44 protein-coding genes (1 of these 44 running past the window's edge) are annotated in these 57671 nt (G+C 40.2%); 5 read left to right on the top strand and 39 right to left on the bottom strand.

Annotated features, from left to right (window positions below; all coding sequences use genetic code 11):
• The 9 genes from DXC51_RS20370 to DXC51_RS20320 all read right to left on the bottom strand — a co-directional run.
• Positions 1 to 1374: the 5' portion of a class I SAM-dependent methyltransferase gene (locus DXC51_RS20370; RefSeq protein WP_243003241.1), read on the bottom strand. It extends 672 nt beyond the left edge of the window; 1374 of the gene's 2046 nt are visible here — the first part of the coding sequence; its start codon is at positions 1372 to 1374; its stop codon lies beyond the left edge, outside the window.
• 44 nt (positions 1375 to 1418) lie between these two features.
• Positions 1419 to 2858 carry an ABC transporter ATP-binding protein gene (locus DXC51_RS20365; protein ID WP_021638984.1) on the bottom strand — a complete coding sequence of 480 codons (1440 nt, stop codon included), beginning with the start codon at positions 2856 to 2858 and terminating at the stop codon, positions 1419 to 1421.
• 37 nt (positions 2859 to 2895) lie between these two features.
• Entirely contained in the window at positions 2896 to 3921 is a 1026-nt protein-coding gene (locus DXC51_RS20360) for an ABC transporter permease (protein WP_117545275.1), read from the bottom strand.
• A gap of 14 nt (positions 3922 to 3935) precedes the next feature.
• The gene (rfbC, locus tag DXC51_RS20355) at positions 3936 to 4490 is read right to left on the bottom strand and encodes a dTDP-4-dehydrorhamnose 3,5-epimerase (protein WP_021638982.1); all 555 of its coding nucleotides are present in this window, start codon (positions 4488 to 4490) and stop codon (positions 3936 to 3938) included.
• Between the two features lie 66 nt (positions 4491 to 4556).
• The gene (gene rfbA, locus DXC51_RS20350; protein WP_117545300.1) at positions 4557 to 5426 is read right to left on the bottom strand and encodes a glucose-1-phosphate thymidylyltransferase RfbA; all 870 of its coding nucleotides are present in this window, start codon (positions 5424 to 5426) and stop codon (positions 4557 to 4559) included.
• A gap of 174 nt (positions 5427 to 5600) precedes the next feature.
• Positions 5601 to 6677, bottom strand: a complete 1077-nt coding sequence (rfbB, locus tag DXC51_RS20345; protein WP_035323537.1) for a dTDP-glucose 4,6-dehydratase — start codon at positions 6675 to 6677, stop codon at positions 5601 to 5603.
• Between the two features lie 558 nt (positions 6678 to 7235).
• A complete protein-coding gene (locus DXC51_RS20340; RefSeq protein WP_147332385.1) occupies positions 7236 to 11546 on the bottom strand; it encodes an Ig-like domain-containing protein in 4311 nt (1436 codons plus the stop codon).
• 715 nt (positions 11547 to 12261) lie between these two features.
• Positions 12262 to 12603 (bottom strand): DMT family transporter, encoded by a 342-nt coding sequence (locus tag DXC51_RS20325; protein ID WP_021636863.1) that lies wholly within the window; start codon positions 12601 to 12603, stop codon positions 12262 to 12264.
• Positions 12593 to 12967, bottom strand: a complete 375-nt coding sequence (locus DXC51_RS20320) for a DMT family transporter (RefSeq protein ID WP_117545272.1) — start codon at positions 12965 to 12967, stop codon at positions 12593 to 12595. The genes DXC51_RS20325 and DXC51_RS20320 overlap by 11 nt, the downstream gene beginning before the upstream one ends.
• Before the next feature lie 542 nt (positions 12968 to 13509).
• Here DXC51_RS20320 and DXC51_RS20315 point away from each other — a divergent pair.
• Positions 13510 to 14682 carry a hypothetical protein gene (locus DXC51_RS20315; protein WP_117545271.1) on the top strand — a complete coding sequence of 391 codons (1173 nt, stop codon included), beginning with the start codon at positions 13510 to 13512 and terminating at the stop codon, positions 14680 to 14682.
• Positions 14683 to 14844: 162 nt separating this feature from the next.
• Here the strand turns inward: DXC51_RS20315 and DXC51_RS20310 are convergent, their stop codons facing one another.
• The 12 genes from DXC51_RS20310 to DXC51_RS20255 all read right to left on the bottom strand — a co-directional run bounded on the left by DXC51_RS20310 (position 14845) and on the right by DXC51_RS20255 (position 28349).
• Positions 14845 to 15618: a hypothetical protein gene (locus tag DXC51_RS20310; protein WP_102287590.1), complete on the bottom strand. Its 774-nt coding sequence runs from the start codon at positions 15616 to 15618 to the stop codon at positions 14845 to 14847.
• Between the two features lie 15 nt (positions 15619 to 15633).
• Positions 15634 to 16719, bottom strand: coding sequence for a DUF6077 domain-containing protein (locus DXC51_RS20305; protein ID WP_117545270.1), 1086 nt, complete (start codon positions 16717 to 16719; stop codon positions 15634 to 15636).
• Between the two features lie 79 nt (positions 16720 to 16798).
• Positions 16799 to 17860 (bottom strand): hypothetical protein, encoded by a 1062-nt coding sequence (locus tag DXC51_RS20300; protein WP_117545269.1) that lies wholly within the window; start codon positions 17858 to 17860, stop codon positions 16799 to 16801.
• 72 nt (positions 17861 to 17932) lie between these two features.
• Positions 17933 to 19441, bottom strand: coding sequence for an MBOAT family O-acyltransferase (locus DXC51_RS20295; RefSeq protein WP_117545268.1), 1509 nt, complete (start codon positions 19439 to 19441; stop codon positions 17933 to 17935).
• Positions 19442 to 19591: 150 nt separating this feature from the next.
• A complete protein-coding gene (locus tag DXC51_RS20290; RefSeq protein WP_117545267.1) occupies positions 19592 to 20995 on the bottom strand; it encodes a hypothetical protein in 1404 nt (467 codons plus the stop codon).
• Positions 20996 to 21083: 88 nt separating this feature from the next.
• Positions 21084 to 22133, bottom strand: a complete 1050-nt coding sequence (locus tag DXC51_RS20285; RefSeq protein ID WP_117545266.1) for an acyltransferase family protein — start codon at positions 22131 to 22133, stop codon at positions 21084 to 21086.
• 29 nt (positions 22134 to 22162) lie between these two features.
• Positions 22163 to 22957: a glycosyltransferase family 2 protein gene (locus DXC51_RS20280; protein ID WP_044914626.1), complete on the bottom strand. Its 795-nt coding sequence runs from the start codon at positions 22955 to 22957 to the stop codon at positions 22163 to 22165.
• Complete coding sequence (locus DXC51_RS20275) at positions 22954 to 23742, bottom strand: sugar phosphate isomerase/epimerase family protein (RefSeq protein ID WP_117545265.1); 789 nt, start codon at positions 23740 to 23742, stop codon at positions 22954 to 22956. The genes DXC51_RS20280 and DXC51_RS20275 overlap by 4 nt, the downstream gene beginning before the upstream one ends.
• Positions 23743 to 23746: 4 nt before the next feature.
• A complete protein-coding gene (locus DXC51_RS29310) occupies positions 23747 to 24724 on the bottom strand; it encodes a hypothetical protein (protein ID WP_147332384.1) in 978 nt (325 codons plus the stop codon).
• Positions 24725 to 25355: 631 nt separating this feature from the next.
• Entirely contained in the window at positions 25356 to 26282 is a 927-nt protein-coding gene (locus DXC51_RS20265; RefSeq protein ID WP_117545263.1) for an NAD-dependent epimerase/dehydratase family protein, read from the bottom strand.
• Positions 26283 to 26296: 14 nt separating this feature from the next.
• Positions 26297 to 27235 carry a glycosyltransferase gene (locus DXC51_RS20260; RefSeq protein ID WP_117545262.1) on the bottom strand — a complete coding sequence of 313 codons (939 nt, stop codon included), beginning with the start codon at positions 27233 to 27235 and terminating at the stop codon, positions 26297 to 26299.
• Positions 27228 to 28349, bottom strand: a complete 1122-nt coding sequence (locus DXC51_RS20255; RefSeq protein ID WP_117545261.1) for an FAD-dependent oxidoreductase — start codon at positions 28347 to 28349, stop codon at positions 27228 to 27230. The genes DXC51_RS20260 and DXC51_RS20255 overlap by 8 nt, the downstream gene beginning before the upstream one ends.
• 567 nt (positions 28350 to 28916) lie before the next feature.
• On the opposite strand from DXC51_RS20255, the gene DXC51_RS20250 reads away from it, so the two are divergent.
• Together DXC51_RS20250 and DXC51_RS20245 are read left to right on the top strand one after the other, a co-directional pair.
• Positions 28917 to 30071, top strand: coding sequence for an MBOAT family O-acyltransferase (locus DXC51_RS20250; RefSeq protein WP_235930926.1), 1155 nt, complete (start codon positions 28917 to 28919; stop codon positions 30069 to 30071).
• A 12-nt stretch (positions 30072 to 30083) separates the two neighbouring features.
• Positions 30084 to 31166 carry a D-alanyl-lipoteichoic acid biosynthesis protein DltD gene (locus tag DXC51_RS20245; protein WP_117545259.1) on the top strand — a complete coding sequence of 361 codons (1083 nt, stop codon included), beginning with the start codon at positions 30084 to 30086 and terminating at the stop codon, positions 31164 to 31166.
• Between the two features lie 66 nt (positions 31167 to 31232).
• Here DXC51_RS20245 and DXC51_RS20240 read toward each other — a convergent pair whose 3' ends face one another.
• From DXC51_RS20240 to DXC51_RS20205, 8 genes are all read right to left on the bottom strand, one after another.
• The gene (locus tag DXC51_RS20240) at positions 31233 to 32267 is read right to left on the bottom strand and encodes a GDSL-type esterase/lipase family protein (RefSeq protein ID WP_117545258.1); all 1035 of its coding nucleotides are present in this window, start codon (positions 32265 to 32267) and stop codon (positions 31233 to 31235) included.
• A 119-nt stretch (positions 32268 to 32386) separates the two neighbouring features.
• Positions 32387 to 33331, bottom strand: a complete 945-nt coding sequence (locus tag DXC51_RS20235; protein ID WP_117545257.1) for a glycosyltransferase family 2 protein — start codon at positions 33329 to 33331, stop codon at positions 32387 to 32389.
• A gap of 36 nt (positions 33332 to 33367) precedes the next feature.
• Complete coding sequence (locus DXC51_RS20230; protein ID WP_243003240.1) at positions 33368 to 34741, bottom strand: MBOAT family O-acyltransferase; 1374 nt, start codon at positions 34739 to 34741, stop codon at positions 33368 to 33370.
• A 231-nt stretch (positions 34742 to 34972) separates the two neighbouring features.
• Entirely contained in the window at positions 34973 to 35218 is a 246-nt protein-coding gene (locus DXC51_RS20225; protein ID WP_117545255.1) for an acyl carrier protein, read from the bottom strand.
• Positions 35219 to 35246: 28 nt separating this feature from the next.
• Positions 35247 to 37043 (bottom strand): HAD-IIIC family phosphatase, encoded by a 1797-nt coding sequence (locus tag DXC51_RS20220; protein WP_117545254.1) that lies wholly within the window; start codon positions 37041 to 37043, stop codon positions 35247 to 35249.
• An 88-nt stretch (positions 37044 to 37131) separates the two neighbouring features.
• Positions 37132 to 38496: a DUF3329 domain-containing protein gene (locus DXC51_RS20215; protein ID WP_117545253.1), complete on the bottom strand. Its 1365-nt coding sequence runs from the start codon at positions 38494 to 38496 to the stop codon at positions 37132 to 37134.
• Positions 38496 to 39410, bottom strand: a complete 915-nt coding sequence (locus DXC51_RS20210) for a ChbG/HpnK family deacetylase (protein ID WP_117545252.1) — start codon at positions 39408 to 39410, stop codon at positions 38496 to 38498. Before DXC51_RS20210 ends, DXC51_RS20215 begins: the two co-directional genes overlap by 1 nt.
• The gene (locus DXC51_RS20205) at positions 39407 to 40423 is read right to left on the bottom strand and encodes a glycosyltransferase family 2 protein (RefSeq protein WP_044914623.1); all 1017 of its coding nucleotides are present in this window, start codon (positions 40421 to 40423) and stop codon (positions 39407 to 39409) included. The genes DXC51_RS20210 and DXC51_RS20205 overlap by 4 nt, the downstream gene beginning before the upstream one ends.
• A gap of 180 nt (positions 40424 to 40603) precedes the next feature.
• Here DXC51_RS20205 and DXC51_RS20200 point away from each other — a divergent pair, with 180 nt between their 5' ends.
• Positions 40604 to 42064 carry an ArnT family glycosyltransferase gene (locus DXC51_RS20200; RefSeq protein WP_025488539.1) on the top strand — a complete coding sequence of 487 codons (1461 nt, stop codon included), beginning with the start codon at positions 40604 to 40606 and terminating at the stop codon, positions 42062 to 42064.
• A gap of 60 nt (positions 42065 to 42124) precedes the next feature.
• Here the strand turns inward: DXC51_RS20200 and DXC51_RS20195 are convergent, their stop codons facing one another.
• Together DXC51_RS20195 and DXC51_RS20190 are read right to left on the bottom strand one after the other, a co-directional pair.
• Positions 42125 to 43150 carry an NAD-dependent epimerase gene (locus DXC51_RS20195; RefSeq protein WP_025488538.1) on the bottom strand — a complete coding sequence of 342 codons (1026 nt, stop codon included), beginning with the start codon at positions 43148 to 43150 and terminating at the stop codon, positions 42125 to 42127.
• A gap of 4 nt (positions 43151 to 43154) precedes the next feature.
• Positions 43155 to 44468 (bottom strand): UDP-glucose dehydrogenase family protein, encoded by a 1314-nt coding sequence (locus DXC51_RS20190; protein WP_021636893.1) that lies wholly within the window; start codon positions 44466 to 44468, stop codon positions 43155 to 43157.
• 184 nt (positions 44469 to 44652) lie between these two features.
• Between DXC51_RS20190 and DXC51_RS20185 the strand changes: the two genes are divergently transcribed.
• Positions 44653 to 46248 (top strand): hypothetical protein, encoded by a 1596-nt coding sequence (locus DXC51_RS20185; RefSeq protein WP_117545251.1) that lies wholly within the window; start codon positions 44653 to 44655, stop codon positions 46246 to 46248.
• Between the two features lie 152 nt (positions 46249 to 46400).
• Here DXC51_RS20185 and DXC51_RS20180 read toward each other — a convergent pair whose 3' ends face one another.
• The 8 genes from DXC51_RS20180 to DXC51_RS30780 form a co-directional block, all read right to left on the bottom strand.
• Positions 46401 to 47903: a DUF6056 family protein gene (locus DXC51_RS20180; protein WP_025488535.1), complete on the bottom strand. Its 1503-nt coding sequence runs from the start codon at positions 47901 to 47903 to the stop codon at positions 46401 to 46403.
• 56 nt (positions 47904 to 47959) lie between these two features.
• Complete coding sequence (locus tag DXC51_RS20175) at positions 47960 to 49429, bottom strand: hypothetical protein (RefSeq protein ID WP_025488534.1); 1470 nt, start codon at positions 49427 to 49429, stop codon at positions 47960 to 47962.
• A gap of 21 nt (positions 49430 to 49450) precedes the next feature.
• On the bottom strand, positions 49451 to 50716 hold the full coding sequence (locus DXC51_RS20170; protein WP_330413858.1) for an MBOAT family O-acyltransferase: 1266 nt from the start codon (positions 50714 to 50716) through the stop codon (positions 49451 to 49453).
• 512 nt (positions 50717 to 51228) lie between these two features.
• The gene (locus DXC51_RS20165) at positions 51229 to 53085 is read right to left on the bottom strand and encodes a putative glycosyltransferase family protein (protein WP_147332383.1); all 1857 of its coding nucleotides are present in this window, start codon (positions 53083 to 53085) and stop codon (positions 51229 to 51231) included.
• 85 nt (positions 53086 to 53170) lie between these two features.
• Positions 53171 to 53488, bottom strand: coding sequence for a hypothetical protein (locus tag DXC51_RS20160; RefSeq protein ID WP_117545250.1), 318 nt, complete (start codon positions 53486 to 53488; stop codon positions 53171 to 53173).
• Between the two features lie 24 nt (positions 53489 to 53512).
• Positions 53513 to 55144, bottom strand: coding sequence for a DUF6311 domain-containing protein (locus tag DXC51_RS20155; protein WP_025488530.1), 1632 nt, complete (start codon positions 55142 to 55144; stop codon positions 53513 to 53515).
• Between the two features lies 1 nt (position 55145).
• Positions 55146 to 56723 (bottom strand): hypothetical protein, encoded by a 1578-nt coding sequence (locus DXC51_RS20150; protein ID WP_147331846.1) that lies wholly within the window; start codon positions 56721 to 56723, stop codon positions 55146 to 55148.
• Positions 56724 to 56735: 12 nt separating this feature from the next.
• On the bottom strand, positions 56736 to 57620 hold the full coding sequence (locus DXC51_RS30780; protein ID WP_408608869.1) for an acyltransferase: 885 nt from the start codon (positions 57618 to 57620) through the stop codon (positions 56736 to 56738).
• Positions 57621 to 57671: the final 51 nt, after the last annotated feature.

The raw sequence follows: 57671 nt of genomic DNA, 5'->3' as shown, positions 1-57671 counted from the left end.
ATTGGAATCCACACATTCCTCAAAGGTCCACTCATAATCAATCAGGTTCCAGCGGCCCTCTTTATCTACAATAATGTTTCCGAATACCAGATCATAATCCGATACCGGCACCTGCGCCCTGTAACGGATTTTATCCAGATATACCCCGAAAAGGCTGCGGAAGCAATTCATGTCCTCCCGATCCAGACAGTCATCCATCATTTCCTCCAGCGTACAGCCCTCCAGGTATTCAAGCTGTACTTCCGGCAGGCCCTTCCCGTCCTTTATCAGATGACATTCATTTATAAAAAGTCCGCTTCCTTCGTATCTTTTTTTCAGTTCCTTATAAAATTTCGCTATATTTTCCACATGCTCGGCCGCTGCCGGGGAATCCGGTATTTTGCGGACGACACGCCTTTTTTCCTGCTCCACAATATCCGTACGGATAGCATAAATATCCGCCCGGTCATTGGAGAATTTCGTATAAACGGTGTCCGGCGCAGGCCCTGTCATCACCAGGTAGGAGTTGCTGTACATGGGGAATATGCCTTCCCGGATCACCATATCAAAGGCATTTTTCTCATCGAAAAGAAGCATTCTGTCCGCATCGAAATTCCGCAGGTTCTTGCTCAGCTCGCCCACCTTGGGAAGGCGTCTGTCGGAATAAATGGTGTCGGCAAATTTATAATCCGGGTAAGGGTAGTAAAAATGATAGTCCGCAACACCGCATTTACGCATCAGCTTCTCCAGCCCGTTCCTGGTAAAGGTGCGCACCACGCCGCCGTCAGGATAATCCTCAATCCCCGCGAAAAACCGGGATAAATGATCCTCCGCGCAGCCGGCCCAGTACTTCATCCCCATCTTGTTTTCAATGGCGATGACCAGGTTGCCGTCCTTTTTTACATGCTTCTGGTTAATGTTCAGGAAATCCTCAAAGGGCGTTTCCGTGGGAATGTAGCTCTGCCCGTATTCGAAAACGCCTATCAGCAGGACATAATCGTAATCGCAGGGCAGAATCGGTTCTATATCATTGAAATTCCCCACATAAATCGTTACATTGTCATATTCCTGGTTGCGATAGGCATTGATGAGACTCCTCTTTTTGGATAAATCCACACAGGTGACACTGCCGGCCTTACGGGCCAGCACTCCTGTGACCGCTCCCATACCGCTGCCTACCTCCAGCACCTTCGTATTTTTATCCATGGGAAGCCAGGCCGCAATATTTTCCCGCTGCGGCGAAAGATGATAAAACACAGGCCAGCTGCGCTTTACCTCTATTTTTTTCTGGTATTCCTCCGGCGGATAATTTTTTACAATATCCAATATTTCATCCTCTACCGTTCCGTCACAGTAGAAGTCTTCTCCGGGGTAAAAGGATAAGTCCAGTTTCACTTTCCCTATCTGCTCAGTCATCTTTGGCCCCTGCCTTTCGCACTCTATAATCTGGCAACCTTCACATCAGATTCCATATCGAAGTATCCCACCGTATCCCTGTCGGAAATCACGGTCAGGTTCATAATATCATACAAACGGTGGTACACCGTAAAGGAATCTCCCTTATATCCGGTCACTCCCAGGGACAAAAGGTAATCGCCGCCCTGCAGCCTCACCTTCTGTGAAAAAGTAATTTCCAGCTCTTCCCCGGCCTTTACCCCTTCCAGGAACGCCCGCTCCACCATGGTATTCGTCCCGGTAATTTCCACGCCCTTGATATTTTTAATGGAAAGCGCAAAAATCGGCGCGGGCACATCCTCGTGGATATGCACCCTCATATGCATGGTAAAGGGATCACCCTTCAATATGGTTGTTGTCTCCACACCATTTCCGTCCGTTACATAATAATCTATAATCTCCGCTTCCTTCGTTCCGTATTCCAGCGCCTGAGGATTTACTCCCTGCGCCTGCGTGCGGGGATGCTTTTTCAACGCAGTCCGACCTGACTTTTCACTGGCGGAGGCTTCGTTTTCCGCGCTGTTGTTTCCTTTACCGTTGTTTTCTTTACTGTTGTTTTCCTGAGCGCTGCCGTTTCCGAAAACATTCTCATTGACCGTACCGCCGTCCGCCTTTGCTGCAGCGGCCCGTATGTCCTTATCCTGAAGCAGTCCGCCTTTGCCGCCTGTTTCGGGCATTTCATACTGTCCCACCAGCACACGCTTGTAGGCGTCAATCATTTCCTTGGGGCTGCCCTCACCCAGCTTTACGCCCTGATTGAGCAGTACGGCCCGATCGCAGTATTTGCTGATGGCGCTCAAATCATGGCTGACAAAAAGAATGGTCTTTCCCTGCTTCTTGAATTCTTCGAACTTATGATAGCACTTTGCCTGGAAAAAAACATCGCCAACGGAAAGCGCTTCATCCACAATCAGGATTTCCGGATCGATATTGATGGCCACAGCAAAAGCCAGCCTTACAAACATACCGCTGGAATACGTTTTGACGGGCTGGTATACATATTCTCCGATATCCGCAAAATCCAGGATATCCTGAAGCTTTTCATCTATTTCCTTTTCTGAAAACCCGATCATGGTTCCATTCAGATATACGTTCTCAATCCCGTTGTACTCCATGTTAAAGCCGGCGCCCAGCTCCAGCAGCGCGGAAATCCGCCCGTTGACTGCCACCACGCCGTCCGTCTCATTGAGTACGCCCGTAATGATTTTAAGAATTGTGGATTTACCGGAGCCGTTGGTACCGATTATCCCCACGCATTCCCCCTGATAAATATCCAAATCCACATTACGCAGGGCATAATGCTCCCTGTACCTTTTCTTGCGGGCCAGGCCCAGGGAATCCACCAGACGGTCCCTGTTATGATCATAGAGTTTATATACTTTATTTAAGCCCTCCACATGGATGGCAAGCTGTCTTTCTTCCATTTTTGCTCCCAACTGCGCGTTTTTGACGATACGGCGCTTACATGATATCCGCGAAATGCACCTTCAGGCGTTTATAAACAAGCGCGCCGATACAGAACAGCACCACCGTGATAATCCAGAAATACATCGTGGAATAAAAATCCTCCCAGAACCACTGTTTCTCATAAATGGAGCTGCGGTAGCCTTCCACAATATAGACAAGCGGATTGATTTTCACCAGCATCTGTGCCTTTTTGCTCAAAGTCCCCAGCTGCCAGAGAACCGGAGTCGCCCACATGCCTATCTGCAGGCCAATGCCCACTATCTGCTGAAGATCGCGGAAATAAATGACCACGGAGCAGGTGGTATAGCTGATGGCCAGCACCAGGGCAAACATACAGAAGCTGTAATAAAAAATCTGGAGCGTATACAGGCTGGGGGTAAAACCATAAAGAAAGGCTATGGCTAAAAGCACCAGCACAAAAAAGCCATGGATAAACGTGGCTGCAATAATTTTAATAATAGGCAGAATACTTATTTTAAATACTACTTTTTTTACCAGATATTCATATTCCAGCAGCGCCATCATCCCATTAGTGAGCGCTTCGGAAAAATAAAACCAGGGTACCAGCCCCGCTGTCAGAAATACCAGGTAAGGGACTTCAATCCCATCTCCCAGAAGCTGCGCCTTCTGCGGCATAATTACCTGAAATACCACATAATACATCGCCACAGTGACTACCGGCTGCACCATGGCCCAAATGGCTCCCATATAGGAACCTGCATACCGGCGCTTAAAATCGTTCTTCGCCAGACGCCATATCAGACGCCGGTTCTGGTAAAGCTCAAACGGGAGGAGGATTATCTTATCATAAAATTTCAGTACAGCTACTACCGCCACCACAATTAACGTGCAGGCGATGATCTTCTTTATCAGCTCGTCCATCTGGTTTGCCAGCGGATTATGGTAACACGCAATAATCACCCCCATGATTAACATTACGAGGGTGAATATAGTTAGTCCTGTCTTTTTGCTGACGCCCTGTCTGAGCGCGGGCTTCTCTTTTCTCTTCTTGTTATTCATTCCTGTTTTCCGGTTCACTCCGCTTTATACTCTTTGATTCCGCCCCATTTAGTATCCTTTTCAGACTGGATCAGCTCCATACCTTCGGGAATAGGCCATTCCACGCCGATATCCGGATCATTCCATGCAAGGCCGCCTTCATCATTCGGATGATAGAAATCCGTACACTTATAGGCAAATTCGGCATAGTCAGAAAGCACCAGGAAGCCATGGGCAAAATTCTTCGGAATAAAAAACTGCTTTTTATTCTCTTCTGTCAGAAGCACGCCGAACCACTTTCCGAAGGTGGGGGAATCAGCTCTTAAATCCACCGCCACATCATACACCTCGCCCTTCAGGACGCGCACCAGCTTATCCTGGGGATAATGTATCTGGAAATGAAGGCCTCTGAGCACTCCTTTTTTTGAAGCAGACTGATTATCCTGCACGAATATCTGATCGATTCCTGCCTCTTTATAATCATTATAATTATAGGTTTCCATAAAATATCCGCGGTTATCGCCGAAAACGGTGGGCGTAATCACCTTCAGCCCTTCAATTTCACATGTTTCTACCGTAATTTTTCCCATTTCTGTAATTCCTCGTTTCTGAAATCAATATTTTGCTTTAGCACAGCCGCCCGCTAAAGGAAGCCTTTACAGTCCGTTGGCAACCTCTACCATGTATTTTCCATAATCCGTTTTCATCAGCGGCTCTGCCAGCTTCAAAAGCTGTTCCCTGGATATAAAGCCGCGCTTAAAGGCAATTTCTTCAATACAGGAGATATACAGGCCCTGTCTTTTCTGGAATGCGGATACGAAATCCGCCGCATCCAGCAGGGAATCGTGGCTTCCCGTATCCAGCCAGGCAAAGCCCCTTCCCAGAGTTTCCACACGAAGAGTCCCCCTGCGCAGGTACTCATTGTTTACAGCCGTAATTTCTATCTCTCCTCTTGCGGAGGGCTTTACGCTCTTTGCAATTTCCACCACATCATTATCATAAAAATACAGCCCGGGAACCGCATAATTGCTCTTGGGATGCTCCGGCTTTTCCTCAATGGAAAGTGCCTTTCCGTCCTCATCAAACTCAACTACGCCGTATTCCCTGGGGTCGCGTACATAATAACCGAAAATTGTAGCTCCCTTCTCCCGGGAAGCAACGGTCCGCAACACTTTGGAAAAACTCTGCCCATAGAAAATATTGTCTCCCAGTACAAGCGCCACGCTGTCTTTTCCGATAAATTCCTCTCCGATAATAAATGCATCCGCCAGTCCTCTCGGAGCTTCCTGTACGGCATAGGATAAAGTCAGCCCAAGCTGCTCTCCGGTCCCTAAAAGTTCCTTAAATATCGGAAGATCCCTCGGTGTGGATATGATGAGGATTTCCCGGATATCCGCCAGCATTAATATGGATAGAGGATAATAAATCATCGGTTTATCATATACCGGCATAATCTGCTTGGATATTGCCTTGGTCAGCGGATACAGTCTGGTTCCGCTTCCTCCTGCAAGAATAATTCCTTTCATGGTCGTGCTGCTCCTTTCAGAGGCCCTTTTTCTGCCGGGCCGTTCATCACTTACCTGAAACCTTATCTCATAAAGCACTGCAGTGGTGCCGCCAAATAAAGGCTGTCACACTGCAGTGTCTGCACTGTCTTAATTAAATGACATTGCCCGCTGAACTGTTACGAACCGCTACCATTATTTGTACATCTCGTTGTAATATTTCTGGTAATCACCGCTGGTAACGTTTTTCATCCAATCCTCATGCTCAAAGTACCATGCAATGGTCTTCTTTATGCCTTCCGCAAACATGGTTTCCGGTTCCCAGCCGATTTCCGCCTTGATCTTATCCGGCGCAATGGCATATCTGCGGTCATGGCCCTTGCGGTCCTCCACATAGGTAATCAGATCTCTGGAAACCAGCGCCCTTCTCGGATCGTCCTCAGCCAGCATTTCCTGGAGGGTATCTATGATAATCTCAATGATCTGTATATTCTGCTTTTCATTATGTCCACCGATATTGTATGTTTCAAAAAGTCTGCCGTTCTCCTGTACCATATCGATGGCCTTTGCATGATCCTCAACGTACAGCCAGTCACGCACATTCTTGCCGTCTCCGTAAACGGGCAGCTTCTTTCCATGAAGCGCATTGTTAATAATCAGCGGAATGAGCTTCTCCGGAAACTGATAAGGGCCGTAATTGTTGGAACAGTTGGTAATGTTCGCCGGGAAATGATAGGTATCCATATAGGATTTAACCAGCATGTCCGAGCTGGCCTTACTTGCGGAATAGGGGCTGTGAGGCGCATAAGGAGTTGTCTCGTAAAAATACTCACCCTCATTTTCCAGGGAACCGTATACCTCGTCCGTGGATACATGAAGGAATTTCTTCCCTTCCTTAAAGCTGCCGTCGGGATTCTCCCATGCCGCCTTGGCACAGTTCAACATGACTGCAGTGCCCAAAACATTGGTCTGGACAAAAATTTCGGGATTGCGGATGCTTCTGTCCACATGGCTTTCCGCCGCAAAATGCACCACTCTGTCAATGTCATTTTCCGCAAAAATCTTTTCAATCGCTTCCTTATCACAGATGTTGGCTTTAACAAAGGTATAGTTCTCCCTCTCCTCCAAATCTTTCAGATTTTCCAGATTGCCGGCATAGGTGAGGGCATCCACATTGATAATCCGGATTTCGTTGTCATATTTCCTGAACATATAGTGGATGTAATTGGAACCAATAAATCCTGCGCCGCCTGTTACCAAATAAGTTCTCATATTTTTCTCCTTTGTCTCCGCCTTAAAAATTAAATGCCCTGCAGCCGTTCTTTCTGCCGGAATCCGGCCGGTCTTCTTTTGCACCGCAGGCTGCAGCCGCTTTAAAAAGCTGTTAAACAGGCAGAGAAACTGACATTAAGCTTAATTTTAATTAGTATACCACAAAATTCTTGTTTTACCAAATAAAACCTTGAAAATGGTAGTTATTCATAATAGTTCAGGCAGGTTTGCGCAGTGAATGCGCAAACCGTGAGAAAACGTGGTAGAAGCAAACATCCGCCCCCCTCGCCGAAGGCGATTTTTAATGGGCGGATGCAGTAACAGTTCGGACGAAGGCTGAACTGTTACTGCAGTTCAGAACCTATACTGTTATGTTTCCCTGTCAAAATTTATGCTTTCGGCAAAAACAGCTTCTGCCGAAAGCAATCAAAGCCCCCGCCGCAAGCAGCGGGATATCAAACTTGCAACGCTGCTAAGCAGCGGGGTCTTTGACCCTCGCGGCAGTCGCCAAATATCCATGCACGCATGGCTACCTGGCTCGTTGCCCGCGGAAATAAATCAGTAGCCAAGATAGCTGATATTCAAATCCGTATAACCGCTGATTCCGCCGATTTTTCCTTTGGAGGAATACTGCCACATATCATATCTTCCGTTATACGTAGGTGCGGCAGCATACTGGGCCAGCCAGATTTTGTAGCTTCCCAGGGCGCCTACGTTCAGCTTGGAGTTGAGCCATGTTTTATTGGCATAAACTCCCGCCGTATAGCCGCTGTTGGCAATGGTCTGGCAATAAGCGTTAACTATCTGCGTTCTTGTTGCCGTATCCAGGCCGTCCGCACGGCCGCCGCTGGCTTCCACATCCAGAAATACAGGATAGGAGATCTTATAATTTTTGATCAGTGCTACCGTCATGGAGGCCTCCTCCACCGCTTCAATCTGGTTTACCGCCTGAGTGAAGAAATAAATTCCCACCTTCAGCCCCGCGGCAGTCGCCCCCTGAATGTTGGCCCTGAATTTCGGGTCTTCAATCAGCGCTCCCGTGGAAGAACCACGGTATCCGCATCGGATAATGACATAGGATACCCCTGAATTCCTTACTTCCGTCCAGTTAATATTGCCGTTATGCTTGGATACGTCAATTCCCAGGACACCTGAGCCTGCATTCAGTGCGCCGTCGCTTCCAAAGGTGTATTTCACACCCTGGATAACCTGTTCTCCGGTTACCTTGTTGCCGTTCTTATCGAAATAATAGCGCCTGCCGTCTATGGTCTGCCAGCCGGTGTATTTGTACTCTGTGTTTTCATTGACTCTGTAGAAGGTATCATATTTGTAATAATCTGCAACCACTGCCGCCACGAATTTTCCATCAGCGGTTTTAACATAGAGGAGATTGCCGCTTCTGTCCTTTAAAGGCGTCTTGGTATCATTCCTGGGATCGTCTCCCGTTACCGTCACTTCACAGGTCGCGGTCTTGGAAGTATCCTCGGAGCTCTTGGCCGTTATTGTTACCTTACCGGGCCTCAGGGCTTTGATGGTTCCGTTTCCATGCTCTTCCAGAGAAACAATGCTTTTATCCGAAGTATACCAGAGACAGCCTGTATATCCCGATGTGGTAATCGTGGGATTCAGCTTTACCGTATCCCCTACCTTCATGGTCAATTTATCCTTGTCAAGGACGATTTTTTCAACCTTGGCTGCAACTACGGTTAATTTCACTTTTTTGGACCTAGTATCGCCGTTTCTGTATTTCGCAGTAACCGTTATTTCCGTTTCGCCGGAGCGGATTGCCCTGATCTTGCCATTGCCATCCACCGTCGCATACTTGGTGTTGGCGATGGAGAAGGAACGGCTTTCCACATCTCCTTTAATGGTGAAATAATCGTTTTTGGTTTCGCCTGCCGTTACCTTTACTTCTCTCACGTCAAACTCATTTTCTTCATCAGCTGTAACCTGGAAGGAAAATGTTGCTGTTTTGCCTGTGTCCTTCTTGGAGGTTGCGGTGATGGTAACCTTACCGGTATTGACGCAGGTCACTTTACCGTTTGCATCCACCGTGGCAATCTTTTCATCCGAGGATTTCCAGTTGACGGATGCATCTGCATTGGCCGGATCAGGAGTAATGGAAAGCTGAACCGTGGTTCCTTTCTTACCGCTGTCTGCACCGGTTATTTTAATGCTCTTTAATACGGCCTCCGCCTCTTTTACCGTCACGGAAATATTCCCTGATTTTCCTCCCGCTTCCGCTGTGATGGTTACGGTTCCGGCCTTTATGCCAGTTACCTTGCCGCCATCCACGGTTGCAATACTTGTATCCGAGGACGACCACCTGATGCCGTCATAGCCGGCGCCATCAGGCGAAACTTTAGCCGTCAGGGTAATGCTGCCGCCTACGGTTACGGTAGAATCTCCGGTAACCGTTACAGTGTCTACCGGATTTTCTTTGGCAGATACTGTTACATCCGCGGTTGCCGTCTTACCACCGCTGTTGGTGGTTACAGTGATTGTAGCATTACCTGCGCCTACAAAGTTAACGTTTCCGCCGCTTACCTTTGCTACGCTTTCGTTGCTGCTGGACCATCTGACACTCTTATCCGCAGCATTATCCGGGCTGACCTGGGCACTGAGTGTTGCACTCTCTCCTACCTTTCCCGAAAGGCTGGACGGGCTTAATGATACGCCTGTTACCTCCACCGGGCCGGGATCCGGATCTGACGGCTCAGGATCCGGTTTAGAAGGATCGGGATCCGGATCCGGTTTGGAAGGATCCGGGTCAGGCTTGGAAGGCTCCGATGGATTATCCGTAGACTCCGAAGGTTTGGAGCCGGGTTCCTCATCAGAAACAGACGGCTGATTTGTATCCGATGTTTTTGTGCCACCGCCTTCGGTTATTGGCTGTGCCGTATCATTTTCCCTCATTATCCAGGGCTTCTGTGACTTCATGCCGGACAATTTATCAAATGTAATGCCCGCCGAAGCAGAAGGATCCGGAATATCGGATTTCTTCACTTCCACATATTCCCCCTTGCCGTCGGTGCTGCCTACCGGTGTTTTGGTGGATTCCACCCATTCCACGGTATCCTGGATTACCGATTCCGTCTGGGTTTTAACCTGTGTATCCTCTTTGGCGGCGTTTACCTCAGATTCTTTTTTGACCTCATCACTGACATCGATTTTCTTATATTCAATATGATCCTTTACGGTAACCTCCTGGGCATCCGAGGGCATGGCATATCCATCCTGGTTCTCCGGGCCGGTTATTCTAACCGTATATTTTCCAGGGTTAATTCCGGTCAGATAAATAATTCCATCCGTATTATCATCATCTTTGTTATATGTTTTATCCGGTCCCTTGATCTCCACCTGGAAATCCACATGAGGAATCAGCTTTCCGGTCTTCCTGTTAACGAACTTGATTTTAAGATCCTTTTCCACAGAAGTCATATTCAGGCCTACCTGAACATCGGAATTATCATCCTTTTCGTTATACTCCTCCGATTCCTCCATAGACTCCGAGAAATCCGCCGCTTCCTGTTTCGCCTTATGCGCATCCGCAACGGCCATGAAAGTACTTTCCCCTGCTATATTGAGCTGTGAAAGATTTTGTCCCACAGAGGCAAAAGCATCCACCTGTTCATCTACAGACTTGGCATTCGCAAGTACAGAGAATGTAACTACGGCAAAAATGCATACGAAAATTCCCATGAAACCTACTACTTTGTCCATTGTATGCAGGCTGTTCCAAAATTCCACCACAGGATTTTCCTTTTTTTTATGGGATGCGCTTTTTCTGCCGGTATTCCGGGAAGAGGTATTTTCCGCATAGTCCCTGCTTTTGCCGGAAGGCAACTGGGTACGTTTTTTCGCATTGGCCGTGCGTACTTCAGCTTCCTCGTCCCAGTCGTCATTCTCACAGGGACGGCATTTTCCGGCATTCCTATCCGACTGTGAACGGCGTATATATTCTTCCCTTTCAGTTCTTCTGTATTCCGAAGCCCTCTTGCTTTTTTCCGGGCCAGCTGCCGCAGCTTTGGAGTTCGCGCTGCGTTCGGCGCCGTTTCTTGCAGCCATCGCAGCAGAGGATGTCCTGTTGAGCCGTTCGGAATCCGCCATACGGGGTGTCTGCGAGCCCTGACGGGATTCATATCTTTCCGAGCGTGGCAGGCGGGCGGCGGCATCTTTTCCGGAATCACGTTTCACCTGCTGTCTTTTCTCCGCAGGATCCTGGTGGCGGGATTCTCTTGTGTCCGTCTGCGTTTTCTGACGGCTGCGTTCCGCGAAGGTGTTTCTTTTATTGGCAGTTTTACCAGCTTCCGAGCGTCTGGTTCCTATCTCCGGGAGGTTAGAAGAGACTTTTCTTTCTCCGGTTCTCTCTGTCGCCGGCTGTCTGCTTTCCGGCCGATTACTGCCTTCCGTCCGGCGACCGCCTTCCTTTCCGTTTCGTTTTTCTCCTGCGTCACCGCGGGGAACCGCTGCTTCGCCTCTGGGAGCTGCCTGGCTGCGGGGCTCCGACTGACTGTGAGGCGTTGTCTGACTGCGGGACACCGTCTGACTGTGGGGCGTTGCCTGACTGCGGGGCTCCGCTTCTTCCCTGCGTATGCTGCCGGCTGCGTTCCTGTTGGAAGCGCCAGGCGCAATCTGCCCGGAAATATGCGCTGCCGTTTCCGTAAGATCCTGCGTATCCTCAAAATCATCTTCGCTGATTTCCCATTGGGACAGCAGGCTTTCTGTTACTTTTTCTATTTTCCCCGACAGCTGTTCTTCTTCGGTACCGGCTATTCTCTGCGGCTTTTCATCGCTGAGATTCGACATTCTTCTTCCTGTTTTTTCCAGAACAGCTTTCTGATTTTTATCTGTTGGTTGATTAGGCATGATTCATTCTCCGTTTTCTGCAGTTCTGAATTAAAGAAAACCGGCGCATCGAACATCACCGGAGCTATACAGAACCCGTTTACAGTAAAATCCGGGACATGCCGCTGCGACGGCATTTTTCCCGCAGAAACAGTATACCACACCCCCTCCTCACGGTTCAACCTTGCTTCCTCTTTTTCCAGCAATTACTTCCTTAATATTCTCTTAATTTTCCTTTTGTTCCTTGGTCTGCCGGGCGGATTTCATCCTTTTCCTTCTCCTCATACCGTAAGAATCCGCATTTTTTGTCGAATACTTTTCATTGCGGCTTCTGGCATGATATGACAGAATAAGAGGGAAAGAAAGTTAAAAAAACAGCGTTTTCTGCTTTCCTGTGCGGTGCATGTCAAACACGGGGCGGAGAGTCAAAAAGAAAAGGAGTGATTCGTCATGATGTATATCCATTACTGCAAATATTGCCGTCGAATTCACATTCTCAACGGCCACAAGGTGTATTGCCCGGCCTGCAGCGGCAAGCTGACGGAGCTGGGGATTTCGTACATGAAATATGTGAACCTGAGCAAGGAGGAGCGCGGCCAGCTGAAAGAAAAATGTGCGGATGAAAAAAGCCTGAAGGAGCTTTCCGTGGAATACCGGATGCATCGGTACAGCAAATGGTTCAAGGCGCTGCCGTCCGGCATAAATTCTGACAAAGTCATTGCTGCGGCCACCGCTTCTACAGATAGTAAACAATCACGCCTGCCAGAATACAGCCCACGCCTGCGAGTTTCCGTTTCGTAATTTTTTCCGAGAAGAAAAGCCGGCTGAGCAGAAGGACAAGCACATAGCCAAAGGATTCAATCACCGGACCATTCATAAAGGAAAGGCCTCGGAGGCCGCTGACATTCAGTATGGTAGAACCTACAAGCAGTATATATCCGCTGATTACATAGGGATTCAGATATTCGCGGATAAAGGAGCCATACTGTCTGCAGGCGGCTTTTTTTAAAAGGACCTGGGAAAAAGAGGCTGCCAGAACGCCTGCGAAAAGGAACAGGTAATAAATATTAAGCTTCATCGCACAGTTCCTCCTTCTGCTGTCCGCCGTTAACGATTATTGTCCCGGTAATTACCAGGGCTACGCCGATTATGTTTTTCAGGGTTATTTTGTCATGAAATATTACTGCGGCCCAGATAAGGGACCAGAGCAGGGCCATGGCCCGGTTTGTATAGGCAATGGATAATTCGAATTTTTTTATCATCTGCTGCCAAAGAAGGGCGTAAATCGCCAATATGACGAGTTCGGCGCCGTAGAAGAGGAAGAAATTAAGTGATAATGTGGGGTGGCCGCTGGCCAGCTTGGCCATTACTGTGGATAGTGTGTATATGGCGATTACGGCTTGAAGAATGAGGATGTCTTTCAGGGTGATTTTCTTTTTCATGGGGAGTGTCTCCTTGAGTTAGTTTTTTGGGGATGAGGGTATTATTGTGTGATTATAGCAGGTTTTATGGGGGTTGGGAAGATGTGGGGGAGGGGAAAATGGTGGGAGAAGGGATTGGGGTGTTGGCGGGCCTCAGCCATGCCATTCATAATTTGGCGGGAGGTATGTTGTGTATTGCTTTTTTTGTTATGGACGCCAAATTATGAATAAGGGCTGGCGCCCTATAGAAATACAGATAGAAGCAGTCCTTAGTGAGCAAGCTCCCACGGGCTGTTTCTATCTGTATTTCTGCATGGCTTGGGGGTGTCAAAGTCTTAATTTTAACTGTTCAGCACCCCTCACAGTTACTGCTAAAACCATCCTAAATCGCCTTTGGCGATGGATTTTAGCACTCTTGAATCACTTTCTTACGGTCAGCGCATTTAGCTGCGCTGGCCTGCGCAGCTAAATGCGTTGACCTACTGAACAGTTACAATTTTTCCTTACAATATGGACACTTGGGGTCTATAATGGTAGTATAGAGTCGGTAAAGGAGGTAATTTATGACAGATAAGGACAGAATGGAACAGTCGGGGGAGATTGATGAATTCTGGGAGTTGGATGATGCTTCGGATACTTCTGCCCAGAAGGGTTCCGGGAAGCGGCAGGAGGGGCAGGATACTGTCGGCCGCAAGGCTTCCCCGCATAGTACTGCTTCCCGCAGGAGCGGTTCCCGCCGGGGTGTGTCGGGTAAAAATACCGGCAGACGCAGAAAAAGGAAAAATACGGAAACCTACGTTCACTATATAATTGCCGCCGTTCTTGCGGCAATGCTGATATTTGCTGTTGTCAAGCTGGTTGTGTGGAATATTGGGAAGGATTCCGGGTACGACCCCAATGCGGATTCTTCGGAATTTGAAGTGGAAGCCCTGGATTATATCCAGCCGCTGGATCCAGAGCTGCTTAAAGGGCGGGAGGATGACGGCTTCAACACTATCGTTTGTCTTGGGAACCATCCTTTTTCCGATGAACGGGGAAAAGACGGCCTTGCGGAGTTAATTGCCGATAAGTGTGATGCCACGGTTTATAACGGTGCATTTCCGGATTCCTATATTTCTATGAAAAATACCGAGTATACCGACAGCTATCCTCAGGATGCGCTCAGCCTGTATCTGGTAACAGCCTCCATATGCGGCGGGAATTTTGACCTTATGGAACATGCTGTGGATTTGCTTTCAGAATCTGACAAGGCTTACAGGGAAGCGCTGGATACCCTGAAAAGTGTGGATTTTTCCAAGGTTGATATGATCGTCATCATGTATGATCTGAATGATTACATGGATAAACGTCCTGTTATGGATGAAAATAATGACATCAACCTGCTTACCTGGAACGGCGCGCTGAATGCATCTCTTCAGGAAGTCCAGAAGACCTATCCTTACATCCGTCTGGTGGTCCTTTCTCCTTCCTACGGGCAGTTTGAGGACGGTGGCGGCAAGATGGTTAACGGGGATACGGAGGATTTCGGCAACGGCGTGCTTCCTGATTATGTGCTGCATGAAATTGATGTGGCTATGGCAAACGGAGTTAGTATTCTTGATAATTATTATGGGACCATTAATGAAGATGAGGCAAAGAATTGCCTGACAGACGGATACCGGCTGAATAAAAAGGGACGGGAAAAGGTTGCAGGGCGGTTTGCAAAGGAAATTTTTCATGTTGGGGAAGAAAAATAGGTAGTAAAGTAAAAGGGCTTCGGTATTCGGCCGCAATTCGCGGCCGGGTAACGGCGCCCTTTCTTCTAATAATCACACAGTTTTAGTACCTGCCTGTTCTATTCCATTATATATACTGCCTTTTTACATTGGATACTGTTCTTCGTTTTAATCAAGAGGGATTTAGGGCAAAGTCTGTTCTTTTTTCAATACCGGAACATCCACATTCCGGAATACATCATAACCTTCCACTTCCCCGATTTTTTCCAGCCCGTATTCCGCCGGATCCCCTTCCGTCTTCTTCGCCTTATTCAGAATAATATACTGGCATTTATAGTCATCTGCCAGCTCCGCAAGCAAATCGATTCTTACTGTATCCGCTTCCATCAGCGCATATATGGGATGTTCCACATGATCCCAGCTGGCTACCAGCATGTCACGGCCGTAGGGCATCTGAATATTTGAAGAATACTGCCTTACATAATGCAGCAATTCCGAAGGAAAGACTGCCCAGACACGTTCCTCGTCCTCCGCAGGTTCAATGAGATCACAAATAGACACTACCGTCTGAGGGATATGATATCGGTTCTGTGCTTTCGTAATATTAATATTTTTATATAAATATTCACCACCAAGTGCAAGAAGCAATATCATTACTATTATTCCGATCCGAGTATGCTTTCCTATTAGTTTAACGCCTGCATAGGCTATCATCACAGTCATCGGCAATATCCAAAGTATTCTATAATAAGTTCCCGCTTCTTCAACTTTATCCATTACAAGCTTAAATAAGGGAAAGAAAAACAAAATCGTTATTACAAAAGAGGACTCCACTAATACAAGCCGTATTTTCCTGTCCTTCTCTGTCAGCAATAAATATATAAGCGCCACCAGAAAAAGAAACGGATAAATACCGTCACCGCAATAATCCATAAAAATCGTCAGTATCTCTCTCAAAATATTTTCATCCTTTCAGACCAGAACCAAGTAAACCGCCAGATACACAATACAGGGAATGCAGCTTGCCGCAAGCTTGGGAAGCACTGCCGGACGTCTGTCTCTCACCGCCATAACAAGACCTGTCACGGCAATCAGCAGCCCCGTCAGGAAAGCCCCCATAGTAGTCGCCATGGCCGCCACCACATTGACCGAACATAACAGAATCCACCAGCCGCACTGGCTCTCCTTTTTCTCTCCGACAGCAGACTTCATATCCCACAGATTCAGCAAACACCACAGCACCGCCAGCAGCACCATATTACACAATATAGACTTCCCCTGCCATGTACGCATCAGGAAAAATGTTGCATTTGTGTAAATGGAAGTATTCCCAAAAATCTGCAGCACACTTACAAGAATCATAAACACTGCCAGCCTGCGGTTCTCTTTGCCAAACAGCCTTCTTCCAATCAAATAATACAAAAGATAGGTTACCGGTATCAGCACAAGCGGCAGCACCGAATGAGCAATAATCGCCGGATGTATTCCCGTCATCCTTGCCAGATACGCCTCCCATATAGGCAGCGACGCCAACGCATGCCGCACATCCACCGTTGTCGTAAGGCCTGTATACGGCAAAATCCGGTAAAGTACATCCGACTGCTCCGCAATTACAGACTGCGCCACATAATACGCATCATCCCCGTCAAAGGACGCCCTTGTATATGCCATATAAATCTGAAAGAGTACCAGTCCGCCCGCCAGAATCCAGTAAAGAGCCGTTTCCACAGACGGCCTGCGCCTGCCCTCCCAAAGCTCTCTGCCGTTCTCCGCCAAATCCCCCAGCACATTCCTCCCGAAAAACAAACCTGCTGCCGACAGCAAAATAAGCGCGCCGGAATAAAGCTTTACTATTATGGGAAATCCCCAGGGCTTCATCAAAATGACAGGCACAGCAATTATCTGAAAAACTGCCAGCGCAAGGAAAAAACCAGCCAGATAAATCAGAATCGGATTCTTTTTTCTCCGCCCCCCGGGCATGAACCGGGCCGGAATCAGCCCCATGCAAAAAGGAGCCGCAAACAGAACCCCAAAGGTAATCAGTACTTTTGCAATCATGTAAAAACCTCTCTTTATCTTCCTGCAGGCAACTGCTCAGTTCCCTCACAGTTACTTCCCAAGTCACATAAACAACAGCCTAATCATACCAGTTGTCATAAATTGCTTCGTAATCATAACCCGCCGCCAACTCGCGCAGGTCCTCCAAAACCGCTTTATAATTATCCTCAGTCAGTTCTCCCTCTCCATTTTCAAAGCACTCCACAATATACCGGCAGACATCCGCATGATAATGCGTATAATCTGCATAATTATTCAGATTACATACGATATCCCTGTTGTTCTGAAAACAGAATACCCTTACATTATCATACGCAAGCAGTTTTTCCGTCATATAATCCAGTTCTCTGATAACCGCATCCAGCTCCTTCTGCCGCATCACATCATTCCAGTAAAGAATACTGTACGGCGGATACCAGAAAATGAATTCCGTTTCCGGATGAGCCTCAACAAAGGGAATAATATTGGCCTCCAGATTTGCCTGAATACCGGACACAAACGCATCCTCCGGCATCTCCTCCTCCGCTTCCTCCGCCGGAACATAATACATCAGCACATTGGCCTTCGTATAGTACTGATCCGTCCACCACGGCTTATACAGCTGTGTCCAGTCCGTCCTCTCCGTAGGATCCACCAACGGCTTGAAAATATAATTCAGCAGCACATCCTTATTAAAAAGATACTGCACATTATTAAAAGGATTTTTATCATACAAATATTCCGGAATCGGATATTTCGTCGTCTCCGTATCCGCTGAAAACGCCCCCTGATCCACGGCCATGAATATTTTTTTCACCGAATCCCCTTTCGCGTCAAAAATAATATCCATTATGTTGGCCTCATCTTTAGGAAACGCGCCGTTATAGCTCAGCTTCACCGTCTGCAGCCCCATCACCTCCGTAAACCAGTCCGTGTCAAAGCTTGCCGTCATGGAGGAGCCTAACAGAACACTGTCATAATCCAGCCGGCGGGCCATCCCCGGATTCTGGCTCAGCTGATTATCCACCTTATAGGGAAAATAAGCCAGGGGTTTATGATACTGAAAAAAAGGATCCACATATATCACTATAGCAGCTATCGCAAGAAAGCCTGCCAGGAGAATACTGCAAAACAAGAGCAGCCATCTTTTACAAGGTTTCATCCACATACCTCTCATACATTGTCACGGACAAGCCGCACTCCCTCATACCCGCTTCTCTGAAAACAGCCCGCATCAGAAATTAAAATACAGGAAACTGCTGACCCCTGAAAGCGACAGCACACACCACAGAAAGAGCCCTGCCGTCACCAGCGCATTCCAGGCCTTGGGCCGGAACCTCACCGCCACTTCATCCGCATTCGGTGCAAAAAACACCACCGCCATAGTCACCACTGTAATGATACCTCCCAAATACATCTGACTGTATGGCAGGCTGTCCAAATGCAGCAGCTTTATCACATACCAGAATTCATCCAGATTGAAGGACTGCATCATCGCCTCCGCAGGAAGAGCAATCCCACCCGTAAACAAATGCCTGAAAATTTCCAGTGCCTGTCCCACTGTCTCGGATCGGAAAAAGACACAGGTCAGACTGAAATAAACAAAGGTAAATAAAACCCCGGCAACTTTAACCACCTGTCCTCTAACCGGCCCCGCTGCCTTTGCTTTGCCGCTCTTTTCCCTCTTTTCCTTCTGATGCAGCTGCCACATCCGGGTTACTATGTACAGAACCCCCTGCGTCACACTCCACAATACAAAAGTCCATCCGGCCCCATGCCAGATACCGCTGAGCAGATAAATCAGGAACAAATTAAAGTACATCCGTCCTCTGCCCTTTCGGTTCCCGCCCAATGGAATATATACATTTTTGGTAAAAAAACGGCTCAGTGTAATATGCCACCGTTTCCAGAAATCCACGATGCTCACAGCCTTATACGGCGAATTAAAGTTCACAGGAATCTCTATCCCAAAGAGCCAGCCCAGCCCCCTGGCCATATTACAGTAGCCACTGAAATCAAAATACAGCTGCAGCACATAAAAAAGAATCAGCAGCGCACTGTCCACTCCGCTTAAGTTCAGAACATTGGCATACCCCCAGTTCACCGCTTTCCCAAACGTATCCGCGACCAAAACCTTCTTCACCATTCCCAGTGTAAATAAAAATACGCCCCCGGCAAACCGATCCCAATCCAGCTTCTGCTTCCCGATTTTATCAAACTGCGGCATCATTTCATTGTGATTCACAATCGGCCCCGCAATCAGCTGCGGGAAAAAGGAGACAAACAGCGCATAATCCAAAAAACTGCACTCCCTGATTTCCCCCCGGTAAGTGTCCACAAGAAAACCAATCTGCTGGAAGGTAAAAAAACTGATTCCCAGCGGAAGCAGGATTCCCTTCAGCAAAAACGAAGTACCAAATACGACATTTACATTTTCAATAAAAAAGTCAAAATACTTGAAATAAAAAAGAATTCCCAGATTGCACAGAACACCCGCCGCCATCATTATACGGCTCCTGTTTGGCCCCGTTGCATTTATCAGCCGAAAGCAAACATAATTAAAAAGAATACTGAAAATCATAATCAGCAGATAGCTGGGATTAAAATACCCATAAAACCACAAAGAAAAGCCTGTCAGCCACAGCTTGGCAGGCACAGACTTCCCCCAATGGGCGAACAGATAAAACCCGCCCAGGCAAAATGGTAAAAACAGGAACAGAAATATATAAGAATTAAAAAGCATATGAGTACTCCATGGAATTTTAAATTTAACCAGTTGATTTGCCACTACAGCAAATCCCGCTGCAGGATATGCTATGCATAAATCAGTTTAGCCCAATCCATGGATTTTTACAAGAAAAAACGTAAAAACCGGAAAATATATACAACTCCTTTATTTTGTTTTCTCAGAAGCCAAACGCCAATGCCTGAACAGATTATAAAGCATCACTACCATACAAATATAAAACAGCCCCATATTATATATCGTATACCTGGTCTGGCAGAAGATTACAAGAGAAACAAGCGTCACGTTCCCTACAATTGCAAGAAGTGTAAGTCCTGCCAATACTGCTGTCTTTTCATGCCCTCTGATCCTCACATTCCAGATAAGCAGAATAACATAAATAATATAGAGGAAAAAACTATACCAGTTTAATAAAATATTCCGTTTAGCGACAGTCGTTATCAGACCGGAAAGAACATTATCCAAAAAGGAGCCTATGATATTCAACGCATTATGCGGCATAACCGACACATTAATCGTCCGCATAATCTGATCCACCTTTTTCCCTTCTTCCACCTCTCCTCCACCATAATTCGCCTGCACATATTGTGTAATCATCGGTCCCATGGTATCAATCTGTATACAGTCATAATAATCGCCAAAATGCGTTACCCGGTTAAACCATCCTTCTCCGGCACTGTGCTTCAGATATCCCTTTTCCTCGCAAACATCATAAATCTCCAGAAAAAGTGTTCTGACCTCTTCATCTTTGATATATTCCGCATCACTTCTATCCGCCGTATAAAACGCCATTGTTGTAACAAACCGGCTGTCATTGGTGTGGCGTACTGCATTTCCACGCAAAATATAGTTATATCCAACATCAAGAAGCATAGAACAGCCCAAGATTCCCAGTGTGCACAGTATTACAGTTCCAATCCCCCAAAGGGTCTTTTTGCGGAATATATTCACAGCCACCACACAAATAATCAGCAGCGCCAATGTCATAAACATCTGTTTTCTTGTTGATACCATAACAAAAACAAGTATGCTGCTTAAAATCAGACTTTTTCTGTTCTGATGCAGACAGTATTCCAGGAGATAGCGGAAAAACAAAAGATACAGCGCAATAACAATCCCTTCCGTCAAAATACTGTTAGAATACATAGATTCCCTCTTTGCGGCAAACCGGCACAAAAACGAAACCCCAAGCGGCATAGCCAGCGCAACAAGCGCCACAGCCTTCGGAAGCCGAAGCTCCTTCCAAAGATACCTCACCAACGTCCATGTAGCAAAAGCCATAAGCCCGCTTTGAAAAAAAGCAACGGCCGTCAGGTAAAAATCATTGGGAAACGAAGAAAAAAGCTTTCGAAAAAAAGCAAGAAACAGCGGATAAAAGGGTTCTCTTGAAAGCCGCATGCTGATGTAGCCCGGAGAGTCCACACAAATAACCGCACCATCATAAAATGCGAAGAAGAGATAAAAACACAGACATATGCCAAGTAAAACAGCTGAGAAAGAATCTGGCTTGTCTTTTCTCAGCATTTTTGTAGGGGAATAATCCTTTTTCATTTTGCCTCCTGTTCCAGCAGTGTATGAAAAAATTTTTTATTTAGTTTTCCCCTCACTTGTGTGTATTATAATCTGATTTACAGAAATGTCAAGAAATTTTAAGCAACTTACTTATTAGTTTATCAACGATATATCCCATAACCACAGACAAAATTATAACTCCGATAATCCTCATTCCCATGTAAGCCAAACACCCCAGCCTTGAACTCAGCCAGCCATAGGAGAATGCAGCTAACAGTACCGCATATTCCAGCGGATCATGAAATAAATATATATGCATACTATGCCTCAATAACAAACGAAACCCCCACCGTTCACACAATTCTTCATATTTTTTAACCAAAATTATGCATAGCAAATAAACTGCATAGCTACAAATAATTATGACGAAAAAATCATTCAGAAAATCTATCTTAATATCTAATATCATTATTTCAAGCAAAAATAAAAACTTACACACTCCATACTCATAATATGAATATTCTGACAACTTCTTTCTCACCCCATCAAACCAATAGCCTAATACAAACCAAAACAAATACCCCATTCCTCTCTTAAAAAGGAAAAAATCAAATGGCAGCTGGCCATGGAAATACTGAATAAGCGCAGCAAGCACAAGGACCGGATAGATATTTCTTTTCCCGACCAATCGGTGAAGGCACCAAAAAATAATAAAACACCAAAATAAGGCTGGTAAAAACCAAAGATGCCCATCGCCTTTACCAACCAGAAATTTTACAACTGCTTCATTATAATTATCCGCATTATAATATCCTGTCATCAATTTTACCGGAAGCATAAATAACAGGCCGCATAAATAATACGGTATTATCAGTCTTTTCAGTTTATTACATGCCAGCCTTTTTAATCCGTCTTCTTCCTTTAGACGATAAACCGCACCTGATAGAAGAAAGAAAAGCGGCATATGGAATCCATACACCCATCCGCTTAAAAATCTGATTATCCGAAATAAATTCGAATCATACACCCAAGAACTGTCTGCGGGAACTTCATAGTGTACGCCTCCCATAACCAGATAACAACTATGCCCGATTACTACCAAAATTGTTGCTGTAACTCTAAGGAGATCATATTCATTTACTCTCCCTTTTTTTAACTCATCACCTTTAGCTTTCATCTGTCCCCCTCAACAGACTGAACAATTAATTAAGGATTATATCCTCCAAATAAATTGGTAACTAAAATTTTCATCAGTTCGTAATTCCCTTTAAAAAAGCTTATCTTGGTAGGTGTTTTTCCTTCTTTTGGATATCGCCGTGTTACAGGAATCTCACATGCTTTCATCCCAAGCTGAGTGGCCCGTACAGACAGATATGCAAGCAGCTCATATGATATAAAAATATCCCTCAATGGACAAACCTCAGGATTTTCCAGATATCTTCTGGAATATGCCCTGTAAGCATTTGTAGTATCCGTAAAACGCTGCCTCGCCGTTAATGATATAAGAGGCGCATGAATCAATCTGACTGATATCAGCCTGATTAAAGGCGTATTAATTGCATGCCCGCCCTTCAGGAATCGTGACCCCTGGATAAAATCATACCCATCATTCAGTTTTTCAATAAACCGGGGAATATCTTCTATACTGTCCTTATTATTTCCATCAATCGTTATTACCCCGTCATAACCTCGCTGAAGCGCCCACCAGATTCCCATTCTCAGCTGGGCTCCCTGACGCCCTTCATCACGCTTAATTAAAAGAGTATTTACACCCAGCTTCAGCAGCTTTTTCTGTTCCATAGAACCATCCGTCGAACCGCCGTCACACAGAACCACATCCGCACATGACATTACATTATAGTGCCTTGCCCTTTTTAACTCTTGAAGGATACGCTCCCCCTCATTAATTACAGGAATCAGAACACAATACCTGCTTTTTTTTACATCAAGCTCATATGCCTCAAATCGCGGAACACCATCCCGTCTCTCATATGCAATCATCCGAAAATTTCCCTCACATATTCTATTACTTTTTTCGTAACCTGAACATTTTCCTGGCGCCCCATTTCAATAGATATATAACCTGTATATTCCATATTTCTCAACAATCCGGCGATTTCTTTATGTATAGGATGTTCAGAAATTTTTTTCAGATTAGGTTCACTGATATGGACATGATTGATTAAATTGATATCCTCAGCTATCACGTTCAAAGCTTCCTTATTTTCAATCATAGTACCCAAATCCAGATTTACAAGAAAACCTTTGCTGCCTATTTTTTTTACCAGCGCCAATGCCTCTGTGGTGGTATTTATATAGTTAGTATTGTAAATCGGAGGGTTCGCCTCCATAGCCAGCACAGTCCCTTTTTCTAATGCATAATCTCCCAGCTCCTTAAAAAAAGGCTCTGCACTTTCCTTTAATTCTTCTTTTTCCGCCCACCGGTTTTTAGGACAGCCGAACACCAGATTGCCACATCCGATCTGTGACGCAAAATCGATTGCCTTCTTCGTATATTCTGTAAGAACCAACCTGTCTTCAACAGTACCGAACAACTTTTCTTTTCTTCCATACCATATTGACTGCATAGAAGAAACAGCCAAACCATATGTCTCTTTCAGCCAAACAGCAAAGGCCTGCGCCTCACCACAATGAGCATAAGGAGCATCTGGAAATAATCTGGTAGGAGCAATTTCAATCCCCGAGTATCCAGATTCCTGCAGGAAACGATACATCTCATCATCCACTTGCGGACTCCAGGCTATATTTGAAATTGACAGTTTCATAAAATTACCTCTTCCTCTTTTTTCTCAGAATATATCCCTTCAGTTTTATCCAAAGCATACGCAATGGTATATAAATCAGAAGCTGTATAAAACCAAAATACCACATCACAAAATTCATATGTGTATGGATATAAGAATGTGCTTTTCCTAAAACAAACCAAGAGACACTGGTCAAAAAAGCTGAAAACAACAAAAAGAACATATAAAGTGTACTTTTGTCTTTTTTCCCCCGTATTTTATCCTTCCAAATTCCACAAAATAATGCCAGCACCGATAAAATACACAATCCGCCAAAAAGTTTTCCACTTATACCCATAATCAAGGAGGTGTCAAAATGAAAATACAGCTTTAAAACTGTCAAGGCAGAGGCTTCTAAAGAAGCTCTCTCCGATTCAGGAAAATCCTCCGGATTTCCCCCCCAGGTTCTCTCAAGCACGTTTTTCTCATAAATAGAACAGAGTCCTCTCCAGATATCACCATCGGCCCTGATATAGGCATGAATACAAACAGCAGCCAAAAATCCCAGCAACGCCGCAATACCAACCAAAAGAATCCGCTTGAAAATTTCAGGAAATTCTTTTTTATCTGTTAGCAAAGCAGTTCCGGCATCTGCCATCAAAAAAAGGATTGTTCCCATCATAACTGTAGTTATATATTCATAACCACATGCACTTTTCAAAAATACGGATAAAAAAACCCCAATACAGCTGATACCCACAATTTTTTTGTTATCCGCATAGACTGAACATAACAATCCAAATGACATTGGCAAAAACCAGGTAAATTCCACCCAATAAAGATTCCTTGCAAACTGTACTATCCATGGAGACAGCAGAAAAACCGCGCCCCAAACCACCGCCATTCCTATACCAAATTTCCTGTTCAAAAGAAATAATATGACAACAGCGACCAAGGCCATCGCGGCAGCCGTTAATAAATGGAACCAGGTCACCGCGCTTTCATAAGGAAAAACACGTGCCAAAATACGGAAAGCCCTTCCCTGAAGTCCTATCTGAGAAGGATACTCAGAGAATATCCCCTTTGGCAGTTCCTTTCCCGAAGCATCAAACAGCTTTATTTCTGAAAGGCTTCCGTTTTTCTCTCTGTCAAGTTTCATTCCGGCATTTACTGTTGTATAGCATATATTATCTTTTCTTTCTACTTTGGTGATAACAGCCTTGCTTCCATCCGAAAACAGAAAATAATTTCCCGGAATATAGTAGGTATCTGTATATAAATTTGCAGAAAATGCAAGGAGATCTCCTCTCAGCCCATATCCATCCAGAAAATCTTCATTACTTAAATATGCTGTTTCACCGCGGTATAAGCTCAGCGTATCCGTCCAATAGGATGTGGTATCTCCCGTATTTTCATGATAATACCCCAGGCCATAGCCCTCGTCCAGCGGCGATATACCCGATCTTTCCGCCACAAAAGGGCCAATAGCCAAGGCCTCCGAAACAGCCTCAAAGTTATTAAAATTATAATTCTTTTTATCGAACGGATTGCTGAAATAAGTCCATGTCAGCAATAGTACCATAGACAGGAGCACACATACATAAAGGCTTTCCCGCATCCGCTTTTTTTTTATAAGACTATTTAATTTTTCCATATCAACAGATTTTTGTACTCTTAACAAAATTTTGGATTTCTAAAAGCACTTCTTCCTTACCCATAATATATCCACCGTCCCGTTTATAAAGCCCGCTATACCTGGTCCTATAGTCATATTTAGCCGGCACACCGGCAGTTTCATTCATAAATTCCCTTCCGTAAAGAAACTTATAAATTTCTCCTGCAGAAATAGGTTCTGTCGCCGTATGCAGCAATTCGATTTTATTTTCCAAAGCAATCTTAATATCAGACCATAACCTTTTCAGTGGATAAAACTGAAATTCACTTCTGCTATCCGTAAATTGAAGCGCACTGAAATTTACACGGCTTAAAATATTCCTCAGAGCATTTTTCTCTCCTTCATTCAAATTTCTGCATTTCCAGAACCCATTATCCTGTATCTCGTAGTACTCCTCAATCGCTGCCTCCTGGCTGCTTAATTCTCCCATTTTTGTTTCTGACAACATAAACGGGATGACATTAATAATATCATAAATAAAATTTTTCTTTATACCCTCACCAAACAAACCAGGAAGCCTGACAATCAAAGCCTCCGGATAATTTTCCCTCACCCAATTTTCCAATACTCTTCGGTTATATCCATATGGCTGCAAACCATCCATATCTATGGCAGAATCTTCATAGACCGCCAGCGGACTTTTAAATACATCTATTGTTGATATCAAAACCAGTTTTTGCGGCTTGATCATTCTGATATTTTCCTTCGCCTGTTCAATCATCTGCCAGTCTTTTTCCGGCTGCTGATTCGCCAGGTATTTTTCCCCCCGCAGTCCGGCATAGACACAGAGATCCGGTTTTGTTCCGTAAGCCTCCCGGACACTGCCCGAGTTTACACCCAATTCAAAACTGCCGTATCGATAAAGATTATTTCCGACAAAACCTGTATGTCCAACCAAAACATTCATCTTTTAATATCCTCTCATTTCGTAATCTTCTCTATTCTGTCAACCATATACTGCTGTCTTTTGAATACAAGATTAACTATCACAGACAGATATTTTACAATTATAGTCAAAATTCCAAACAGCCCGAAAAAAGCAAACGCCATAAACAGTATTGTTGTTGTCCAGCCCTCAATCGGATTACCACATATGTAAAACACCATCGCATATACCCCCATCAGTAATGCAATTACCATCATAATAAGCGTCATTCTGATTGAAAAAAGATAACCCAAATCCGTAAACAAAATCAGTGAGTCTGCAGCCAGATTCTTTCTGTATCTGTCCTCCAGCTTATCTCTTCCCTTCAGCCGTTCTCCTGTACATTCATACTGCATATTTTTTATAGGCAGGCCACTGGCTGCATATACTGCTTTTCTGTATGGTATCGTTTTATTCATACTGGAAACCCGGTTTATAACTCTTCTGGATAAAATACGAAAGCTTTCTGTCCTCATCTTATAATTGCCGGCTGCCCCCATATTGAATATTTTATAGAAAAATGAAGAAGTAAATTTCTGTCTTCTTGCAGGGGATGCACTTACAATATCATACCCTTTCAAGGATTCCATATAAATATCCATAATTAACGAAGATGGATAATCCATTTCTACCGTATCAAATTCTAATACATAATCGCCAATTGCAAGATCTGTCCCCGCATTCATGGATAACTCAATACCCTGGTAATAACTCATATGCAATAAGTTAACCGTCGTATCCGTCAAACCCGCAGCAACCTCCTTAATAGCTTCATGGCTTCTGTCACTTGATGCATCGTCAACACAGATTATTTCAAAATGCTCAAAATTATTTTTTAATACCTCATAAATCTTTTTCAGGAAAACACCTGCACAGTTTTCATTATTATGAACATATGCTACCGCGGAAAGAAAACATTTTTGCTTCTCATTCATTTGTTAATACATCCTCCAAATCATATACCGTATTGATTTTTCCTGAAAGGACACTTATAAAGGAAGGATTCTTACTGTGTACCCTGATTACCGTAGGTCTGGAATCATCAATCTCAGAACTTTTCAGGATTGGCTTCATCGAATACAACGAATTCTCATATTGAAATTCATACTCGCTCTTCATATATTTTCTTGCCAGCCCCGACATATATGGATAAGCCGAAGCAGGTTTTGCAGGACATTCATTACAATTTCCCAGATATTCCCTGGTACAACAGTTATGGCTCCTGCTCTGGCATTCAAAAACCGGTGTTTCGCTGTAGCTCGTATTATGAGGGGTAAAGGTAACAGATGTAAGTGAGTGCATTCCTGTTTTGCCAAATGGCATAATTGAAAAGAAGGGACCATCCATAACTGTTATTCCTTCTCCCTCCAATTTATGGTTCGTCCGGCATAAAATTATTTCACACAACTCATATTTTATTCCAAACTTCTCTTCTCCCGCCAGCTTTAATATCTGATTGGAAGACGCATACGTTGCATTCAGCAAAAAAGGGGCTGTGAAAATCCCCTGATTTGTATGTACCTCATAAACATCATCCCGTTTCGCTATAGACTGCGTATGACAGGCATATTTAATTTCAACATTTTTTAGCGCTGAGATCTTATCCAGAAAATAATCTTTCAAAATCATAGCATCATACGTATATTCTTTTGTTAAAAACGCACCATCGCACATCCCTTTATTAAAATATTTTCCGGGTTCTATTTCCTCACAGGGTATCCTGGCCGCCTCACAGAATTTTTTAAATTGCACAGCATCACTCCAGGACAGCCGCGCAGATGTAGCATACACCTGATTAAATTCCCGATTGATACAAAAAGAAAAATCTTTGTTAAATCGTTCAAAATACCCTGCTGATTTCATAGCTGTTGAAAGGGAGCGCGGATAATGGTATCCCATATGAACTCTGGCCTGATTAATATAAGTAGCCCTCCCAAAGGCTTTTGTATCACATTCAATTACCAGGATTTTTTCACCCCTGTTACCGCAAAATAAGGCCGCATATAAACCATATATTCCGGCCCCGAGTATAATTTTATCATATTTCATATATATACCGTTATTCCTATAATAATATTTACATATGTAATTATATCATACTACATATAGTATAGAAAACATTAATATCGAATTTTGGCATAAAAGATAGTATTTCTCGATATTCTGCGATACATGGAGCGCAATCTTAAAGAAATATTAAAGGTATGTTACTTGTATATTTTTCCAAGCACGTAGTATAATATAATACATTACTTTATACATCATAATTCTTTATCCTCTGAGATAATAACAGGAAAGGTAATTTTTATGCTATTTAACTCTTTCAGCTATGCCCTTTTTCTCCCCATTGTTTTTATTCTATACTGGATAATGCCGCAGAAATTCCGCTGGATTATTCTTCTTCTTTCCAGTTATTATTTTTATATAAGCTGGGGGCCTCAGTATGTTGCAGTGATACTTCTTACCACACTTGTTTCCTATGCTGCTGCTTTGTTAATGGAAGGAAGACATAACGGTACACTTTATTCCAGGACGCTGCTTACGGTCTCGGTAATAATTTGTATAGCAATTTTATTCTTTTTCAAATATTTTAATTTTTTTACAGAGAATATTGCTTTGCTGTTTCAGAAAATATCGATTCCCATACAGCCGTTTACGTTGAAGCTGGCGCTTCCTATTGGGATATCTTTTTATATTTTTCAGGTCATTAGTTATCTGGTAGATGTATACCGCGGTGATATTCATGCAGAAAAACATTTAGGCATTTATGCCGTTTATATTTCTTTCTTTCCCAAGGTTATGCAGGGACCTATAGAAAGAGGAAAAAAACTTCTTCCCCAGCTGCACTCCAGACATACTTTTCAATATGGACAGGCTTCATATGGCCTGAAACAAATGGCCTGGGGCTATTTCAAGAAACTGGTTCTTGCAGACAGCCTTTCCGTATATGTAAATCAGGTATATAATGATTTACCTTCCTATAAAGGCCTTTCGCTTATTCTTGCCACATTTTTCTTTGCCATACAGCTTTACTGTGACTTTTCAGGCTATACCGATATTGCGCTTGGTTCTGCCAAAATACTTGGAATTAACCTGACACAGAACTTCAAGGCTCCATACTTTGCCTCTTCTATTAAAGATTTCTGGGGAAGATGGCATATTTCCCTGTCCTCCTGGCTGCGGGATTATATTTATATACCTTTAGGCGGCAACAGAGTTGGAAAAGTAAGACATTCTTTAAACATACTGATTACCTTTCTGGTAAGCGGATTATGGCATGGCGCAAGCTGGAACTATGTATTATGGGGCGGACTTCATGGAGTATTCCAGATTATTGAAGGTTTTTTCCCATGGAATTCTAAAAAAAGCCCCTTCCAAAGGAATAAGCATTATCACTTTCTGCTATGCCTTATCACTGTTCCATGTACCTTCCTGCTTGTTTGCTTTGCATGGATATTTTTCCGTGCTGTTACCATCCAGGATGCATTTTATGTGATTTCCAATATGTTTGACGGTATCACACAATTTCCCACATATATCCAGGATTGTGCGTTGCAGATGGGACTGACCTTCAGTCATTTGTCATATAACTGCCTTCCGCTTGTTCTTCTGTTTTTGTATGATTTGGCATCCTTAAAAACTGATGTTATCACATTTATTTCCAGACAGCGCTTCTTTATCAGATGGCCTGTTTATTTATTCCTGTTACTGGTTATCCTGCTTTTTTCTGAGAAAGGAGTATCCACAGAATTCATTTATATGCAATTCTAAGATAAATAACTTATGAAATCTTTTATTGTTAAAAGTGTCCTTGCTGTTTGCCTTACACTTTGCTGCCTGTTTTATCTTGATATTATGTATGAACAGAAAACCAGCGATCCAATAGCTGAAGTCAATAAATTTAATTTTGTTCCGGAGGGCATACAGATTGCAAACATGGGAAGTTCTCATGGTGATGCCGCCTTTAACTGGGATTCCCTGACTAAGGAACGTAACTTTAAATGCTTTAATTTTGCACTTGCCAGCCAACCCTATAAATATGACTATGCCCTTCTTAACATGCATCAAAATGACTTAGCTGAAGGAGGCATTGTATTTATACCGGTTTCCTACTTCTCTTTTAACTCAGAGGCGGTAACTCCGGAGGATATTGAAGCAATCAGCGTACGTTACTACCGGATATTATCTCCGCAGTATAATCCGGATTACAGTCTGTACAAGGATCTTGTGGCAATTCGCTTTCCTATACTTTCTGCCGGTGATAAAATCTTTGAGCTGTTTAAACCGCCGATTACCTTCCCATCCTTGTCGGAAAACAGGCAGAATATTGTTTATGCCGCAGAAGCAAACATGGAAGAAGGGATGTCCGGCAACACGATATCTGACAACGAAATGGGGCTTTCCTCCGAAAACATACCTACCCCAGACCCTGCCCCGGTTTCCCCTGAAGAAATATATGGCGCCGAAAAAATACAGGAATTTGAAGCCAAGGGTTATGCCAGATATCAGAGGCATTTTGAAAATAAAACCGATTATTTTCAGGATGATAAAAAACAGGAATTAATTAATATGATTCTGCTATGCAAATCAAAAAAGGTTACACCGGTTTTAATCACCACCCCTTTTACTGTTTATTACAATCAATATGTCTCCGACCAGTTTTTATATGACTTTTATACTACTATTAATGAAATAGCAGTAACACAAGGAGTATCCTATTATGATTATTCTCATGATAAACGTTTTGAAACCAATCTCCAGTATTTTGGAGATGCGGACCACTTAAATCCGGAAGGTGCCATTTATTTTACAAATCTTTTAATGGAAGAAGTTCCTGAACTAAGCGCCTATCTGGCCTCTCATTGATTGCATAATAAAAGCTTACAGCCACGCCCAAAAGGGTCCTTGCTGTAAGCTTTTATTTTAAGATAATTAATAATAAACAGAGTTTCCGGAAACCTCACCAGGTTTTCCATATTTTAGACAGCTTGCAACTGCTTTTGCATATAGGGAGCGTCCTTCTATCGTAAGATGAACACCATCCTCCAAATACTGATCTGCCGTATATGGAGTTATCCCCATCGTACTGTATGCATCAATATATAATGTGTTATTTGTTTCCGCAACATTCCTTGCTGCATTCGCATACTGTGTCAGCGTTCCCTGTCCGTAATCCTTCATATTACTGTCGGTGTACATAGCCCCATCTTTATAAAACTGACAATAGGTAGGTGAAATCAATAGTACCTTAGCCTGCGGACTGATCTGACTTAACAATAAAATCGCATTCCGCAAAGCACCGGCATAGCCGTGTGCATCCCAACTGTCACTTCCCTCGACTGCTATCGGAGCACCGGAAAAATAATCATTCAACCCATAAGCAATAATATAATAATCAACGGTCTGAGGATTTACGTTCCGAATAACACCTCCGGCAGGATAACCTTCCAAAAATTCAGGATCAACCTTTCCGGCAAGTATATTGCACATTCCCATAAGTGATGAAGAATCCCACTTTTCAAAATTATCCGGTGACTCCCCATCCTTCAATGTTGCTCTGCTGCCGCCTACTGCACAATTATACACATCTGCATTCATATAATTAGCAACCTGGGCAGCAATACCCGTATCCCCTCTGTCCATATCCCAGATACTGTCACCAAACACCACAATATTCAGTCTGTCTTCCTGAGGAACCTCCTCCTGAACCGTTTCTTCCTGCGGCACGGTTTCCGTAGCCTGCACCATTTCCGTTTCTGCGGGCTGACTTTCTTCCGCAGTAAACTTCTCCAGCTGCTGCTTCAATTCTTCGTTCTCCGCTGCCAATGATTCAATCTGTGCCTTTAACTCATCAATGTCATCCGTATCTGTACTTGCCGTTTCTTGTTTTCCACAAGCAGAGAACATGACTGACACTACCAACAGCAAAGCCAGCAAGGTCTTCTTTCTTTTTATCCGTATATCCATTGTTCATCCTCCTGTCTGTAATTCCACAGACAATATATCTGTCTTTTCTCCTATATAAGTATATGCTTTTTTAAATTCGCCCGCAATGGTATTCATAAAATCTTAAGGTAACCAGATTTTCACATCTCCTTTATTTTAACCTGATATCTGTCTTCAATATCATTCAGCTGAAGTTCAAAATCTCTTCTTCCTTTTATACCGATATTGTGAAGAATCAAACCTGCAAAAACTGACTGCAGCGCCGCAAGCTCCACAAAGCCGCAGACAATAAGCGTGGGAAATTTATCCACCATTCCGGTTTTTAAAAAATCAATAAATACTGGGACAAAAAAACCAACGGAAAGAACCGTCAGAACCACAGCTACAATACAGAAAAATGCTAACGGCTTATATTGTCTGAACATTTTCAATATAGTATTCAAGACCTTTATGCCATCTGTATACGTATTCAGTTTGGATTCACTCCCCGCAGGCCGATCCCGATAATTCACCACCACGTTATCCACCTGCATATTATTATAGACCGCATGAATTGTCATTTCCGTCTCTATCTCAAATCCCTTGGATAATACAGGAAAGGTCTTAACGAACTGATAGCTGAAAGCACGGTAGCCCGTCATAATGTCCCTTATATCCGAATGAAAAAGCATATTAATGCTCGCTTTTACCAGGCCATTTCCCATGTTATGAAATGGGCGCTTGTTCTCCTGATAATAAGTAGAGGACAATCTGTCTCCAACTACCATATCCGAACCTTCCAGCAATACTTTATCCGCCATTTCCCTTGCATATTCCAATGGATAGGTATCATCCCCGTCAATCATGATATAACAGCGCGCATCAATTTCACGAAACATCCTCCGGATTACATTGCCCTTTCCCTGTTTTCGTTCATAACGGATAACAGCGCCTGCCTTACTAGCCAGTTCCACTGTCCTGTCACTGGAATTATTGTCATATACATAAATCACGGCTTCCGGAAGCGCCTCATGCGCATCCTTTACCACCTTTTCTATTGTTTTCTCCTCGTTATAGCATGGAATTAAAACTGCAATTTTATCCATATCCATCTCCTCACAGGTTACTGTGCCTAACCAATTCTAGAACCCCTGGTAAATAAATTCCGCCGTGCTAAAGCCCGGCCCATAATATCCCAGCAAAATCACATAGAATAGCAATGCATACCAGATGAGCCATCGGACAGGCATCGCTTTTTCCCTAATCCGTTCCCTCACATCGCCCTTACGCTGCATTAACGATACACCAAACAGAATCAGCAGGGATACGACCGCAATCGTAAACTCTATCCAGTCCAATCCCAATTCAAAAATCTGCCCTCCGATTAAAATCCCCGGATTAAACACAGTCGCAGCTGATTTCAGCATTTTCCATGCATCTCCCACGCTGGATGCCCTGAAAAACACAAACCCAATATTTACAAGGAAAAAAGTTCTGACAATCCGTAAAATATCCACTGCACGAGCTTTAGGATTAATGTGCAGTTTTTCCATACATTTTAAATACCAGGGTTCAAGCAATTCGCCGCTGACAATATAAAACCAGTGCAGCAGACCGGAACCAATAATATATTTCCAGTCCCCACCATGCCAAATACCTACTGAAAACCACAAAAGAAACATACCAGCAAATGTTGTTATCTGCTTTCCTCTCTTTTTCCCAAGCTTCTTTCTCATATCCTTACTCAGTCTGGTAAAAAAAGAAGAACGCAGCAATGGATAAAAAACATATTCTTTCATCCACACACCCAACGAAATATGCCATCTGCGCCAATACTCAGATATGTTCTTAGAAAAAAACGGCCTTCTGAAATTTTCCGGCAGCTTCAGTCCGAAGGTCTGGGCCAATCCTAATACAATATCCATACCACCGGAAAAATTCGTATATAGCTGAAATGCAAAAGCTACTGTTCCTAACCAGATATATACCCCGGGATATGCCTCGTAATTACCATAAATCGTATTAACAATCAGCGCCATCCTCTCAGATATCACCAGTTCCTTAAAAAAACCCCAAAGCATCCGCTGCATACCTTGCGTTACTTGTTTATAATCAAACGGATGCGGTTCAAAGAACTGTTCCCCATCCTCTCTGTAACGTAAAATAGGGCCTGACACCATCACAGGAAAAAACATCCCGTACAAAGCCAGCTTGGCTGGATTTTTCTGCGGCACAGCAATTCCAAAATAAACATCTACAACATATCCTATTAACGAAAGCGCATAATAGGATATGCCTAAAGGTACGAGCCAGTTAAAACCGGAAAGAATATCTTTCCCGGCGCCAAAGAAAGAAGCAGCGGCATTAATCGTATGAATACCAAAATTAATATATTTCAGAAAAAATAACGCCGCCACATTTGCAAAGATCACAAAAAGAAGCGCCGCTTTACGCCGCTTCGCCGCATCCTTCCCTCGTTCCTTCAGCAGGGCCTCTTCTTCCTGTGCTTTCGTCATCCAATAAATTCCGGCAAAGCTTACCGCCACAGCCAGAAGCGGATAAAGTATCAGGATCGCGTTTCCGGAACAAAGATAATAAAAAATGCTGGCTATAAGGAGAACTCCCCACTGCCACCTTTTGGGGAGAACATAATACAAAATTAAAACTATCCCATAAAATACAAGAAAGTAAAAGGATGTTATACCCAAAATTTAGTTCCTTTCCGGATTATTTCTCTTCTGTTCCGCTCAGTCATTTAACTGGCTTATTATAATATCTGCCATCTCTCCCACATTTTTCATAGACACTACCTGTCCCATATTAAATTTTACACCAAATTCCTGCTCCACTGCTGCTAAAAGATTAATATGCTCCAGGGAATCCCAGTCTTCAATATCATTTGATGTAGTGTTTTCTGTAACACTAATGTTTTCATCATCGAAAACATCCCTGAATACTTCATTTAAAGTTTCAAAAACTGCTTCTCTTGTCATTTTTTCCTCCATCCCACCGTATAACGGCCTATTCATTTTCCATAATTTTTATATATTTATTTTTATTCTCGTAGTCCTTTGCTATTTCAAACCTCCAGACCGTGTTTCCTTCTGTACTACTTATCTGTTCGAATCCCTGAAGGCCATAAAACTCTTTTACCATCCCATTCTTAGATGTAGGATAATAATAACCATAGACAGTAGTTATACCTCTTTTTTTGCATTCTCCAACCAAACAGTCCATCATGGCGAACTCCATATCACGTTTCAGAACCCTGCAGCTCATCAGCCAAAGATCAATATGAAGCGCTTTTACCGGCCCTTCTTCCTCATGGCCGATGATAACTGAGACCACGCCATTATCGCCGAATTTATCTTCCAGCTTGCCATACAGGGTAACATACTCCTTCTTTTGGGCAAGCAGCTCAATTTCCGCCTGTGAATACCGTCTGGTCGTCAGGTTAAACTGATTGCTCTTATTCGTTAACTGGGCAATTCGGGCCATATAAAGGGCTTCAAAGGGCCTTATAACCGCACGCATTCCCAAAGAAGTCAGATATTCACCATAATCGGTGAAGGACGCCTGCTGCTTTGTCCGCAATGCGTTAGCCTTATACATTTCATTCCGCTTCCGGTCATCCTCCGAAAGCTGTGTGACTTCAAAATATCCATTATGGTCAAGAACCCTGATATACTGTTCCGGAGTTCCAATTTCGGGAACCGCGGCACCCTGTGCATTTTCCCGGACAATTTCCCGCTCTGCCGGATTATCATCCGCAAACACAAGACTATCCGGCAATATGTTAAGCTCGTGAGCAATCGCCAGCATATTTTCACTCTTAGGCTCCCAATTCGCTTTAATGATAATAAAATCATCCGGGTTAACCAATCCGTCAGGATGGTTCAGGCCAGCAAGCGCATTTTCTTCCTCATTTTTAGAATTTACATTCAGCATAACGCCTATATCTTTCAGAGATTTAACATATCCCTGAAATTCCGCATATACCTGTCCCATCGAGGTTTCCGGTCCGATTTCCAGATTTTCCACCCCGTCATCTCCCACAATACCTCCCCATAAAGTATTATCAAGATCAAGCACCAGTGATTTCTTATTTTTACCATAAATAGACTTGATAATATTAGCAATATTGTGTGTAAGCCAGGGTACCGCCTTCAGGCACAGCGCATACTTATACATGTGCCAGTAAAAAGTATCCGCCCATTCATCCAGGCCGTAAACCGCTGACTGGTAATTAATGTCATTAATGTAAAAATTACTGTTTTCTCTGGCATATGCGGCAAATTTTTCATTCAAACGGTTGACAAAAAAGGTCCTGCCTCCAGAATTTACACAATCCTGATTTCCCAACAACCTGTAAAACGGGTACTCCATATTATTCTGAATAATAGGACAACTCCAGTTTTCCCTGATTTTTTCCCACATACTGCGGAAGTGTTCATATTGGTGCTCCAGCAGCTCTTCTATCATTTCCGGTGTATCCGTTACGGAAGGCCATGTGGAAATATTTCTGTTACTTGTATGGACATAAACTATATCCGGCCGAAAGGCATTAAGGGCTTCATTTCCAAATACAGCATCTTCCCAGTATTGCCCGTATTCCGATTCATAAAAAGAAGGCTCTATCCCCTGATTAAGAAGAAACAATTCCAATATGCGAATGACGTCATGGGTGGTACTGCCTCCCAAAACCGCAATATTTTTCTTAATACGGCGGCTTCCGTCGGATAACAGCTGTCTTTTCAGGCTTTTGGATTTCTTTAAAATGAATTCACTGTCAAATGGATATTCCAGTTCTTTTAACATTGGCCGCTCCCGTTTTCTTATACATGAATTAGGACAAGCATTGCTTCCACGCTTGTCCTATATTACCATATTTTATGCAATCCCGCAATTAATATTCCGTCCAGTCTTCCCTGGGGACACCGGAGACACTGTCAAATCCATAATATGTGGCATATGCATTATTCAGCCAATACTCCGGACTTTCTTTGATATCCGAATTATAACCATCACTGTATTTTGTCTCAAAATCAGGCCTGAGCATAGGTACCGTAACCTCCTGCACACCATTTGCCGCCTGTTCGGTAAGATACACATCCCGTTCATGATATTCCCTGTAAATTCTGGCAAGATTCGCCCCGCTTTCCATGTAAGTAAAAAACATTATCAGGCACATCACCGAAATTATCCCTGCCTTCAGACAGTGGAAAACAGCCTCCCCTTCATCTACGTGTACATAAAACTGAACTACAGCTATTATCAAAAAAATCCCTGCACCGAAATATGCTCTCGGCATGGGTTCAGGCGTCAGTATCAAAGCATAACAGGTAGCCAAAAAAGTAATTCCCCATAGGAAACCATCCCGGCAATCACTCCACAATACTTTTATATTTTGTTTCTGGTATTTAACAATGATAACCAGCAGCATGCCAATAATAAGCAATACCAAAAAATTATTCCTGACTGCTAAAGTTACTTTCTGGAACCGGGATACCAGTGCAAAAAGTCCGGTATGCTCTTCTTCCTGAGCCAGGGCACGGACCGCATTTCCCGGTGCCAGAATCATAAACAAAAATCCGATTGCCTGCCCTGCAATTCCGGCAGTCATCCACCATTTTTTCTTTTTGCTTCCTTTATTATTGTAAAAATAGAATCCGGTAAGCAGGAATGACATAAGAATTCCGCCACCGGAGGTATTCTCATTACACCAACCTGCTGCAATACCGGAAACAAATAGCAATACCACCCATATTATTTTGTGTTTTATAAAATCCACACGTTTAAGACAAAACCTGTATAATGTCAAAAAAGCAAGGATAATTGTCGAGCCCCACAAATAATTGCATGCCCCTGTTTCCCACAACACAGTCTGTCTGAAAACCACCCCAAACATCCATATCAACAGATTGATCAGAAGATAAACTGAAACATCATTCTTTTTTCTGCGCTCAATATTTAAATAAATTAATAGCGTAAGGCCTACGAAAACAAATGAATTAAAGAAATTAAATATTATTTTATCGCCAAGAAGAAAACATCTGAGAATAAGATGGCTTACTGAACGGCCCGACCATGTCATATACTGATGGTATTCCTGCTGAACCAGTCCTGCAAAACTTCCCGCTGACTGGGCTTCCTTTGCATAAAACAGATCGTCCGACATCATTGGTGTAAGCATATTAAAAATAAAGATTAAAACAGCTGATATAATAACTGTCATGATAAACAGTTTCTGCTGGTTTTTTTTCGATTTCATTACTTCTCCTCAGTCCTCATTGACATAACCGCATTCTTTTCAATCCACCTGCCATCTGAAAGATAAAATTGTTTTGCACCTTCACTTACAAATTCTTCCCCTGCTTCCTCTTCCAGCAGGCTTCCAGGATGAAACAATATTTCAAGGCAGCGTCCCTTGTCCTCCGCTTTTTTCTTCATATATGGCAGTAAAATCCCTATCCTGTCCCTGTCCATATGTCCACTCATCAGAACTCCCCAAAGAAACATCGGTGAATTTTCTGACTGCCAGGAAGGCCTGTTCTTCTTGATTGTTCTTTCCATTCCCAGTGCATAAAAATTCAGCAAAAGATTTTTAATCCAGTTTATTGGTCTGTAGCTTTTCCATAAGGAAACCTGCCTTAAATAAGGCATTATTGGTTCTTTGGTAATCCTGATATACGCTGTCCTGTAGTGTTGTTCTACTATAACCTCCAACAATGCCCAATAGCATAGTGGAATCATCTGTGTATGCTGGTGGCCGTCAAACCTGAGAGGCAAATCCTCACCAAACTTCTCTCTGAACCGCTCCGTCTGCGCCTTAATCTCTGCTTTTAACTCCTTTTTGATTGTCATGAACTTTTTAGGGGAATAATTCCAATGAAATAGATCCCACCAGGTAATATTAAAATATCCCTGTCCGTCCACCAAATGCTTTACTTCTTCCGGATCAGCCGCACAATGCCCTTCCATAAAATTAAGATGTACCGCCAAAAGCGGTTGGCAGGGCCATTCTGCCTTTCCCTTCTGATATTTTTCCGCATACGCATCGTAACAGCTCATATTCGTCAGAACACTGATACTGTTTAATTTACCAGCCCTCAGGCATTGTAGTATATCCTCCGATGTATTGGGGGACAGGGCATAATCATCCGCGTGAATATCTATTTTACTCACTCCGTGTCTACCTCTTCTTTTTCTTCCTGTTTATTCGTTTCCGCTTCTTTCCATATAATGGATTCAATTATATAGCGGGGACGCGCTTTGGTTTCAAGGTATATTTTCCCAATATATTCACCAACAATACCCAGTGAGAAAATTGTCAGTCCTCCCATCAGCAGCGATACCACCAAAGATGTCGTGTACCCGGGTACGTTTCTTCCTGAGAACCAGTCAACAATACAATAAATAATCATGGCAAAACTGAACAGGCTGACCAGAAACCCCAGAACAGTTATTATCTGTATCGGCCTGGTGCTCATGGACGTAATCCCATTTGTTGCAAGCGTCATCATTTTTCTCAATGTATATTTGGACTGGCCTGCCTCTCGTTTTTTTACATCAAAATACACTACATCTGACTGGAAGCCCATGGTAGGGATCAATCCCCTTAAAAACAGATTTACCTCCCGGTATTCTGCAAGCGCATCCAATGCACGTTTTGACAAAAGGCGATAATCCGCATGGTTGCTCATCACATTGCATCCCAGCAAATGCATAAATTTGTAAAACATGTTTGCGCTGAGCTTTTTAAACAACCCATCCGTATCACGATCATTTCTTACCCCATACACGATCTCACAGCCTTCCTGATAGCACTTTACAAATTTATCCAGCGCTTCTATGTCCTGCTGCAAGTCGGCATCTATGGTAACCACCATGTCAGCATGCTCCCGGGCGGCCATCATTCCCGCTAAAATTGCACTTTGATGACCATAGTTCCTTGAAAAACAAAGGCCGGAAAAAATGCTGTCACAGCGGCATAAATCACTAATAATTTTCCAGGTTTTATCACTGCTGCCGTCATTCACAAAAATAATTTTACTTTTTACAGATATAATATTCTGTATAGTCATTCGTCTCAGTTTATCCCGCATTACCTCGGCAGTGTGCGGAAGCACTTCTTCTTCGTTATAACAAGGTACCACCAAATACAAAATACCGCCGGCCCTTTTATTTTCCATTTTCATAATATCCTATCCTATTGATAAAGTACATTTTAACTAAATAATCATATCATCTGAGGTTTTATGCGTCAAGCAAGGGTAAGCACATAATCTGCTTTTCTGGGTACTCCAATATGGACATTTTAACTGCAATCACCTATAATTAGAAAAGTATAATAAAAGAATCCATTTTGGAGGAAATAAATGTCAAGAAAAAGTTTACTGCAGTTTACAAAAAAATATTTTGTTTATTTCATTTATCTTGGTCTTGCCCTGATAACTGCCTATCTATGCTTTTCCCGTCTGGATGTAGCTTCTCTTCAGCACTGGGATGAAGCACGGCATGGGGTTAACGGTTATGAAATGTACAAGAATCATAATTATATTGTAAATACCTATAATTATGAAAATGATTACTTTAATTTAAAACCGCCACTTAGTTACTGGGGAATCATTTTGGGCTTTAAGCTGTTCGGTGTTTCCATTTTCTCTATGCGCTTTTATTCAGCCCTGTCTCTGCTTTTAACATTCCTTGTGGTAGGATATTACATGCACAGACATTATGGTAAGATTGCCGCTGTCTCCAGCATGCTGTTTTTCATCAGCTGTTCCGATTTGTTCTACCGGCATGCCGGAAGAAATGCTGATGCTGATGCCCTATATATCCTTTTATTCACGCTGGCACTGTTATTTATGCTGCAGGTGCAGAAACATCAGAATTATATCTATCTATGCGGCTTCCTTTTTTCACTTGCCTTCCTTGCCAAAAGCTGGCATGCGTTGGTTCTTCTCGCAATTGGAGGACTTTTTCTTATTTTTTCCGGATTGTGGAAGAAGCTGCATATTAAGAATTATATCCTTTTTCTGCTCAGTGCATTCGGCCCTCTTCTTTTATGGGCTTTTGTAAGATATCAGTATGACGGAATGAACTTTTTGGGGCAGATGTTTGGAGTTGATGTCACACAACGAATTGCAGGATCCGCAGATGCGAACCCCTCTTATACCTTTTTCACACGCTATCTGCTGGGATATCGTCCTATTGTTGTTATTACCGTAATTGCGGCATGCATTTTTTTATTTATGTTATTTAAGAAGAAAATCAGTTACAGCAATAACATACTGGCTTTTTTACTGTGGATTTTTATTCCGCTTTTTGTATATGACTTTTCACATGTATATTATTACTGGTACATTTTTCCCGTTTATATTCCGTTGCTCATGCTTGCCGGTATTCTTATCCAGAAATTATATCAATATCTTGAAAATAAAAAAGGGCTGTTCTGTGCAATAATGCTTATTCCTTTACTCATCGTAGGCGTTGAATGCCGCAGCACTTTAAACGAACTGGATAATCTGGAGATTTCCGGTTTTCAAAACGATATAAAGGCTGCAATGGAACAAAATCCTCAGCTGTATCAGATGGATATTTATGTGGAGAAAACAGATAATGAGTATAAAGACAGTTATTATTGGGAACAGGCAGGTTTGCTTGCCGCCGAATTGAGCGGTGATTTATACTGCAAGGAAGGCGGCGTCGATGCTTTTTCAGAAGTTGAAGGCGATGCTTTAATTATAGTAGATCCTGAAATATATAAAGAAAATCAGCAGCAATTAGGCAACCTGGAAATTGTATATCAAAATGAGTATCTTCTTCTGAAAAAATAATACACTTAAGAAAGCGGGTATATTAATGCTGCAGCCGCAGCTAATATACCCGTTTCTTTATTACCTATGCGTCCATTTCCTATACCAGTCTGCAAAATTCCCCAACCCCTCTTCGATACTTGTGGAAGGTTTATAATCAAAGTCCTTTACCAGTTCTGAAACATCCGCAAATGTCTGATATACATCTCCGGGCTGCATTGGATAGAATTCCTTCTTCGCTTCTCTTCCAAGCGCTTTTTCCAATGTCTGAATAAATTCCATTAATTTCTCCGGTTTATTATTTCCAATATTATAGATTTTATAACGATCCCCATCCTCATTAGGCACCGGCGGATTATTGAGCATCCGCATCACACCTTCTACAATATCATCTATATATGTGAAGTCCCTGTACATATCACCCTGATTAAATATCTTAATTGCTTTTCCAGCCATAATCTTATCGGAGAACCCAAAATAGGCCATGTCAGGTCGTCCGAAAGGGCCATAAACCGTAAAAAAACGCAAGCCGGTAGCCGGAACATTATATAAATGGCTGTAAGTGTATGCCATAAGCTCGTCACTTTTTTTGGTTGCCGCATATAAGCTGACCGGACGGTCTACCGGATCTTCCGTTGAAAATGGAGTCTTTTTTTGATTTCCATATACTGACGAAGAGGAAGCGAACAGTAAATGCTCCACAGGATGCTTTCCTTCATCATAGGAATGCCTGCACGCTTCTAGAATATTATAAAAGCCAATAATATTGCTCTCAATATAAGAGTCAGGATTATCAATTGAATAACGTACTCCGGCCTGAGCCGCAAGGTTAACTACAATATCCGGCTGGAAAGAGGAAAACACACCTGATACCACCGCCTTATCTGCTATACTGCCAAGTATAAAATGAAAAGCAGGATTTTTTTTCAAAATTTCCAGCCTGCTTTCTTTCAGCCGGACATCGTAATAATTATTAAGATTGTCCAGTCCAATAACACAGCAGCCCTCATTCAGCAATCGTTTGGAAAGGTGGAAACCTATAAATCCTGCTGCACCAGTTATTAAAACCTTTTTAGAATTATCAAATGTTTTGTAATCCGTTCTCACTTTTTCACCTTCCTATACTATAATATTCTACTCCGGACTCCCGCATATCCGACGGGCTGTAAATATTCCTTCCATCGTATACCAGAGGTGTCTGCATCCGCTGCTTATATTCAGCCGCTTTCAATTCTTTTATTTCTTTCCATTCCGTAAATATAAAGCAAATGTTTGCGCCTTCCAGAGCAGCTTCAGGAGAAGACACATAAGTTATTTGTCCAAGCCCATTAGTTCCCTCGGGAAATTTTTTCTTACTATTCCCCTCAGCTACCGGATCGTATGCATAAATATTGGCCCCCTGCTCTAATAGAAGTTGAATGTTATCCACCGACGGCGCTTCCCGCAAATCATCAGTTCCAGGTTTAAAAGCCAACCCTAAAACCGCGACCTTCAGGTTCTGGAAGGTTATCATTCTGTCACATGCCTTGTAAAACAATCTGGTCTTCTGCTGCGCATTAACATCCACGGCCGCTTCAATCGTTTTCAAGGAATACCCATGCTGTCTCGCGATGAATTTTAATGCTTTGGTATCCTTAGGAAAGCAGCTTCCCCCATAACCAATTCCGGCCTTAAGAAAATTAGCGCCGATTCGCTCGTCATAACTCATTCCTTTTGCAATATCTTCTATATTGGCTCCCACCAATTCACAGAGATTTGCAATCTCATTCATATAGGATATTTTCAGGGCTAAGAAATCATTGCAGGCATATTTAATCATCTCCGCAGAACGTCTGCTCACAGAAACTACAGGTAATTGAAAGGGTTCATATATTTTCTGCAGCATTTCCTCCGCATGTCTGCTCTCCGTCCCTATAACAATGCGCGCCGCATGCAGCGTATCATGGACAGCGGAGCCCTGTGCCAAAAACTCCGGATTGGATGCCACTTCAATTTTTACTTCTTTATGAACTAAAAAGTCATGGATAAATTGTTCTACCTTATCATTTGTACCTACAGGAACCGTGGATTTTACTACTACCAGACAATCTCTTTCCACATTCTCCGCTATTTGCCTGGAAACTGTAGCAATGTAGCTAAGATTTGCGGAGCCGTCTGGCTGTTCCGGTGTACCAACGCCGATAAATATTGCATCAGGATCTTTATATGCTTTTTGGAAATCCGTTGTATAATGCAACCGACCCGCGGCATAATTTTTACGCATTAATTCTTCCAGATCTTTTTCGTAAATGGGAGATATTCCTTTCTCCATCAGCTCTACTTTTCTTTTATCCGTATCCACACACGTAACATTATGCCCTTTTTCAGCAAAGCAAACACCCGCAACCAAACCTACATATCCTGTACCAGCTACTACTATTTTCATCTTTTCACCCCGCTTAACTTTTATACTAAACTGTATCTATTTTAACATACCAAAACAAAATAAGAAACCTTACAATTATTAACGTCTTATAATATCAGAAACGCGCGACGAAAAACTGGACGCGATATAGTTTATTGATTATAATATTAATTGTTATTCAAACAAATATACTGGAGAAAAATCTATGAACAGAAAATCTTATAAAACCTTTTTCCTCTGTCTGCTCACAATTTGCTATACTTTAATATTATGTGTTGTCTATATACATTTTGGCCATACGAAAATTGGCTATGATGGAGATGAAGTATTTTCGTACATGTCCTCTAATTCGGAGGTCAACTATAAGGAGCTTACTGCATTGCAGGATAATTCCTGGTATCCTTCTGAATATTTCCACGATGCTTTATCTGTTAAGGAAGGGTACCGGTTCCATTACGAAATTCCAGTAAGAAATCAGGCCACAGATGTGCACCCGCCTTTTTATTATATCCTTTTGCATACTATATGTTCATTTTTTCCTGGACAGTTTTCCATGTGGTATGGCATAGCGCTTAATATAATATTGACCCTCCTTTCATTATTCGTTCTCTTTTTACTGCTTCGATTATTTATAGGTGGCAGCTTTTTACCATTAACCATATGTTTTATATTCGGTATGACATATGGGGTTATTAATAATGTCCTTTTTATTAGAATGTATGTTCTTCTTATGCTTTTGGTAACGTTACAATATTATCTTCATTTACGTATGTTCCTTGCACTCAAGCTTACTACTGATAAATTCAAATTTGGGCAGCTTATACTTTTAGCTCTCGTTACTATACTTGGCACGCTCTCTCAATATTATTTTCTTATTTTTCTTTTTTGGCTTGCCGCATTTTTTTGCCTTATTCTATTCATCCAGAAGAAGTGGACAGCTTTATTTCAATATATCTTAACAATATTGATATCAGGTATCTGCAGCGTTATTATGTATCCAACAATGATTAAACATATTTTTTCGGGATATCGGGGAGAAGAAGCCGCGCATAAGCTTGTAAGCATTCAGGGGACTTTCGGCGATATACGTGAAATGTTTTCTATAATGAGTCGTCAGTTAGCCAACAGGCATCTTGGCCAGATTCTGGTTATAATGCTTTTTTGGGCACTTCTTTTGCTATTGCTTAAAAAACTGACGGTAAAAAATATTGCTTATACGTTAATTTTATCATTACCAGCAATACTTTACTTCTTAACTGTAACAAAAATATCTCCTTATGTGATAGATCGTTATATTACCCCTGTGTATGGAATTATATTTGGATTAACTGCTGCTGGGATCGTAATGCTAACAAAGATAACGCTGTCTAATGTACGAACAGTTTCTATAAATTATTTTATTGCAGCATTGATTTTATGTATTGGAGCCTTTTTTTCCATACATCATATGACCGGTAATGTCGAACAATCAAGATATTGGTTTTCTGATAGAAATCAAGCAATCAAAGAGTATACTAGTGAGAATAATTTCTGTATTTATATAAGTGCAGATGAATATCATTGGAAGATTTGGAGTGAATTTCCCTCTTTTCTGGAGTATGAGAAAATTTATTATATTGATGGGCTTCTCTGGAATTCTGTATCAGATAAAACAATATCTGATTACAATAAAATTCTTGTCTATATCGAAGATGGCGTGGATATAGAAAAAGCCAAGTCCTATATCCAAAGGAAACTCGGATATAGGACTTGGGAATTATTATTTGAATCTGCTTATGCTGAGGGATATATTGTCAGTTAGACACACTATTACCTCAGTAGAGTGGATTCTGATACATTATCCTGACAATATGAACTAATATGTAACATATTTTCCAGCATCATTATCGAAAAAATTAATATTTTATAATTATATGTTTTATTACTAAAAATTCTCTGTTCACGGCTTGCCCCTTATTCAATCATAACCACTTTGTCTTTTCTATAGAAATCTCTTACCACCTGATTAGTAAATGAATTTTCATCTGGAGTAACCGGCATATGCATCAAGGGTCCTTGCTCAGGATTAATAGGGACAAGATACGCTTCTTTTATAGAATCATCCAACAAAATCTCCATCTGAGAAGCAATCTGCGATTTAAAATCATCTGCCTGTCCACTGTTTACGTATTCGTAAACCCGGTAGTCTACGCTTTCTTTCAGCCATCCTCTGTTGAATATTATCATAAGCATACAAAGAGCTAATAAAGGATACATAATACAAAGCCTATATTTTTTTTCCATAAAATAATCTAATTGTTTTGATTTATTACCATACTTTATTTTTTGAAATATCCAGCCCTCGCAATATAATATAGAAAAAAAACTTGTAATAATAAAAGTAAAATACCTAACCGTGGCCGGCCCTAAGGAAATTTCGATCGAGTCAAATACCTCCGAATAAACCACCGGAGCAAACATTGCACTATATATACCATACATCACTATAACAAAAAGTAAAGGAAATGGATAACTAAATTGACTTTTCTTATTCATCTTTCCCATTGCTTCCCAGCCAAATAGAGCAACGACTGACATAATAATAAAAATCAATGTTTTTTCCTGAAAATAAGAACCTATTGAAACAGCTCCACGTTTTAATGACTCAAAAATAGTAAAAAGAACCAAAGATGGGCTAAAGCCAAAACTTTCTCCCCCCCTTACAAAATTTCCCGGTGCTTTACACTGAATAATAAAGCCAACTGCCCAAACTATAAACGGAAGTATCAGCAGCAAACTTCTTTTTTTCTCCTTAATTTTTATGCCAATAATTCCGACAAAAACAAGCACCATAAACAACAGCAGACCAGTAAAATAACTACTTCCGCCTATAACAAACGCACATATAGTAGTTGAAACCAGCCAACCATGTTTCCCGGTTCTCATAAATTTAAAAATAAAAGCAATTCCAAGCAACCCTACAGCATAAGAAAGCATATAATGAATCGCCCCTACATACCAATACATCCCTATCGCAGTACTGGGAATATACTGATAACTTGCCAAGAGAAGCAAAAAAGTAAAAATCAGGCAATCAGCCCGTTGAAATTTCATTAAATTAACGCATAACTCATACATAAAAACCAAAGTGGCGAAAATTACCGCTGCTGTTACTATGTAAGGGACAACCCAAAATGAATAGGGAACAAAAACCTCCGGCATTAATGAAAACAAAAAAACAGTAAACCAGTTACCATTCCAACTAGTATAATACTTCTCTACAGTATTTATAGCCGCTTTTAATACCTCTATTAACGAATGGGTTTCCAGCCAAGCCGCATGTGTCAATACACTATAGCCATAATCATCACCGCTTGGACGGGCATATCCTGCTAGATACCAGATAGGCAGCATACTGACTATAAAAATTAATATTATTATGACTGCCTCCACATTTTTATTCCCTTTTTTTATCATAACTACTCCTCTTCTGCATTATATAAATTTCTTGATTTATAAATTATATCTACCACTCAACTATCGCTAAACTCTTTATGAATCATTTCCGTCCCCAAATATACATCATCCCCTGCTGCATCAATTACTTGATTTATAGCTTCATCATAAATGACAATATTAACCCCATTATCCACTAAACGATAATCTACACTATTAATCAAAAGCTTAACGACTTCATTACCCTCTTCTTGTTCATTTAAACTTGACTCAAGATGTATTTCCCCATCCTGCACAGGCAGACATTGACTATAATTCTGTCCCTCTAGCCTTAATACAATTTTTCCATCTTTGAATATCCAGATTCCTCCTGATTCATAGTCTTCTCTTGAAATCCCTAATTGTAAAAGCCGTTCAAAATATACATCTCCTAATGCTCCATAATTTCCTGTCAAAGCTAAAATAACTGTCTTATTCTTTCCCAGTTCTGATACTAGCTGCAAATATTCGTTAATATCTGCAGCTAGTACAAACTCATGCTGCAATTTCTTATTTTCGAGGTATAAAGAATTTTGTATCCATAATTCATACCCCTCTTCCTCCCGTCGATCAGGCAATTTATATTGTGACTTTAAGTATTCTGCCAAATAAGAGGTCACCTTTACAGCCCCACTATTATTCACATGGCTCACATCCCTAAAATCTTCTTTAAAATTCAACCCAATTTCATCATAAAGATGATTAAAATTAATAAACGGAACATTATTATTTTTCGCATATTCTTCTATAGCATTAAAATTCATTTGCTCTTCGCTATTAATACAATAAGGTGCAGCAATAAATATTAATGGAACATTTTTCTCCGCTGCTAGTTCTACTATTTGTTCTAACCACTTCATTCTGTCTGGATGTATTTTTAAAATTTCCTTATTATTCTCCGCAACAGGTCTTTCACACTCAATTGTTTCGAAACTACCTCTATAACCTCTCATAAAAGGCATGGGATCTTCGAAATCCTCTTTTGTCAGTTCCATATATCTGGAATGTACAACAGGCAGCTTAGATAAAACCTGATTTCTCCACTCAGAATCTCTATTCATATTTTTGGTAAAATAATTAGTAAATTTCCACAGTTTTCCCGAATAGTGCATTCCTAAAGAATTCCTATAAACATCCGCATCTGAATTATTAATATCTCCGCCAGTAGCTCCGTACACCTCTACCACCAATACCTTTGGTTTCCTGTTACTTAATACTTCCTCAATGAAAAAATATGTACTATCAATACCTTGCGAACCTGCTGAAAGAGTATAACCAGCAATTCCATAATTATCCCACAGGTAACCCTGATCTATCGTACAATGTGCATGACTATTTCCAAAAAAATACACATCAGTAATATCTCCTTTAATTTGATAATAACGCTGCCAGCCACCGCCGCCACCCATATCTTTATAATTTAAAACTGATAGCATCTTGTTCCCTAAAATTAGGACTATACCCAAAAACAATAAAATTTTTACTGAATATATCCATCTTTTCTTCATAAAATCATCCTTCCAGTTAAATCAAAATTGGAAATATATAAATTGTGCTGAATCAAAACCAGGGCCATAATACCCAAATATTATACATATAAAGAAAAGAGAAATAAGTACCCCCCACCGAAAAACAATCCATTGTCTATCCAAAAATACCGAGATATCCTCTCCTTTCTTATATCGTACCAGATCAACCAAAAAAAGAATAACACTTCCCATTAACAAAATATGAATCTGCTGTACACCAAGTCCCATTTTATATAAACTCTGGTCAAAAAAAGACCACCAATCACGATAACGAAACATCCTTTCAATATAATGAAATGCCTGATGAACAGAATCCGCCCTGAAAAAAATCCAAGCAATATCTACTAAAGAAAACGTAATAAACACTTTAAATAGTTTATACCCAAAAGAAGTCGTTTTTGTCTTACATATCACATTTATCTTATTCACCAATGGAGCAATCTCTTTTTCTGCTATTTGATATAGTCCATGCAGTAATCCCCAAACTACATAACTCCAGTCCGCGCCATGCCATAGACCACTTACTCCAAAAGTAATAATAATGTTTCTATAATGTTTCCATTTGCTGCATCGACTTCCACCAAGAGGAATATATAAATAATCCCTAAACCATGTACTTAATGAAATATGCCATCTTCTCCAAAACTCGACAACACTTCTTGCAAAATACGGCGTATTAAAATTTTCCATCAGTTTAAATCCCAATACTTTAGCTGCACCTATTGCAATCATCGAATAACCCGCAAAGTCACAATATATCTGAACTGCAAATGCTACAGCTCCCATTGACAATCCAGCCATTTGATATTGTTCATAATTTGTAAATACATTATCAACCAAAACCGCCGCCCTATCGGCGATGACGACTTTTACAAAGAAACCCCAAAGCATTATCGTTAATCCGGATGTGATTCTTCTATAATCCCAAAGCTTGTGTCCTGCTTCTTCACGTATCTGATTTAATAAATTACCCGTTCTTTCAATCGGCCCTGCAACTAATTGCGGAAAAAATGATACAAACAATGCATACTTTAATACATTTTTTTCACTTTTTACCTTTCCTCGATAAACATCCATCGTATACCCTAGCGCCTGAAAAATGTAGAAGGAAATTCCAACTGGGAGGAGTATATCAAATGATGGAATCTTGCTAAAATGAATCTTGTTTAATAACGTATTAAGTGTATCAATAAAAAAACCCGTATACTTAAAATATATTAACGTTCCGATATTAATTATAAAACTTGAGGCCAGGATTAATTTCATTAATCTCTTACGCCTCTCTAAACCTATATTTATGTTCTGGGACATCCTTTCCAGCAAATATCCGCACATATATGTAATTATTGTTGATATAATAAGCAGTACAACATACTCAGGATTCCAACACATATAAAAATAATAGCTCGTTAATAAAAGCCAAATATGACGCCACTTACATGGAAAAACAAAATATATTAGAACCACTATCGGAAAAAAGATTAGAAAATTTATAGAATTAAATAGCATAATTTCCCTTACCTCATAATATATGCCAAATTACGTGTCCTACCTTTTACAACTAATTGTATCTTATATATTCTAAGTATGAAAAACATAATTTATATAAACTTATTGCATAAAATTACAATAATTACTCTAACAGAAATCATGGAGGACAATCAGAGTATTTCAGTCAATTTCAATTTTAGTCAGAGCTGATATATGTTATTATATCAGCATTCCGACTTTAGTATACACTATGTTTGTTGTATCGTAAATTATATTTATTTGCATAGTTAAAATATACGTCTACACTTAATAAAGCTAATATAACTTACTATAATCAATAGTGTAAATACAGATATGAATTCTGCCATCCTCCAATACCATTGTTCTTCAAAATATAGATTAATCGTTCCCAAATAATTTGCAGGTATAATAACTCTCATAACATTATTTTTACCATATCCTGTTTCAAATTCCTTCCCTAGGCTAGTATCTACCGCTTTATATCCTTTATAGTAAATAAGTGGAACATCGATAAACCCATTTTCACTATCTGTATTTTCTACATCTACCGTTATTTCGTTGTATTTTTGTGAAAAAGCTTTTATTAATATTTTATTATTAGAGTAACTAAGAGTTTTATTTAATTTTGTAACTTCTGTATCCGTTGGCATATACTCAAATCCATTTTCAGGAAAAGAGGAATATCCTAATGTATCATACACACATACTAAGTCAGAATTTTTTATTACAGTACCTTCAAAATAAACTAACTGACTTAATAAAAGTATACCAAAGAAACAAACTACTTTCTTTAAGTAGTATCTATTATTAGACATAGATTTAACTAATACACAAGTTAACCAAGTCAAAAACAAAGATGCTAAAGTCAGAAAACGCCATGGGAATTGCAAATTAGTTATCAATATACTATATTTTCCCATTTTATCGCATAAAAAATCATACGGGAATACTTTTAAAGTTAATAATAATGATAATAGTGATAAAAAGAAGCAAAGTAATTCTTCTTTATCTATATTGTTAATTATGATTATCTTATATATTACGCAAAATAACGTTAAAACAAATACCCAACCTATTCCGAGAGGCATATCTGACTTATTAAATGTACTAATAAATAACTGTGTAATATTTAATCCAGCTTTTTGTATCCAATATACATTATTAATTGCTCTATTATTATCATTTATAACTAAATTTTCTCCCATAAAATCTAATAATGGTACAAGAAACCATAAATTAATTAATATTGTAATAAAAACAGATTTCAATAATATAAAAAGGGTACATCTTCTAAAAGTTTTTTTTATAAAAATAATACAAATTATTCCTGTAAATAATACTATCATCTCAAAACTCAATATATGAGACTGTAAAACGCCTGTAAATCCAATAACCAAAAAACATATACTTCTTTGTTTTTCTTTTTCACCTATATTTTCTGAATAAACACAGTATAATCCCAACAAAATTAGGGGTAAGAATGCCATTGCAGTATATTCTCCTACAGCGCTTCTAATAAATATATTATTTAATCTATATAATGAAAGGGTATACAGTGCACATCCTAATACTCCTATGAGCTTGTCTTTACTTAACTTCTTGAAACTTATATAAGAAATTATAACAGTCAAAATATTTATCAAAAATAAATATAATTTATATGCTGTATTACTTGGGACTCCTAATATTCTGAACATAGCAGGAATATATAAAAAAAGGTCTCCATAAAATATTCCAACCGCATATCCATTATTATTACACCATGTCGGCTGTATTTTAACAGGAAATGCTCCTGATAATAAACCATCTTTTAATCCTTCTATTCTCATTAAATGAAAATTTAAATCATGTCCCTTGATAACAAATTCTATAAATAATGGTAATGAAGAAAGTAAAACCACACAAAATAACGAGAATACTATTTTAATATTATTCTGATAAAAACTAGAGCTAATAATTAATTTATATTTTAGTGAAAATATACACAATAAATTCACTACAAATAAAACAAATAATAACTTTAATACCTCATACAATTTATTCATTCTAAAAGGAATAATACGTACGTCACGTATTAAAACATAATCATCTATATTTTCAAAAAAATAGCATTTTATTTTCACATTCTGTCTGTTTTTATTAACATATATATTAAATGATATTTCATTTGAATCTTTCTCCAATATTACCGTATCACTAAATAATGTATTATACCCCCCCAGGAATTTCAGCTTTTACACTACTCATTCCATATTTAGTATCATAATTAATAATAACTTTATATATTCCCCTATCAAGCAATATAGATGGAGTCGTTATATATTTTTCTTCCCCCTCAAATGAATCATCTACATAAAATCCATTTTCCACTACTATATTAGAACGACTTAATTCCAAGCTATCTTGAGAAATATTCGTTTCAATATTATTATTAAGTTCAAATATTCCCTTAATACCCAACAAGCTAATTATTACATTAATAATAATCCATATAAAACACTTTTGTTTCTTTGATATTTGTAGCATATCATTCACCTTATATATTCATATTTATTTTTTTGGTATTAGGATATAATATTCTCCTAATTTCTTTGTTGTAACTAAATCACCTATGTTATCAAAAATAAGGTAATATGTATCTTTTTCTTTAGTACAATATATTGTATTAATATCAAAATTAGAGCGATTTACCATAACAGTTTCGTTTTGCTCAAAACTATCACGATTATTTATCCTTAAATTATTCTTTATTCCTTTTTTCCCAAAGAAAACCGCAAGTTCTCTATTTCCTCTATCATCAAACATATAACAACTACTATTTTCTGAAAATAATCTTATCCAACTCTCATCATTTTCAAAACTTGATATATTTTCAAGTCTTTGAGTTGTAAAATACCTATTTTTTTCTATAATTATATTATGTAAATCTAAAAACTGTATCAATACCAGAAAAATAAGAAGATAAAATTTTTTTCTATTACTTACAGTCCATTTTATAATAATATAAAAAACACTTAATAATATAAGATAATATACTGGATAAAATTCGCGCGCACTTGCCCGGAAGATATTAAATATATTCAATAATTTTTGTGGTAACTTATATTCAAAAATTATTTTATCATTTAAAGTAACTACATTTGTGACAGAAAAAACTGTAAAAAATAAACATCCAATTAATAATAAAAAATTGTTCTTAATTCTAAACAAAACTTTATTATAATTTTTCCTTTTAGTTATAGCAAGTACAATAATGCCTGATAAAGCAACTATAATTCCTGCTCCCAAATAATTGAAACCATCATAATTCCCTAATATTTGTGGCAATACAGGGAAAAATATGGACCAACTATCATAACCTTGACTTAATGGATTAATTAATGCATTAAGATTTAAAGAGAAAAAACCATATTTATCTGCGACAGGATTATTACTTCCTAATGCCCCAATTATATATCCCCATGTGCAAGTGCATAATATATTGCCAACAAACCCAAATATTATTTTTATAGTATTTTTTTTGTCCTTTATTATCATCTCTATACAATTTATTATAAATAGTCCATATACCATCGGCAAAAAATACGGATGAATACTTATCGTCAACAAACCTAATAGACAAAATCCAAACCATCTAATTTTATTATCTCTTCTTGATTTTAATAGAAAATAAATTGAAAATAGTATTATCCAATGAGATGCAAGAGCACAATGTCTGAAAGAACGCTCGATAAGAATGGGAGAAAATACAAAAAACAACGTATATATAGTTATAAATAATTTATTATCTGTATACAAACTCAGCAATTTCATGGCGACAATTTCTTGAAGGACAAAACAAACTAAAATATAAATGCCGAAATACTGAAAAGTTTCCGGCAATACCGAAGAAAAAATTTTGCAAATAATAGCTACAATAGGTATTGAATCTGTAAAAGATATTACAGTCCCTCCCTCACCCAAAATTGAAGCTTTAGCAATCGGAAAATCCCAAGGTGAATTTCTATAATTTACCCAGCCAGCATAATGTTGAATAACATCTGATTCCGAAGCATATGTATGATATATCCACCCATCATAGCTCACATCCAATGTAGAATAACCATATAAAACTCCAAATGCCAAAATCCCAATTAAAATTCCTGTAATTATAAAATAATCTATTTTTTTATAGAACTTCATCTTAATTACTCCCCATGCTTTCTTTTCTTTCGTACATTATATTTATAAATTGTTTTATTATAATATAAATGCAAAATTGAACAAAACCAAAGTACCACATAACAAAATTAAGAGATGTATGAATATAAGAATGTCCTTTCCCTAATATAAACCATGATGCAGAAACTAATAAAGAAACAAAATAAAATACAACAAAATTGTTAGTCTTTCTTCTTTTATAAAAATTATAAACGCAAATAAATATTGGCATAAAAGATATTAAGTTAAAAAGGTTACCTGGTATACCTAATATTATATCTGTACTAAAATTACAATATTTAATAACCACAGATACCACAGAAGCTTCAATAGATTCTAAAGCAATATCGTTTAAAGCACTATTTTGTATTCCAATACTAAATGTACGCCTCATGGCATCCTCTTTTATTATCCTTACTAAACCAGTAATTATATCTCCATTTCCCCTAAGTATTGAATGTACCGTTAATGCTAACATAAACCCAACAATTGAAGATATACCCAGGAAAAAAGTGGTTTTTAAAAGAGACAATAACTTTTTCCTATCTTTCTTAAACATTGCCAAAATAATTTCAATAAGAAAAAACTCTATCCCCCCTAACATGACATTTGTAATATATTCGTAACCGCACAAACTCTTCAACATTATTGCAAGTCCTATGAAGATATAACAAACAATTCTTGTTCTTTTCTTGTCAATATTAATAAGGCAATATAATCCAATTAACATTGGCAAGAACCATAAAAACTCTACCCAATACATGCTGGGCGCAAATTTAATAATCCATGGAGAAAGCCAAAATACAACGAAAAAAACAGTTCCCAACAATTGATTATATTTTTGGCTAATTAATAAACATATTCCTATTAGTATTATAGCGAGGAAAATACAATTAGTAATACGTATTATTTTAACTTCATTATTATAATTAAAAATATCTGCAAATATTGAATAAATTTTCCCTTGTAAACCTACTTGACTTACGTATTCTTTAAAAGCTCCACCAGGATAAACATTCCCTTTTTTATCTGTTACTACATAATCTTCAATATTTCCATACATAGATACTTCTAAGAGGTCGTCCCCCTCAACCGTAACTTCCAAATATATTCCGTATTCTCCAACTTCTCCTATTTTATCAGGATATTCTTTAACGCTGGTTATGGTACGGCTTTCTCCGTTAATAAATGTAACTTTATTCCCTACCTGATATTTATTATTGGTATAATCGTTTTGTGGAATCAAAAACGCAGAAGTTTTATTTGAAATACTGTCAGTATATTCGTCATTATTTATTTTTATCATTACTTTGTTATATGTATTCCAGCTGTTTCCCCAATCCCAAACACCACCACTTTCATCATACCAATACCCTAACCCATAGCCTGTCTTATTTTCATTATTTTCAGCCGCTATAAATCCTCCAACGGCCAATGCCTCTGAGTTAGATGAATTAAATTCTCTGAATTCTTCATCGTTTATTTTGTCAAAAGGATTCTTGTAAAAAGTAAACACTAACAACAATATACTAAATATATACATTAAAATCTTTCTTTTCAACTTATATATACCTCACACCAATATTTTATTAAGAATAGGAATCTTATGTAATATGAATATTAAAATAAATGATACTAAAAAAACTAACAAAGTCAATATCAGGATTGAAATCGCAGGATTACAAAAATTTATATTAAACCCAAAGTTAAAATACAGATGTTCAATAATAAATGGATGGATAAGATAAATTCCCAATGAACATTTTGATAATACGACCCAAATGTTATTTAATTTAATATTTTGTAAAGCTTTACGTATCAACAAAAAAACAATAATTCCTTCAGCACACGTAAAACAATTGTAATAACCATAAAGTAAACCGCTGGATTCATTATAAAAAACAGCGTATAATTCATTCACTTTAATAGAAGTTCCAAATAAAACAATCAATAATATCAATAGGCCTCTTAAATTCACATTTCTAAGATTAACCTTGGACAAATAATAACCAAGCATAAAATATCCACATCCCTGACATAAATCCACATTAAATCTATTTATAAAATCTATGACATCATGATTGAGAAAAGGAATAATTATTATAGAACTTTTTATAATACCAAATAAAATAAAAACAGTTATTATGTATTTAAATATTTTCTCATCATTATGTACGATTGTATATAATACTGGAGCAAGTATATAAATAGTTATTATACTAGGAATGAACCACATGTGGTATTTATGGTACCATGATTTTTCAATCAATAGTTTTATATTATTAATGGTTATATTTACTCCTATATCATCTACCGCATAAAAGATTGACCATACTATATATAAAATAAGTAAATGAAATATCTTATTAAGATATAATTTTTTTATAGAAATACTGCTGTTGCTGCCCAAGAAAAGTGCGCCACTAATCATATAAAATAGAGGAACACTATATCTTATTATTCTGAACTTTGCATGAAAGTTACACTAAATCTCTTTTTGGCACCTTCC

This window comes from Eisenbergiella massiliensis, assembly GCF_003435485.1.
The sequence above is the reverse complement of the archived record's forward strand: the minus strand, read 5'-3'. Positions and strand labels throughout refer to the sequence as shown.

Excerpts from the sequence above, each read along its gene's own strand:
- DXC51_RS20365 (WP_021638984.1), bottom strand. The coding sequence starts at position 2,858 with ATGGAAGAAAGACAGCTTGCCATCCATGTGGAGGGCTTAAATAAAGTA.
- DXC51_RS20360 (WP_117545275.1), bottom strand. The coding sequence starts at position 3,921 with ATGAATAACAAGAAGAGAAAAGAGAAGCCCGCGCTCAGACAGGGCGTC.
- rfbC (WP_021638982.1), bottom strand. The coding sequence starts at position 4,490 with ATGGGAAAAATTACGGTAGAAACATGTGAAATTGAAGGGCTGAAGGTG.
- rfbA (WP_117545300.1), bottom strand. The coding sequence starts at position 5,426 with ATGAAAGGAATTATTCTTGCAGGAGGAAGCGGAACCAGACTGTATCCG.
- rfbB (WP_035323537.1), bottom strand. The coding sequence starts at position 6,677 with ATGAGAACTTATTTGGTAACAGGCGGCGCAGGATTTATTGGTTCCAAT.
- DXC51_RS20340 (WP_147332385.1), bottom strand. The coding sequence starts at position 11,546 with ATGCCTAATCAACCAACAGATAAAAATCAGAAAGCTGTTCTGGAAAAA.
- DXC51_RS20325 (WP_021636863.1), bottom strand. The coding sequence starts at position 12,603 with ATGAAGCTTAATATTTATTACCTGTTCCTTTTCGCAGGCGTTCTGGCA.
- DXC51_RS20320 (WP_117545272.1), bottom strand. The coding sequence starts at position 12,967 with ATGAAAAAGAAAATCACCCTGAAAGACATCCTCATTCTTCAAGCCGTA.
- DXC51_RS20315 (WP_117545271.1), top strand. The coding sequence starts at position 13,510 with ATGACAGATAAGGACAGAATGGAACAGTCGGGGGAGATTGATGAATTC.
- DXC51_RS20305 (WP_117545270.1), bottom strand. The coding sequence starts at position 16,719 with ATGATTGCAAAAGTACTGATTACCTTTGGGGTTCTGTTTGCGGCTCCT.
- DXC51_RS20300 (WP_117545269.1), bottom strand. The coding sequence starts at position 17,860 with ATGAAACCTTGTAAAAGATGGCTGCTCTTGTTTTGCAGTATTCTCCTG.
- DXC51_RS20295 (WP_117545268.1), bottom strand. The coding sequence starts at position 19,441 with ATGCTTTTTAATTCTTATATATTTCTGTTCCTGTTTTTACCATTTTGC.
- DXC51_RS20290 (WP_117545267.1), bottom strand. The coding sequence starts at position 20,995 with ATGAAAAAGGATTATTCCCCTACAAAAATGCTGAGAAAAGACAAGCCA.
- DXC51_RS20285 (WP_117545266.1), bottom strand. The coding sequence starts at position 22,133 with ATGAAAGCTAAAGGTGATGAGTTAAAAAAAGGGAGAGTAAATGAATAT.
- DXC51_RS20280 (WP_044914626.1), bottom strand. The coding sequence starts at position 22,957 with ATGATTGCATATGAGAGACGGGATGGTGTTCCGCGATTTGAGGCATAT.
- DXC51_RS20275 (WP_117545265.1), bottom strand. The coding sequence starts at position 23,742 with ATGAAACTGTCAATTTCAAATATAGCCTGGAGTCCGCAAGTGGATGAT.
- DXC51_RS20265 (WP_117545263.1), bottom strand. The coding sequence starts at position 26,282 with ATGAATGTTTTGGTTGGACATACAGGTTTTGTCGGAAATAATCTTTAT.
- DXC51_RS20260 (WP_117545262.1), bottom strand. The coding sequence starts at position 27,235 with ATGAATGAGAAGCAAAAATGTTTTCTTTCCGCGGTAGCATATGTTCAT.
- DXC51_RS20255 (WP_117545261.1), bottom strand. The coding sequence starts at position 28,349 with ATGAAATATGATAAAATTATACTCGGGGCCGGAATATATGGTTTATAT.
- DXC51_RS20245 (WP_117545259.1), top strand. The coding sequence starts at position 30,084 with ATGAAATCTTTTATTGTTAAAAGTGTCCTTGCTGTTTGCCTTACACTT.
- DXC51_RS20240 (WP_117545258.1), bottom strand. The coding sequence starts at position 32,267 with ATGGATATACGGATAAAAAGAAAGAAGACCTTGCTGGCTTTGCTGTTG.
- DXC51_RS20235 (WP_117545257.1), bottom strand. The coding sequence starts at position 33,331 with ATGGATAAAATTGCAGTTTTAATTCCATGCTATAACGAGGAGAAAACA.
- DXC51_RS20230 (WP_243003240.1), bottom strand. The coding sequence starts at position 34,741 with ATGACGAAAGCACAGGAAGAAGAGGCCCTGCTGAAGGAACGAGGGAAG.
- DXC51_RS20225 (WP_117545255.1), bottom strand. The coding sequence starts at position 35,218 with ATGACAAGAGAAGCAGTTTTTGAAACTTTAAATGAAGTATTCAGGGAT.
- DXC51_RS20220 (WP_117545254.1), bottom strand. The coding sequence starts at position 37,043 with ATGTTAAAAGAACTGGAATATCCATTTGACAGTGAATTCATTTTAAAG.
- DXC51_RS20215 (WP_117545253.1), bottom strand. The coding sequence starts at position 38,496 with ATGAAATCGAAAAAAAACCAGCAGAAACTGTTTATCATGACAGTTATT.
- DXC51_RS20205 (WP_044914623.1), bottom strand. The coding sequence starts at position 40,423 with ATGAAAATGGAAAATAAAAGGGCCGGCGGTATTTTGTATTTGGTGGTA.
- DXC51_RS20200 (WP_025488539.1), top strand. The coding sequence starts at position 40,604 with ATGTCAAGAAAAAGTTTACTGCAGTTTACAAAAAAATATTTTGTTTAT.
- DXC51_RS20190 (WP_021636893.1), bottom strand. The coding sequence starts at position 44,468 with ATGAAAATAGTAGTAGCTGGTACAGGATATGTAGGTTTGGTTGCGGGT.
- DXC51_RS20185 (WP_117545251.1), top strand. The coding sequence starts at position 44,653 with ATGAACAGAAAATCTTATAAAACCTTTTTCCTCTGTCTGCTCACAATT.
- DXC51_RS20180 (WP_025488535.1), bottom strand. The coding sequence starts at position 47,903 with ATGATAAAAAAAGGGAATAAAAATGTGGAGGCAGTCATAATAATATTA.
- DXC51_RS20175 (WP_025488534.1), bottom strand. The coding sequence starts at position 49,429 with ATGAAGAAAAGATGGATATATTCAGTAAAAATTTTATTGTTTTTGGGT.
- DXC51_RS20170 (WP_330413858.1), bottom strand. The coding sequence starts at position 50,716 with ATGAAATTAATCCTGGCCTCAAGTTTTATAATTAATATCGGAACGTTA.
- DXC51_RS20160 (WP_117545250.1), bottom strand. The coding sequence starts at position 53,488 with ATGCTACAAATATCAAAGAAACAAAAGTGTTTTATATGGATTATTATT.
- DXC51_RS20155 (WP_025488530.1), bottom strand. The coding sequence starts at position 55,144 with ATGAAGTTCTATAAAAAAATAGATTATTTTATAATTACAGGAATTTTA.